The organism is Paenibacillus segetis (genome assembly GCF_014639155.1).
GTDB classification, from domain to species: domain Bacteria; phylum Bacillota; class Bacilli; order Paenibacillales; family Paenibacillaceae; genus Fontibacillus; species Fontibacillus segetis.
The window spans coordinates 173,015-230,685 of the sequence record NZ_BMFT01000002.1 but is presented as its reverse complement, the minus strand read 5'-3'; the positions used below and the strand labels follow the sequence as shown (position 1 = coordinate 230,685).

The 57,671-nt window shown below is 43.2% G+C and carries 50 protein-coding genes and 1 riboswitch (2 of these 51 running past the window's edge); of the genes, 16 read left to right on the top strand and 34 right to left on the bottom strand.

Annotated features, from left to right (window positions below; all coding sequences use genetic code 11):
* Both IEW05_RS17250 and IEW05_RS17245 read right to left on the bottom strand, forming a co-directional pair.
* Positions 1–70, bottom strand: the beginning of a protein-coding gene (locus IEW05_RS17250) for an aldo/keto reductase (RefSeq protein WP_188541093.1). The gene continues 905 nt to the left of window position 1, outside the view; 70 of the gene's 975 nt are visible here — the first part of the coding sequence; its start codon is at positions 68–70; the stop codon falls past the left edge of the window.
* 377 nt (positions 71–447) lie between these two features.
* Entirely contained in the window at positions 448–1,209 is a 762-nt protein-coding gene (locus tag IEW05_RS17245) for an SDR family oxidoreductase (protein WP_188541092.1), read from the bottom strand.
* 206 nt (positions 1,210–1,415) lie between these two features.
* On the opposite strand from IEW05_RS17245, the gene IEW05_RS17240 reads away from it, so the two are divergent.
* Positions 1,416–2,006, top strand: coding sequence for a TetR/AcrR family transcriptional regulator (locus IEW05_RS17240; RefSeq protein ID WP_188541091.1), 591 nt, complete (start codon positions 1,416–1,418; stop codon positions 2,004–2,006).
* A gap of 71 nt (positions 2,007–2,077) precedes the next feature.
* On the opposite strand, the gene IEW05_RS17235 is transcribed toward IEW05_RS17240, so the two are convergent.
* From IEW05_RS17235 to IEW05_RS17205, 8 genes are all read right to left on the bottom strand, one after another.
* Positions 2,078–3,451 (bottom strand): HAMP domain-containing sensor histidine kinase, encoded by a 1,374-nt coding sequence (locus IEW05_RS17235; RefSeq protein ID WP_188541090.1) that lies wholly within the window; start codon positions 3,449–3,451, stop codon positions 2,078–2,080.
* Positions 3,452–3,462: 11 nt separating this feature from the next.
* Positions 3,463–4,137, bottom strand: a complete 675-nt coding sequence (locus IEW05_RS17230) for a response regulator transcription factor (RefSeq protein WP_188541089.1) — start codon at positions 4,135–4,137, stop codon at positions 3,463–3,465.
* Between the two features lie 26 nt (positions 4,138–4,163).
* Positions 4,164–5,216, bottom strand: coding sequence for a DUF4097 family beta strand repeat-containing protein (locus IEW05_RS17225; RefSeq protein ID WP_188541088.1), 1,053 nt, complete (start codon positions 5,214–5,216; stop codon positions 4,164–4,166).
* 282 nt (positions 5,217–5,498) lie between these two features.
* A complete protein-coding gene (locus tag IEW05_RS17220) occupies positions 5,499–6,440 on the bottom strand; it encodes an NAD-dependent epimerase/dehydratase family protein (protein WP_188541087.1) in 942 nt (313 codons plus the stop codon).
* Between the two features lie 111 nt (positions 6,441–6,551).
* Entirely contained in the window at positions 6,552–6,806 is a 255-nt protein-coding gene (locus IEW05_RS17215; RefSeq protein WP_188541086.1) for a cadherin-like beta sandwich domain-containing protein, read from the bottom strand.
* 226 nt (positions 6,807–7,032) lie between these two features.
* Positions 7,033–11,124 carry a helix-turn-helix transcriptional regulator gene (locus IEW05_RS17210; protein ID WP_194434135.1) on the bottom strand — a complete coding sequence of 1,364 codons (4,092 nt, stop codon included), beginning with the start codon at positions 11,122–11,124 and terminating at the stop codon, positions 7,033–7,035.
* Positions 11,125–12,058: 934 nt separating this feature from the next.
* Complete coding sequence (locus IEW05_RS26025; protein ID WP_308420448.1) at positions 12,059–12,343, bottom strand: CAP domain-containing protein; 285 nt, start codon at positions 12,341–12,343, stop codon at positions 12,059–12,061.
* Between the two features lie 196 nt (positions 12,344–12,539).
* Complete coding sequence (locus IEW05_RS17205; RefSeq protein ID WP_188541084.1) at positions 12,540–12,743, bottom strand: CPBP family glutamic-type intramembrane protease; 204 nt, start codon at positions 12,741–12,743, stop codon at positions 12,540–12,542.
* 67 nt (positions 12,744–12,810) lie between these two features.
* Between IEW05_RS17205 and IEW05_RS17200 the strand changes: the two genes are divergently transcribed.
* The gene (locus tag IEW05_RS17200; protein WP_188541083.1) at positions 12,811–13,521 is read left to right on the top strand and encodes a Dph6-related ATP pyrophosphatase; all 711 of its coding nucleotides are present in this window, start codon (positions 12,811–12,813) and stop codon (positions 13,519–13,521) included.
* A gap of 128 nt (positions 13,522–13,649) precedes the next feature.
* On the opposite strand, the gene IEW05_RS17195 is transcribed toward IEW05_RS17200, so the two are convergent.
* The 9 genes from IEW05_RS17195 to IEW05_RS17155 form a co-directional block, all read right to left on the bottom strand.
* Positions 13,650–14,786, bottom strand: a complete 1,137-nt coding sequence (locus IEW05_RS17195; RefSeq protein WP_188541082.1) for an efflux RND transporter periplasmic adaptor subunit — start codon at positions 14,784–14,786, stop codon at positions 13,650–13,652.
* 19 nt (positions 14,787–14,805) lie between these two features.
* Positions 14,806–15,639 carry a carbohydrate ABC transporter permease gene (locus tag IEW05_RS17190; protein ID WP_188541473.1) on the bottom strand — a complete coding sequence of 278 codons (834 nt, stop codon included), beginning with the start codon at positions 15,637–15,639 and terminating at the stop codon, positions 14,806–14,808.
* Between the two features lie 56 nt (positions 15,640–15,695).
* Positions 15,696–16,589, bottom strand: coding sequence for a carbohydrate ABC transporter permease (locus IEW05_RS17185; RefSeq protein WP_188541081.1), 894 nt, complete (start codon positions 16,587–16,589; stop codon positions 15,696–15,698).
* 79 nt (positions 16,590–16,668) lie between these two features.
* Positions 16,669–18,078, bottom strand: a complete 1,410-nt coding sequence (locus IEW05_RS17180) for an ABC transporter substrate-binding protein (RefSeq protein WP_188541080.1) — start codon at positions 18,076–18,078, stop codon at positions 16,669–16,671.
* Between the two features lie 21 nt (positions 18,079–18,099).
* Complete coding sequence (locus tag IEW05_RS17175) at positions 18,100–18,837, bottom strand: N-acetylmuramoyl-L-alanine amidase family protein (RefSeq protein ID WP_188541079.1); 738 nt, start codon at positions 18,835–18,837, stop codon at positions 18,100–18,102.
* A gap of 238 nt (positions 18,838–19,075) precedes the next feature.
* Entirely contained in the window at positions 19,076–19,834 is a 759-nt protein-coding gene (locus IEW05_RS17170) for a hypothetical protein (protein ID WP_188541078.1), read from the bottom strand.
* Positions 19,831–21,270: a sensor histidine kinase gene (locus IEW05_RS17165; RefSeq protein ID WP_188541077.1), complete on the bottom strand. Its 1,440-nt coding sequence runs from the start codon at positions 21,268–21,270 to the stop codon at positions 19,831–19,833. The genes IEW05_RS17170 and IEW05_RS17165 overlap by 4 nt, the downstream gene beginning before the upstream one ends.
* A gap of 3 nt (positions 21,271–21,273) precedes the next feature.
* The gene (locus IEW05_RS17160; protein ID WP_188541076.1) at positions 21,274–21,930 is read right to left on the bottom strand and encodes a response regulator transcription factor; all 657 of its coding nucleotides are present in this window, start codon (positions 21,928–21,930) and stop codon (positions 21,274–21,276) included.
* Positions 21,931–22,025: 95 nt separating this feature from the next.
* A complete protein-coding gene (locus IEW05_RS17155; protein WP_188541075.1) occupies positions 22,026–22,580 on the bottom strand; it encodes a GNAT family N-acetyltransferase in 555 nt (184 codons plus the stop codon).
* Positions 22,581–22,740: 160 nt separating this feature from the next.
* Here IEW05_RS17155 and IEW05_RS17150 point away from each other — a divergent pair, with 160 nt between their 5' ends.
* The gene (locus IEW05_RS17150; RefSeq protein ID WP_188541074.1) at positions 22,741–23,079 is read left to right on the top strand and encodes a PadR family transcriptional regulator; all 339 of its coding nucleotides are present in this window, start codon (positions 22,741–22,743) and stop codon (positions 23,077–23,079) included.
* A 27-nt stretch (positions 23,080–23,106) separates the two neighbouring features.
* A complete protein-coding gene (locus IEW05_RS17145) occupies positions 23,107–23,727 on the top strand; it encodes a DedA family protein (protein ID WP_188541073.1) in 621 nt (206 codons plus the stop codon).
* A 46-nt stretch (positions 23,728–23,773) separates the two neighbouring features.
* On the opposite strand, the gene IEW05_RS17140 is transcribed toward IEW05_RS17145, so the two are convergent.
* From IEW05_RS17140 to IEW05_RS17105, 8 genes are all read right to left on the bottom strand, one after another.
* Positions 23,774–24,304, bottom strand: a complete 531-nt coding sequence (locus tag IEW05_RS17140) for a VanZ family protein (RefSeq protein ID WP_188541072.1) — start codon at positions 24,302–24,304, stop codon at positions 23,774–23,776.
* Between the two features lie 14 nt (positions 24,305–24,318).
* The gene (gene vanY / locus IEW05_RS17135; RefSeq protein WP_188541071.1) at positions 24,319–25,227 is read right to left on the bottom strand and encodes a VanY-A/VanY-F/VanY-M family D-Ala-D-Ala carboxypeptidase; all 909 of its coding nucleotides are present in this window, start codon (positions 25,225–25,227) and stop codon (positions 24,319–24,321) included.
* 121 nt (positions 25,228–25,348) lie between these two features.
* Entirely contained in the window at positions 25,349–26,449 is a 1,101-nt protein-coding gene (locus IEW05_RS17130) for a HAMP domain-containing sensor histidine kinase (protein ID WP_188541070.1), read from the bottom strand.
* On the bottom strand, positions 26,442–27,140 hold the full coding sequence (locus tag IEW05_RS17125) for a response regulator transcription factor (protein ID WP_188541069.1): 699 nt from the start codon (positions 27,138–27,140) through the stop codon (positions 26,442–26,444). The genes IEW05_RS17130 and IEW05_RS17125 overlap by 8 nt, the downstream gene beginning before the upstream one ends.
* A 249-nt stretch (positions 27,141–27,389) precedes the next feature.
* A complete protein-coding gene (locus tag IEW05_RS17120; protein ID WP_188541068.1) occupies positions 27,390–28,946 on the bottom strand; it encodes a sigma-70 family RNA polymerase sigma factor in 1,557 nt (518 codons plus the stop codon).
* Between the two features lie 64 nt (positions 28,947–29,010).
* Complete coding sequence (locus IEW05_RS17115; RefSeq protein ID WP_188541067.1) at positions 29,011–30,375, bottom strand: TrkH family potassium uptake protein; 1,365 nt, start codon at positions 30,373–30,375, stop codon at positions 29,011–29,013.
* Between the two features lie 151 nt (positions 30,376–30,526).
* Complete coding sequence (locus IEW05_RS17110) at positions 30,527–31,264, bottom strand: uracil-DNA glycosylase family protein (RefSeq protein ID WP_188541066.1); 738 nt, start codon at positions 31,262–31,264, stop codon at positions 30,527–30,529.
* 20 nt (positions 31,265–31,284) lie between these two features.
* On the bottom strand, positions 31,285–31,647 hold the full coding sequence (locus IEW05_RS17105) for a winged helix-turn-helix transcriptional regulator (protein WP_188541065.1): 363 nt from the start codon (positions 31,645–31,647) through the stop codon (positions 31,285–31,287).
* A 161-nt stretch (positions 31,648–31,808) separates the two neighbouring features.
* Here IEW05_RS17105 and IEW05_RS17100 point away from each other — a divergent pair, with 161 nt between their 5' ends.
* From IEW05_RS17100 to IEW05_RS17090, 3 genes are all read left to right on the top strand, one after another.
* Positions 31,809–33,002: an MFS transporter gene (locus tag IEW05_RS17100; protein WP_188541064.1), complete on the top strand. Its 1,194-nt coding sequence runs from the start codon at positions 31,809–31,811 to the stop codon at positions 33,000–33,002.
* Positions 33,003–33,022: 20 nt separating this feature from the next.
* The gene (gene pgoN, locus IEW05_RS17095) at positions 33,023–33,865 is read left to right on the top strand and encodes a glyoxal/methylglyoxal reductase (RefSeq protein WP_188541472.1); all 843 of its coding nucleotides are present in this window, start codon (positions 33,023–33,025) and stop codon (positions 33,863–33,865) included.
* A 128-nt stretch (positions 33,866–33,993) separates the two neighbouring features.
* Complete coding sequence (locus tag IEW05_RS17090; RefSeq protein WP_188541063.1) at positions 33,994–34,725, top strand: class I SAM-dependent methyltransferase; 732 nt, start codon at positions 33,994–33,996, stop codon at positions 34,723–34,725.
* 74 nt (positions 34,726–34,799) lie between these two features.
* Here IEW05_RS17090 and IEW05_RS17085 read toward each other — a convergent pair whose 3' ends face one another.
* Together IEW05_RS17085 and IEW05_RS17080 are read right to left on the bottom strand one after the other, a co-directional pair.
* Positions 34,800–35,774 carry a sensor domain-containing diguanylate cyclase gene (locus IEW05_RS17085; protein WP_188541062.1) on the bottom strand — a complete coding sequence of 325 codons (975 nt, stop codon included), beginning with the start codon at positions 35,772–35,774 and terminating at the stop codon, positions 34,800–34,802.
* Between the two features lie 31 nt (positions 35,775–35,805).
* A complete protein-coding gene (locus IEW05_RS17080) occupies positions 35,806–36,606 on the bottom strand; it encodes an alpha/beta fold hydrolase (protein ID WP_188541061.1) in 801 nt (266 codons plus the stop codon).
* Positions 36,607–36,844: 238 nt separating this feature from the next.
* On the opposite strand from IEW05_RS17080, the gene IEW05_RS17075 reads away from it, so the two are divergent.
* A complete protein-coding gene (locus tag IEW05_RS17075) occupies positions 36,845–38,494 on the top strand; it encodes a glycoside hydrolase family 19 protein (RefSeq protein WP_188541060.1) in 1,650 nt (549 codons plus the stop codon).
* A 48-nt stretch (positions 38,495–38,542) separates the two neighbouring features.
* Here IEW05_RS17075 and IEW05_RS17070 read toward each other — a convergent pair whose 3' ends face one another.
* Positions 38,543–44,371, bottom strand: a complete 5,829-nt coding sequence (locus tag IEW05_RS17070) for an NPCBM/NEW2 domain-containing protein (RefSeq protein WP_188541059.1) — start codon at positions 44,369–44,371, stop codon at positions 38,543–38,545.
* A gap of 155 nt (positions 44,372–44,526) precedes the next feature.
* A riboswitch (cyclic di-GMP riboswitch) is annotated at positions 44,527–44,620 on the bottom strand.
* A 212-nt stretch (positions 44,621–44,832) separates the two neighbouring features.
* Between IEW05_RS17070 and IEW05_RS17065 the strand changes: the two genes are divergently transcribed.
* On the top strand, positions 44,833–45,447 hold the full coding sequence (locus tag IEW05_RS17065) for a LysE/ArgO family amino acid transporter (RefSeq protein ID WP_188541058.1): 615 nt from the start codon (positions 44,833–44,835) through the stop codon (positions 45,445–45,447).
* Between the two features lie 122 nt (positions 45,448–45,569).
* Positions 45,570–46,751 (top strand): MalY/PatB family protein, encoded by a 1,182-nt coding sequence (locus IEW05_RS17060; RefSeq protein ID WP_188541057.1) that lies wholly within the window; start codon positions 45,570–45,572, stop codon positions 46,749–46,751.
* A gap of 87 nt (positions 46,752–46,838) precedes the next feature.
* On the opposite strand, the gene IEW05_RS17055 is transcribed toward IEW05_RS17060, so the two are convergent.
* Complete coding sequence (locus tag IEW05_RS17055; protein ID WP_188541056.1) at positions 46,839–47,381, bottom strand: hypothetical protein; 543 nt, start codon at positions 47,379–47,381, stop codon at positions 46,839–46,841.
* A gap of 259 nt (positions 47,382–47,640) precedes the next feature.
* On the opposite strand from IEW05_RS17055, the gene IEW05_RS17050 reads away from it, so the two are divergent.
* From IEW05_RS17050 to IEW05_RS17035, 4 genes are all read left to right on the top strand, one after another.
* Entirely contained in the window at positions 47,641–48,702 is a 1,062-nt protein-coding gene (locus IEW05_RS17050) for an endonuclease/exonuclease/phosphatase family protein (RefSeq protein WP_188541055.1), read from the top strand.
* 129 nt (positions 48,703–48,831) lie between these two features.
* Positions 48,832–49,926, top strand: coding sequence for an amidohydrolase family protein (locus tag IEW05_RS17045; RefSeq protein WP_229753464.1), 1,095 nt, complete (start codon positions 48,832–48,834; stop codon positions 49,924–49,926).
* Positions 49,927–50,135: 209 nt separating this feature from the next.
* On the top strand, positions 50,136–50,489 hold the full coding sequence (locus IEW05_RS17040; protein ID WP_188541054.1) for a PadR family transcriptional regulator: 354 nt from the start codon (positions 50,136–50,138) through the stop codon (positions 50,487–50,489).
* Positions 50,476–51,486 (top strand): HAAS signaling domain-containing protein, encoded by a 1,011-nt coding sequence (locus IEW05_RS17035; RefSeq protein ID WP_188541053.1) that lies wholly within the window; start codon positions 50,476–50,478, stop codon positions 51,484–51,486. The genes IEW05_RS17040 and IEW05_RS17035 overlap by 14 nt, the downstream gene beginning before the upstream one ends.
* 75 nt (positions 51,487–51,561) lie before the next feature.
* Here the strand turns inward: IEW05_RS17035 and IEW05_RS17030 are convergent, their stop codons facing one another.
* On the bottom strand, positions 51,562–52,662 hold the full coding sequence (locus IEW05_RS17030; protein ID WP_308420436.1) for an MBL fold metallo-hydrolase: 1,101 nt from the start codon (positions 52,660–52,662) through the stop codon (positions 51,562–51,564).
* A gap of 379 nt (positions 52,663–53,041) precedes the next feature.
* Here IEW05_RS17030 and IEW05_RS26110 point away from each other — a divergent pair, with 379 nt between their 5' ends.
* Entirely contained in the window at positions 53,042–53,317 is a 276-nt protein-coding gene (locus tag IEW05_RS26110; protein ID WP_373285842.1) for a carbohydrate-binding protein, read from the top strand.
* On the top strand, positions 53,211–55,892 hold the full coding sequence (locus IEW05_RS17025; protein ID WP_229753462.1) for a glycosyl hydrolase family 18 protein: 2,682 nt from the start codon (positions 53,211–53,213) through the stop codon (positions 55,890–55,892). Before IEW05_RS26110 ends, IEW05_RS17025 begins: the two co-directional genes overlap by 107 nt.
* A 95-nt stretch (positions 55,893–55,987) precedes the next feature.
* Here IEW05_RS17025 and IEW05_RS17020 read toward each other — a convergent pair whose 3' ends face one another.
* Both IEW05_RS17020 and IEW05_RS17015 read right to left on the bottom strand, forming a co-directional pair.
* The gene (locus tag IEW05_RS17020) at positions 55,988–57,400 is read right to left on the bottom strand and encodes an alanine/glycine:cation symporter family protein (protein WP_188541052.1); all 1,413 of its coding nucleotides are present in this window, start codon (positions 57,398–57,400) and stop codon (positions 55,988–55,990) included.
* A 201-nt stretch (positions 57,401–57,601) separates the two neighbouring features.
* On the bottom strand, positions 57,602–57,671 hold the end of the coding sequence (locus tag IEW05_RS17015) for a permease-like membrane multi-spanning protein (protein WP_188541051.1). 1,529 nt of this gene lie beyond the right edge of the window; 70 of the gene's 1,599 nt are visible here — the last part of the coding sequence; its start codon lies beyond the right edge, outside the window; it ends in the stop codon at positions 57,602–57,604.

Here is a 57,671-nt window from a genome sequence, read left to right as displayed (position 1 = left end):
CAAATGCATTGGTTCCAAGTCCTAATGCCGATACCTCTAATCCACTATTTCCGAGACGAACATATCTCATGCTTTCTTTGCTCCTTTAATACTATTCAGAATAATTACATCTGGTATTTCTCCTCTAAACGTCTCCATTTTCTTTCTTATACTTTCTTACTTTGACGGTGAAATTCTCAATAAGCTGCTATAAGATCTGCAAGCTGATTTTACAACGGAATCTGCGATAAATCTGCCAAGGTAAACTCGAAATCGTTGGGTAAGAAATGCTTGGCCTGCTCAAGAAGCGTTGTATTAAATGAGGCCTTGCACAGGCTCCTGTTTGTATGTAACCTTCAAAGCTTATATTATTCCTATTATAATTGTTTGTCTAACCCGCTCTTCCGTTTTTACTGTATAAAAAACTCCGTTAGATCTAGCTCTAACGGAGTTCTATAATAAAATGAATTAAAATGCAGAAGTCCAACCAGCATCCGCAGTTATAACTGTTCCATTTACAAAGCTGGAATCATCTGAAGCTAAGAATAAAGCAACCTTAGCAATTTCTTCTGGTGAACCCGCACGAGGGATCACGGCTTGTGATAATTGAGTACGGCTCATGCCGAATTCATTTATATTTTTCATAGATGCTCCAATATTAGTCATTGTAGCACCAGGTGCGATTGCATTACAACGAATCCCTTTACTTGCATACATAAATCCTGTATTTTTCGTCAAACCAACAACGGCATGTTTGGATGCAGTATATGTAGCACCTGCATGTGCCCCGTTCAATCCGCCAGTAGAAGCGGTATTCACGATAACACCTGCTCCTTTTTCCAAGAAGATGGGTAGTGCTTTACGAATAGCACGCATGACACTTTTGGTATTAATATCAAATATTAGATCCCATCTTTCATCATTGATATCGCCAACTGGTTCAAAACCATCCATAATACCGGCATTATTAACGAGAATATCTAAAGTTCCATATTCGCTTACTGCTGTATCAATCATATTTTCGATATCTTCTAATTTTGCAACATTTACTTGAATTGCTTTTGCTACTCCGCCATTGCTAATAATTTCTTGGGCAACTACTTCTGCACCTTCTATATTAAGATCAGCTACAATGACTTTCGCACCCTCTTTAGCATACAATTCTGCAATAGATTTCCCCATGCCTGATGCGGCCCCTGTTACAACTGCAACTTTGTTTTGTAGTTTCATTTTCTTAGTCTCCTTTGATTTATTTATTATCGAAAAATGAAATGATGTTTATCACAATAACAGGTTAATTATTTGTACGTTTTTAGTGTAATCCTTTGAAATTTGTGTATCAATAAGCAAATGCTATACTAAATGTTGATAAACATATATTTATTCAACAATCTGTTCAAATCGGATTGGCTAATAGACATTTAGGTGGTGGTCTGTTGCAAAAGGATAATCGAAGAACTAATAAATCGAAAAAAGAATTAAAAAACGCCTTGATATCCCTTATAGAGAAGAAAAGCTTCCAAAAAATTACGATAACCGATATTGTTAATTGCGCGGATTTAAACCGAGGAACATTTTATAAACACTATCAAACTAAAGAAGAACTTCTAACTGAATTGATTGACGACGTCATGGACGATTTAGTTAAATCGTATAAGGAGCCTTATCTTCATACTGATAAACTGAAGGTTAGCGAGCTTACAGCTTCCTCCATAAGAATTTTTGAGCATGTTGCTTCTTATTCCAACTTTTACTTGATCATTGTAAACTCGAATGTGTTACCGGGATTTCAAAATAAAATCTGTGACATATTAAAACAACTAGTACAGTATAATTCAGAGGATATAACTGCTGTTAATGAGGACATAAATTCCGATTTGTTCTCCAGTTATAGTGCCTATGCTCTCTTTGGATTGATTATGGAATGGGTGAGGGGCGGATTCAAATATACTTCTGAGTATATGGCAGAACAATTGATTAAAATTGTAACTTTTAATTTAAATCATACGACGAATACTCCGGAATAACCGGGAATGAATCAGAAGAAGCCGCGACATTTTGAGGGTGAATCCCCTAAAATGTCGCGGCTTTCCATCTTTTATCCTCCAACAAACTGTAAAGTCACCTTTGTACCTTGACCTAACGCACTATCAATGAGGATTGAACCTCCATAACGCTCCATGATGGCTTTAGCGATGGCAAGTCCAAGACCCGATCCTCCCTGGGCTCGGTTCCGTGAATCTTCTGTGCGGTAGAATCGATCGAAGATGTGGGGCAGTTGCTCGGAGGATATCCCTATCCCCGTGTCTGCTACGGTAACAATCACTTGTCCATCCTTCATGAAATGTCTAATGCTTACCGTACCGCCTTCGGGCGTATATTTTAGAGCGTTCTCTACAATATTACGCAACACCTGATAACTGGCGCCCCGTGGCATCCGAATCAGGATCTCCTCCTCATTCAGACTCCCGTCATAGTCCAGCGTTACTTCGGGATTGACGTGTACCGTCTGAGGAATCAGCTCCTTCAATGTATCATGAAGATCGCATATTTCTTCTCCATCACTTTGTATTGGTTCTTCCGCTTCGGCAAGCAATAGTAGCTGGGCGATCAATTCCTTCATTCTTTGGGTTTCATCGATCATGAACGTGAGCGATTCATCTAGTACTTCCGGTGACTTTTTGCCCCATCGCTGGATCATACGCGTATGCCCTTCGATGATAGCGATCGGTGTCTTCAGTTCATGCGAGGCATCCGATACGAATCGGCGCTGTTGTTCGAAAGAGACATCCAGTTTGTGAAGGAAACTATTGAAGGTCTCCGCCAATTGATGGAGTTCATCCTTAGCTACAGGCAGATGCAGTCGCTGAGAGAGACTGTTCGCCCCAATGTTCCGCACCTCCCCAATCATGCTACGGATAGGCTTCAATGCCGAACGAGCTACGATCCACCCGGCAATGACAGACATTCCAGCTGCTATTAATAGGCCAAGCAGAAGCAGCCTGCCTACTTCTCGTTCTGCCGTCGCGCTTCGCGAATGCCCACTATCGGTAAGCTGTAATTTTACAGAGCCGAAGACGAGTAAATCTAGATCTCTTTCCGCTTTATGCTTGATATCCTTATCTGCCTGATCTCCTACACCTACCTCAGCCAATACCTGGCCTTGCGAATCTAGTATCTGGAGGTGCTGCCCTTCATCAAGCTCCGATGAGAATTTAGATAGGTCGGGCTTAAATACAGCCGCTAATCCTTTGCCCTCCCCGAGTCCCGGCTTAAGCAAGGAAGGTATAAACCCAACTTCACTGATCTGAAGTTCGAATTGTCTAAGCTTCGCATCCAGCAAAGCGATTTCTTGGCGTTCTGTCCAATACTTGAACGTGACATATACGAATCCGCTAACGACCATCACAACAACCAGGGATGTGAGCGCAATCGATGCGCTGACTTTACGAGAGAACGTCCATGCCTTCATTGCCCTCACCTTCAGTCCCTTAAAATATAGCCGCTGCCGCGGACCGTATGAATCAGCTTCTCGCCAAACCCTTCATCTACCTTCATGCGTAGGTACCTTATATAAACATCTACTACGTTCGTTTCACCCTCATAGGAATAGCCCCATACGAGATTGAGTAGCGCTTCGCGGTTCATCAGCCGATTCTTATTGGTGAGTAGACAACGAAGAAGATCGAATTCTCGATGCGACAATTCGATCTCTTGTCCGGCACGACTGACGTAATACGACGTCAGATTCAGCGTCAAATCCTTTGCGTACAGCACATCCTCTGTTCCCTTAAGCTGAAGCCTACGCTGCAAAGAACGGATACGAGCGAGAAGCTCCTCGATCGCAAATGGCTTCGGCACATAATCATCCGCACCCATATCTAGTCCTCGTACTCGGTCGCTTATCGTATCTCGTGCCGTTAGCATAATAATCGGCGTCTGCTTCACCGCACGTATTCTCTTGCAAACTTCTATTCCATTGATTCCAGGTAAATTCAAGTCTAGTAAAATCAAGTCAAAACTCTCATTTAAGGCTATGTCTGCACCCACAAGACCATCGCTGGCAATCGTGATATCATACCCCTCATAAGAGAGTTCCAACTCTAAGAGGCGTATCATAGCGATTTCATCTTCGATGATTAAAATCCGTTCCTTCACTCCTGATTCACCTCTTCGCAAATTAGCTAGTTTTTCATTAGTGATAACCCGGCCATGGAGGACGCGTGTATTTGATAGGAACCCGAGCCGATTTTTCCTGTTACATGATTTTTCTTAACTGTTAGCGGAAGATCCGTTTCTATTACTCCGAAGGACGTTGTTCCGTCGACTTCCACCGCTGCTTTCTCAGGCCAAGCTAGGTATACATTCCCCACGGTAGACGACACGTCCCAATCGCCGCCAATTTTTGAACTCTTAATATTAATGTTCCCCGCCATAGTTACTGCCTTTATGGATGATACAGCACCATCCGAGGACAAGTTCCCGTTCGTCGTCTCCATATGAAGTGCTCCCGAAATACGATTGGCTGCGATGTTCCCATTAGTAACCTTAGCGCGAACACTTTTCTTCGCATCGGACACTTGGACTACACCATTTGTCGTTTGCAGAGAGATGTCGTTACTGACACCCTTCGCTGTGAGGTTCCCGTTCTCAGATGTTAATTTGATTTTACCTATGCTAGTAAGTTTTGACAAAGAAATATTTCCATTCGTCAACGCAGCGTTCAAATCAGACTTCATAGTTTGAGGTAAGGTAATTGTTAAATGGATACTCGGACGATACATATTACTCCTTCCATATGGCTCGCTGGAGGTCTTAATATCCAAAGTTGTACCCTCTTTTACTTGCAATTTCACCTTGTCAGCAACTACCTTCGCTTCCTCTTTCGTTGCATTTTGCACAACCACTTTCGTTTGTACCTCTACATCCTTAACAGAGCCTTGCTTAAACTCAATCGTACCGTTTTGGTTCATTACAGAAATCGTCTTGGTTTTGTCTCCTACCTTCATGCGAGTCGTCCCTTTATCGATGGTTATTCCCGTGCCTATATTATCTACTTGTTGCAAATCCGAGGAATCTAGCTTGAGGTCGAAATCAAAATCAGGACCGAGATCGAAATTCAGATCCAGATCAGCCAGTGAACGCGCAGAGGCAGTTCCTGTATCCCCCCCGCCCGTGTAGAAAAGAGTGACCGCAGATAAGCTCAATACCAACACAAACTTCATTAGATTTTTCAAGTTCATTCCTCCTAGATTCATTGTAACTACCCTTAGGTTAAAACATAATGAATGAGAAAGACTTTGGAGGAACATTAGAGTTTGATGAGAGGATTACCCTAACATCTCTATCGCAAAATAGAAGGGTATCCCTGAATGGGATACCCTTTATTACGCTTTTAACTACATTCGGCTATTAATTAGCTACTAGATTGATCAAGGTCTCTGAATAAACAGTTGTGTCCAGTAATGCTGAAGGGTTCAATCACCCTTGTGTCAGTTCCCCTATTCCAACAATTCGACCTATTTTTGATTGGAAATCCACTCTTGTACGACGCTTGGCACACCGTCTTTGGCCGTCGGATACCGGTAATCAAATCCGATTTCTTTCAGTTTTCTGTTTGTGAAATATGTATGTGCTGTTGCATATTCCGTTAACACCGGTCCCAGAATGAATTGACATAACCATTTTGGAATTTTACGAACCGTCCCCGTTATTTCCAATTCTTGTTCTATTAAATTCATGAATGCATTGGAAGTCATCGGCTCGTCATCGCATAAAATATACCGATCTCCCACCTTACCATGCTCTGCTAAAAATAAGCATGCACGAGCTGTGTCCTCAACGTGAATGGGAGAGAAATACGGCTCATATCCTGTTAACGAGTATACAGGCTTCTTCCTATAAAGGGGCTCGATGAATAACTGAGGCATCCAGGAATCCGGTCCGTATATTTGTGCCGGAAATGCTGTCGTAATTGGTAACCCTTGGGCAAGATAACGATCCAGAACATGAACAGAACCTGCAATATAAGGTCCCCAACCTTTCGGCTCACTTTTGTAATCACTGTCTTTCGGAACATCGGAGCCCGTATCGCCATAAAAGCTCGTTCCTGCAATATACACGATTTTTTTAATTTTTGCCGGATTCACGTGATCTAATAAACGAACCGTCATCTCATAGTGTCCCTCGCTGAAGGCAGTTGCTATTTTTTTTGTTACTTTTTTTCCCCATGTTGGAGGTGCCGCCAAATGAATCACGTATTCAGCTTGTTTAACCGCTTCCTGCCACGCTCCATCTGTTAAAAGATCGCCGACAAGCGCTTCGACGCCTTTCGATTTCAGCTCTTTGGCTTTCTCCGCCGAACGAGTCAGCACGACTGCTTCTTTTCCCTCATTTATTATTTCGTTAATCAAACGGCTTCCTACGTATCCGGTACCACCCGTAATTAAGATTTTGCTCATGGTACATTCTCCTTCAAATCAATTGGCATTCATATTTGGGGCGGTAGGCCAAATGAAGCTCTCTCCACAGGCCTACGCAAAAAGATCGAATCATAGCTTATTTATCAACCTTCAACGCACCGTCGCTGTAGGATCAGCTGTGGTTGAGGTTACTGTCAAGCTGCTTACGCTGTTATCCACACTAACCGTGTAGCTTGTCGTGCCCGCTCCAAACGCCGGACTCAGCGTACCGCTCGACAAGGTCAAGTCGCTTAGGTCCGCGCTCGATGACGCATAAACCTGCCCTCCCGACAACCCAGGTAGCAGTGCCACTATCAATAGAAACACCAGCATAGAGACCCTAAATTGTTTTGCCTTTTTACGCATTCTTTTTCCTCCTTCGTATCGTTACTAGATTGATTTCATGCAAACAACGTCCTTAGACGTTGAAGAATTAATCCTTATGGAGATCATCTAGGCATCGATAAGGATCACAAAATCTCCTATCCTTCGACTCTATCCAACTATCATAGAGCGAATCATTGGAGATTGTAGTCCTACTAAAGACGTACATCGAAAAAGAAGCGTCCATTAAGGCACGCTTCCTCGCTTGTTAATCTATTAATTGCAGCTCTCTGGCCCGAGCAACGGCTTGTCCTCGCCGCTTTACGCCCAACTTGCCGATGATTCTGGACACATGCGTCTTGACGGTCGATTCGGCAATGCCGAACCGCTCGGCAATATCTCTGTTCGACAACCCTTCTGCAATTGCCGTCAAAATCTCGATCTCCCGCTCAGTTAGCGGTTCGGTGAATTCCGTTTGAACGGCTCTTGGAGCGGATCGCGTAAGTCCTTCCGATGGTTTCGTCGCTTCCGCGACCGCTGTTTCGTTATCCAGCAACGTGACATAAATCATTCTCGTCGCTAGAATCTCCAACACCTTCGCATCCCGATCCGTAAATACATCGGGTATCCATCGATTTTCCAAGTAGAGCACGAAGGAAGAACGCTCTCCCGGAACTGCGATTGGCAAGCACAGAATCGACCGGGGACGTTGTGCCTCAATATAAGCATCCTTCACCCAATAGCTCCGAATCACGTCATCAAGGATAAGCGGTTCGTTCGTCATCGTCACATGTCGCAAGACGCTCTCCGCATATAACCCGGACACCGCTTCTTTCTCCGTTATGTCCGAATCACTTGCTTCGATGGCATACCTGTCATCTCGGCAGCTTAGTAAGAAGCCCCGGTCGGCTCCCGATTCTCGAAGAGCAGCCTCCAGGAGACTTACCGTCCAATTAGCTTTCTTCGGCTTTCCGGCATCATCGACGATTCGTCGTATAAGCTCGTATTCGTCATCACTCTTCGAACCCCTGTATTCCATGGGTTCGATTTGCAGCCCGAGGTCAATACGAGTACGGTCACTTTCGACTTCCCCCTGCAAGACTGGACCTTCATACCGCTTGAAAGCCTGATTCAACAGGTCAGCATGTCGGCGTCTGATATGCGTCACTTTGGAAGTGACCCCCCAGTCGGCATAAGCGGCGCAGGCATCCATCATAGCGATCGTTGCCCCAGACCGGCTGATCATACCATCCCGGTAATAAATCGCAAGCCGTTCGCATGCGATTCCTTCCATTAAGCCATATTTCTCAGCTCTCGCCTGCTGGGTTGCGGCCGTATACTCGCGTAACGCCCCCATCGGGTTTCCAGATATTCGTTCCCATTCCGCCTTCATCAGCAAATACGCGGAAGTCCCATTACCGAGGAATCCTCGCCAGCTCTTCATCTTTCGCAAGTGTGAACGAACTACTTTTCTAATCCGCTTGCGTTCTTCCGCGTTCGCTTCAGGGAATAAGGCGGCTAACGACAAGGCTTCATACAAGCGTTGCTTCCTGATTCGTATCCAATCCAATGGTAGTTCGTTGGCCCTTCCCCTTTTCGCCCAGTACAACGCCTCCCGATACTTCCCCGACAAGTAAGCCGCTTCAAGCCGGCAACCGCAGCTGTAATTGTCCTCGTCCTGCTGCTCCGAATCATCGTCCGGAGCCTGCGGAATGGTAATGAAGCCGTACGTCAGGGACTCGTCCTGCAGCGCTGCTACATAACCATCGGCTATCCGAACCATGTCCTTTATCTTGGCGTTGGCGTTCTGCCGCATGTGTGCCTCGAAATAACGGAGCATTTCCTTTAAAGTATAGAGATCTCCGTTATGGGTTACGAGACAGGTAATTATGGCCAGGTTGGCAAAGTCTTTATCTCCGGATTCCAACCCTTGACGCATTGCATTGTACAGCGCATCTGAAGCTTCCCAAGGCTTATCCAATTGCTTGGACATCCCGCCCAAGGAAGTGAACAAATGTGTGTTTCCGGACGAAGTGGGGTTCACGATTTGCTGGAAAGCCCGTTCGGCAGCCGGAGGTACTTGCGCATATTTCGGAAGCACCCTTTGCAAGATCAGCTCATATGCACCGATCATGTTGGCTAACGACTCGTTCACCCCTTTTCGAAGGCCATAACGAATGAACCTGGCATACAGCTCAAGCAGCGTCCCCGGATCGTGCATGAGCAACGGAAAAAATAGATGTACCATCAACCTGCATAATGTCTCATACTCTTCATCGTGAGGGTCCGACAACGGAAGGGGCGTACCGCGCTTTCGGTACAAAAAGAGCTGCGTCCGTATGACTTCTTTACCACTGAACAACAAGGAGGTCTTCTCTCTAAGCTTCCAACCGTAAGCCGCAAGCGCCTCTCGCCCGTATGTGATTGCCTTCTCCCCGTCCACGAACGTATGGAATTGGATCAAGGGCTCCCAAATCTGCAAACACTCCGACCGGCTCAGCTTCCCATCGTCTTTTTTCAAATCCTCCAATAGTTCTCTCGCACGTTCAAGATGGTCTCTCAAGTACTCCGCCCATACCAATACCAACCGCAGTTGGACATCGAGTGATCCCGATTTGAACCGCATTTCTTCTCCGGTCAGACGTAGCCCGTTCTCAGCATATTGTTTCCCTTTCGCATAGCGCCCTTCTGCCAGTGCCTTCTGTCCCGCTTGAAGGTTCTGCTCGGCCAGTTGCTGCCTCTCTTGCTCCGACAGGATCGTGATGGCCAGATTATAATGATCGATTGCCGTCAGCATCGTATCGTCGTTCCAATCCGGAGAACGGCGTTGCAGCAACTGCCCAATCTTCCGGTGCCGCTCGGCGTTATGTCCCGAATCGAAGGCATACGCCATTCGATGCACTGCATCATGCACGAATAGATAGATGCTATCCTCTCCGTTCCCGCACTCCGCCTCATCCCCCCGGCAGATCATGCCTGCCGCCTCTGCTTCTTGAAGCTCGCGAAACACGGCATTTAGCTCCATGTCACACGCTTCGGACAGGAGAGATAAGTGAAAAGCAGGACCGATCGCAGCAGCCATGCCAAGCAGTTCCTTTCGATCGATCGGGAGCTTGGCGAAGCCCTCCTCTATTAGATGGAGATTGGCTTCAGAGTCACTCATCTGGCGGATGACTTCCCGATCCCACGTCCATTGACGCCGTTTCTCGTCGAAGCCGAGCCTTTTCTCCTTTAGCCAGCTTTCCAACAAGAGTCGTATTGCCCTTGGATTACCGCCGGTCTGATCAAAGACGGATCGGGTCAGCAGACGAATACGAGCCGAGTCCTCATACAAAACATCTGAGACATATTGCCTTACGTCTTCATAAGCCATTGGTTGAAGGGAGATATGCTCCTCCGGATGGGTCTGCCATCTCTCGACTAACCAGAAAATTCCCGGCGCTTGGCCCGGATTTCCTCCCCCCAAGACTGGAACCGTCTCCCCTTCTGTCCGGCAAGCGCCGATCAGGAATAATCCGGGCACCATTTCCTCCCCCATAAGCGACCGAATCACTTCGAGGGTACATTCATCGGCCCATTCCAGATTATCGATGAACAAGACTAGTGGGGATTTGCATTCGACCAAGCAACGAAACAAGCCTGGCAACAGCTTTCCGAAACGCTCCCAAGCCTTCTCATCATCTAAAAAAAATGTCTCCGATACCTCACATTCAAAAAGCGGCTTGGCTTCGGGCCATAAAGAGACGATCGTCTGCACTTCTTCTTGTTCGAACTCTGCTTGGAGCTTTGACTTCAGTGTCGCAATAACGTCCACCGGTTCGCTCCACAGCTGATACACCCATTGACGCATCGCTTGAAGAAGGGGCTCATACCGCGCGGTTCGCCGTGAGTGTTCGCATTCCCCTTCCACGAACGAGCCTCCCGTTCGAACGACACTGGATTGAAGCCTGCGGACTAACGTCGTTTTGCCGACACCCTCCCGGGCCATCACCCATTGGAACACGTTCAAGCCTTGAACAGCCTGCTCAAGGCCGGCTTCTAGTTGCTTTACCGCGGGGTTGCGCCCGTACCATGAATCGGATAGCCGCAACAAACGGATTCTGTCCAAGCGGCCCGCTTCGAATGGCACTAGCAAACCATTACTATTCAGCATCCCAAGGCACTGCTTCAAATCATCAAGCAACCCGTAAGCGCTCTGATAACGATCGTCGGGCGATTTGGCCAGTAGCTTCATTAAAACAGTTTGCAGCGGTCCATCCACATCTGGACGGATATTAGATATTGGCTCTGGCGTTCGATAAATGTGTGCGGTATCCCAATCCTCCACGCGATCGAGGAAAAAAGGCAATCGACCAGTCAACAGCTCATAGAGGATGACGCCTAATGCGTAAAGATCGCTGCGCCCATCCGGCACACGATTGATCCGCCCCGACTGCTCTGGGGACTGGTAGGCCGTATGCTCTTCCACGCACTCGGTTAGGTACGCCGTCTTTTGTTCCCATTGAATACTTACATGATCGGGACTGAGACACCCGATCACCACATTCCGTTGATGCTCACGGTACACCATTTCAGTCAGCATCACGGAGAGTTCCAGGAAACGCGCAAGATCTATAGATGGAACCGTTATATATTCTCTCAATTTTTTATCATATCTGATGGTTATGCACCTTCTAAGTTCTATATTTATTTTTAATATTTCAAATAATGATATATTATATTATCGGTTAAATGAAAGATGGATTTATATCTATCTATCAATTAGGCTCATATGCTTCTTGAATCCAATCTTCAAAGATCGGAGAAAAATAAAAGCACCCCTATGGGTGCCAGTTCTTCACCAAAAGATATTACCTATCTTCTTCTAAACAAATTTCTGCCGATATCGTAAAGACCACCAATGTGAGCATTGGTGGGTATTTGCTTGACTCCCAAGGTACGGTACGCATTCGAGAAGGAAAAATGAGCTGGAATTCCATTGTCGTTGGAAGCGTGCAACTGCTACAAACGAACAAAGATATCCATAAGGCGGATGCTTGTTTAATAAATATGGCTCATGGGCGATATTTGTGTATCGGTTCGTCCTGTTGATAAGAAGCTTAATCTCCATCCCGCCGGTAGTATAGAATGAACTTTGCTACATTTCTATCTCTTACAACGCTTGGTTCCTTAATCTGGAATACAGTTCTTATCTATATTGGAGCCGGGTGGCTCTTCCTGGGGAGATATCGTTGGTTATATGGATGTCTATTCGAACATCATCTATATTGCCTTTACCCTGTGTGTCTTCCTATTCATGAAGAGTTCTGAAGAAGAAGGAGAACTAAGGAGACATTGCGGTGTGGCAGGTGGTGGGACAGGGGGATATTTATCCACACTCTCATAACTTCCTCCGGTGTTGCTTGACCCGCTACTATTTTCTCTCCATAAGCACGCCAGCTAACTCCAAACCGATCTAACATTTGCTGTGGAGTACCGTAGATTGGGGATGTATGGCTAATATAATTGTTATCTCTCATATCTCTTGATTTCAAAACTGCAAGATCTGTTAACCTCGAATTAAGAGTTAAAGCAGCAATTCCTCTTCTTGATGAAATAACTTTTCTTATTTTTTATCCCTCCTACAATGTATTGAATTACAATATATTGTTGAAAAAGGAATATTGCTTGTATTATGATCTATGATCATACTGTACATTTAGTGGAGTAAAAGATAGTGTGATTGAGAGTTTCGACTGGTAACTTCTTTTAAACCTACTTAACTTGGCTTTCGTCTTATCTTCCAAATATGTTCATTACACTATGAAGAATAGTTGTGGAATAACAATTTTTTGTTTTATATCGTACAACACCTAAGACAATACCAAAGATTAACCCTGTTACAACTTTCATCAGAATAGCAAACGGTATTTTACTATTCTGCAAAATGACCAATCCTATAACTATTTTAATTAAAGAACTTACTTGTTCCATTCTCATCTTAGTTCCTCCAACAAAAATATAACTTATTCAACAACAGTCGTAACAATAAAGGATAAAAATTACAATGATGGAGATTACAGGCCGGAAAAATGGCGCCCACGGGCATAAATTTATAGCTTCTTTTAGTGGAGGAAAGGACAGTGTTCTAGCTCTATACAAGGCCATGAAAATGGGAACGGCAGTTGGACTAATCGTCATGTTAGAGGAAGAAGGGAAACGTTCGAGATCCCACGGAATGCCGCCAGAACTCATACGTGCCCAAGCTGAATCTATAGGTTTACCGGTATATACCGGGGCAGCAAGTTGGACTGATTATGAAGAAGTGTATATGCAACTCTTAGCCCAAGCTAAGGATCAAGGTGCCGAGGTGTTAGTAACTGGAGACTTGGATATGCCAGCTCATGGTTGTTGGTATGACAAAGTTACGAAAAATGCGGGATTAAAGCTTGGGATGCCTCTATGGGTAATGGATCATAGAGAAGCAGTCGAGGAATTTATCCATCTTGGATTTACCACAATTGTTGTAACCGTGAATCTATCCTTAGGCATGCGAGAAGATGATTTAGGACGGACACTCACCTTTGAATATATACAAGAGCTTATAGCGCGTGGTATTGACCCCTGCGGCGAAGGTGGCGAGTTCCATACGACTGTTATAGATGGGCCGCTGTTCAAACACCCTATTCCTGTTCGTAAATGTCAGATTGTTAGGGACGGAGACTATGCACTTTTGCCATTGGAGCTAGATCAGATGGAAGATATGGGCATGAATTAAATAAGATGATGGTATTCAGTGAAAAAAATCCATAAAAAATCGTCTTCAGTGAATGAGAAGATGATTCTTTATGGATTCTATTGGTCAGCCCTCACGAAGCCTTCTTTGTCACAATTTTAGCATAGCTGTTAATGCATCCGAACCTTGTCACCATCCTGAAGCGGGTCGCTGCTCTCGACTATGATTTGTTCGCCCTCGAATACACCTTGGGTTACGGCTGATACTTGCTCATTGGAATCAGCGACGATAATGGATGTTCTTCGAACGTAATATGTGTTGCCAAGCGGACCACTTCTTTCTTCGATTTTAAATATATAACTTCCGTTGCCATCTTTGTGGATGGCTTTGTTGGATATCAATATCGCATCATCAGATGTCGGTTTAATCAGCTCCATGTGAACTCGATCGCCTCCCTTCAAACTCTCGTCTTGTACCTTGACTAGAATATTCTTCATTGGAGAATTCAAGGTCGTACCATTACCTACGGAGCCTGTGTCGATGGAATTTGTATCTTGGATCTCTGCAATTTGGCCTTCGACTTGTTTGACATTCTTTCCACCCACTTGAACATCAAGCTTTTCTCCTATCTCTAGCAGATCAGCTATACCAGCAGGGGCTAACATCTCAAACCCAAGGCTTCCGTTCGAGATACGCACATCCGCTCCCCCATTTGATGAAATAAGGCCATCTGTTGCGTTTACTTGCGTGACGATTCCGTCAAACGGAGCAACCAATTCACGATTATTAGTCAAATGATCCTGTAACTTTTGTATTTTTCGTTGTTGAACTCCCAGATCGATTTTACTGGTCTCGATTACACGTTTAGCGCTACGTATGCTCATCTCATCTCCGCTCTGTACAGCCTCAATATAACTGCTCTGCAGTTCTTCCATTGAAAGCTTAAGCTTTTGAAGACTCGCTTGTTCGTCCAGAATCTGTTGTTCCGCCTCTGTACTGTCATATAGGACCAGCTTCTGGCCTTTCTTCACAACCTCTCCTTCCTTAACATCTACACTCTTAACTTTCCACCCCGTACTATTCGTTAACGTTACTTCTGTCATCCACTTTAATACACTACTACCTTGAAACATATGAATAAGCTGCCCCCGACTCGTTTCTACTACAATAACCTTAGGTAGAGTCAGAGCCGTCAGCGTGTTGCTAAGCAATGTAAATACAATCAGGAGGCTGATAAACAAGCCAGAAAGCAATCGAATCATTCGCTTACGTCCAGACTTCGTTTGTTCTGTATGTTGTAATTCCATTATAATCACCCCCATATGACTATCCTTTAATTCCCGATAGCTGAATTCCTTCAACAAAGTAGGACTCTGCGTATAAAAACAACAGCACCATTGGGGCCATATATAGCGCCGCTGCAGCAAAAGCAACCCCGCGGTCTCCTTCGTTGATACGTGACAAATATAGCGACAATGGCTGCTTGAATGAATCCCCTAGAAAAATAAGCGGCTGCTCGACCATATTCCAATTATCAACAAATAGCAATACGATCAGTGCTGCGATCCCAGGCTTAATGAGAGGAACGATGATCTTATAAAAGACCCTTAAATTTCCGGCTCCATCCATTTTGGCTGCTTCGATATACGAACTCGGAATATGTAATATGAACTGTCTCAACATAAACACACCGAAAGCGTTGAAAATTCCCGGTACAATAATCGCAGATGTCGTGTTCATAAGTCCAAGCTTCTCCACAATAATGTAATTGGGAACCAACGTGACTTGAAATGGCATAAGCATGGTCATTAAATACATGATAAACAACTTATCTCGCCCCCAGAATCGGAGCTTGGCAAAAGCATAGGCCGCTAGAGATGCGACTAGCACTTGCCCGACAATGATAGGTGTGACCATCAATACAGAGTTCCAGAACATCTGGAGGAATATAGGCTTACGAACCAACACTCCCGCATATTGACCGAACGACAGCCAATCGGGAATCAACTTCAGATTAACATATCCATTTTTCTCTCCTGCTGCGGTATTGATCATCTTGCCAATGAGATTATAGTTATGGTCAATCTCGCCTTCCGTCATCAACGAGTTTGTGAATGTGACCACAATAGGAAATAACATCATCGCGGCGATTATCCCCATCACCAACGTTAACGAAAACTTGCGAAATATAACCAATGTTATCACCGTCCTTATACTTAATCCATGAATTGCCGAAAACGGCGTTCTATTGAAAGCATGACAGTCACACTGATTAGAATACAGCCTACCATCAAAGTGGCAGCGGCCGTCAGTTTCTGAATATCGAGTGATAGAAACATATTGTTCATATAATGTTGCAGCATATAAATTCGATCATGTGGATAATCGCCAGCGATTAGATACGTTTCACGGAAAACTTTGAACGAATTAATAATGGACATTAAAATGACAAAGAACATGGTCGGAGTCACATAGACTAGCGTAATATGAATCAGTTTATGAAATCTGCCCGCACCTTCGATATCCGCAGTTTCATAGTAATCCTTAGGAATACTTTGTAGTCCGGCCAAGAATAAAATGATGTTGTACCCGATATTTTTCCATATATAGACGATGATGAGCACGCCCATAGACCAATTTGACTTCATCCAATCGATTCGTTCTATATGCATGCTCTCCATCCACAAATTCACTGTCCCATTCCAGTCGAATAAAATTTGCCACATCATAACAATGGATGCGACGGGTACAACAAGTGGCAATACAAAAGCGGTCTGCAGCCAATTCCTAATAAATAGTTTTTGATTCAGCAAAAGCGCAAATAATAAGGACAGAGCAACGATGAAAGGTACACTTACACCGGTAAATAGGAATGTGTTTGTTGCCGCTTTACGAAAAGATCCGCTAGCGAGCAGTTCATTATAATTGTCCAAACCGACAAAAGAGCCATCCACCGTGCTATCTTGAAAAGAATAGAGTACTCCCATGACAAACGGAATAAGATAAAAAATGGCGAAGCCTATCAAGCTCGGTGCCAAGAAGAGAGAAGCCACCGCCCAATCCTTGCACAGCAGCTTAAATAGCTTGCTCCGAATACGCTTGCCCTCCATGTTTAATACCTCCTAAATCCACTTCAAATGAGTAAAATGAACCCTGAATTTTCGTTCAAGGTTCATTACGAGCAATTGGTTATTCATTCAAGAAAGTTGTCACCCTATTTTGAATCAACTTCGCCACGACTTCGGCTGACTTCTGTCCACTGAAATAGGCTTTGGATTCTTCTGAAATGATCTCTTCGACCTTAGAAGGTCTGAATGCAACGGGATGGGTTGCTTCAGAAATGAATTGATCTAATTCTTGAATATCCTTTGCTGTTACCTCGAACACTTTGCCACTCATAGCTCCCATTTCTTGACTAGCAGTAACCTTCCCTTCCTCTAATAGTTGCTGCCTTTGCTTCTCATATAAGCTTTTATTTAAAGGAAAACTCGTTCCTGGAGCTTGCACCTCATCAGATAACATAAATTTAAGGAAATCCCATGCTTCCTCTTTGACAGAAGACTTCTCATTGATGCCAATGGTTTGATACGTCCTAAAATAACCTCCAGCTTGCTGACCATTTGCATTGGGTTTATCGTACAGCTTGGATTTAAATACATAGCCCTTCGGATAAAATTCACTCTCTTTTAAGGTAATAATATAATCAGTTGGTGAAATAATAGAAACCGTTCTGAATAGAGGGTGTACTTGTTCTTGAGTGATCATACGTTCGTCGGACAAGGACTTTACTTGCTGGAGTAAAGTAGTAAAGGGTTCCGAATCGAAATTCACCTTTCCATTGACCTCATCTACAAACGCCCAGTATTGATCTTTGACCATTTCATTTAATAGAGCATCCGGAGAACTAAATACTCCATATTTGCTATTTTTCTCTCCAAATTTCATTAGTTCTCTGATTACATCGGTATATTGACTCCAATTCCAAGTCTTGTCGTCAAACTTCACCCCGTTTTTCTCAATCAATGTCTCGTCACCCATCAGACCATACACAATGAATTTCAAGGGCATCCCATAAATTCCGCCGTTTGTCTTAACATTGTCCAAAATATTGTTGAAATATTGCTCTTTCTTAAAGGTTGGATCATTCTCTATGATTTCACTTATATTGGCTAATAATTTATTTTTCACATATTTATCCATTGGCAATTGATCCATTTGAATCAGATCAGGACCTTTACCTGATAACATGGCCGTGTTCGTCATTTTTTCGAATTTCTCAGTAGCTGCTTGCAATTCTGGACCATCATCACTCTCTAAATATGTAAGCTCGATCGTGATATTAGGATGTTTGGCTTCATATTTCTTCTTAGCATTTTTATAGAAATCATCAGGAAAATACGTGGAGAACACAATGGTTTTCTTCTCATTATTGGATTTCGTTCCTTCAGTCTTTTCTCCGTCTGTCTTATTTGCATCGGGCACTTTTATTGTCATATCCTCGTTTGGTGTTTGCGCTGTATTCCCATTGTCAGCACGGCTACAAGCAGAGACAGAGATCATGAGTATAATTGTTACCATGATTAACAATGCTTTTTTCATATTTATTCTTCCTTCCTATTTCTAATCTTCTCTATCCACGAAATACTTTTTAATCCCTTTCACAATGGCTCCGGCTGTTCGATTCTGGTGCATATCGCTGAGCATATTCGTTTCATCGCTCCGGTTCGTGAGGAACCCCACCTCCAGCAAAACAGCGAGATTGTTGCTGTTCGTAAGTACCTTCCAGCCTTCCTTTTTCACACCGCGATCCTTGAATCCTGTAGTTTCTGCTAGTTGCTCGTGCACCTCGCGTGCGAACGGAAGGCTTTCGTCTGCATAATAATACGTTTCAGTGCCAGATACGTCGGGATCCGTGTATGTATTCCCATGAATAGAGACAAATGCATCTGCATCTAGATCGTTTGCGATTTGGGCGCGATCCTCCAGACCGACAAAGGTGTTATCCGTACGTGTCATGTACGCCTCGAACATCGGCTCCTTCTGAAGTAAGTCAACAACCTTCATAGACAGCTCGAGCGTGTACGCTTGCTCCCTGTTACCGCTAACTCCTTCTGCGCCAGGATCCTTGCCCCCATGCCCCGCATCGATCACGATTTTGTAGCGTTGGGATACTTTACTTGGCGTTGCCTCATTCTTGTACGGCAAAACTGCCGACTCCGCCGAAGGTGTGATTCGATTCCACGAAACCGTGGATGAGGATAGTCCATATATCGACCAGACCATTCCTATCAAAGCGAAGACACTTATTAAAAATTTCGCTTGGCGGCGTTGAAGCTGTTTTCTGCTTATCCTTATCACGCTGTCTCGCTTCCTTGTCTCTCGGATATCAAATAATAAAACCGTATAGATGGGCACTTGCGCTAATCCATCGTCCCTCATCCATCTTGCGGCGGTACTCTGTCAGTATAGTAAGCGCATATATGATAAGTTAGATGGACTTGTATTGAAGTTGTAAAGATTGCATTCAACCAGCAGATCAACACAAAAATACCAGCTGCGGCTGCAGCTGGCACTGGTACTGGTACTGTTGGTCAACTTATGACCCTGAAAAATAACTAAGCATCGCCATCACTTCTTTGTTAAACCCAACCACTTGCTTCGTTCTAGTATTAATTATGATACTGTAGCTTAATGATTGGTTATCCTTACTCATATAATACAATTCCGCTACGATCCCAGAGCGGATGCCTTTCTCATCCAGGATTAGATCGGACAAGGGATAACTTCCCTTGTCCTGAATAAACTGATTAGCGATCTCGACTACCCCATCCATTATCACATTCGGTTCATTATCGTTATAAGTGACCTTTGAGATCTGATCTACTTTGGCTATTTTTATTACTTCACCATCTTTGGCATTCAACACAATATCATAGACTTCATTTCGATCAGCCGAAAGGGTTAGAGTCATGTAAAACAGACCGTCAGGAAATTTATTCAGCTCCTTTTTGATATCAAATTTGAACCCCTGATTGTGCTTTGGTTTCGAATCAACGCCGTATTCCGCCTTGTCTAGCAAATCTTTAAACTTCTTCTGATCTATCGCCATCAACTCGAATTGGACCACGTCCATCGTCAGCTTCTTGTTAAAGTACTTGTTGACTGCATTCAAGCTGAGCGTCTTCACAGTATCCTGAGAAAGAACGCCTTCGTAGTTCACTTCGTTGCTGTTGTGCTCTTGGGTTATTTTTTTTACCATGACAGTGTCCTTTTCGATCGCGTTGAACAATCCCCCACACCCTGTCGTCAGGAACATGAATAACGCACATACGATAACTAAAATGAGCTTATTCATGAATTCATCCCGCCTTTCGGACCTATCTGATCGAAAATAACGCCAATCGTCGTTCCCTGATTCTCTTTACTGCCCACTTCGATGACGGCATTATGTATGCTCGCTACGCTTTGACATATCGAGAGACCTAAGCCCGCCCCATTGTAGCTTCTCGTTCTAGCTTTATCCGCCATGTAGAACGGTTCAAAAATTTTGTCCCCATGCTCTTTGCTAATACCGATGCCTTGATCAATCACTTCAAGAATGTAACGGCCGTCACGCCAGTAAGTACGGAGCATGATGCTCTGTTGTTCGGCTGAAGCTTTAAGCGCATTGTCAACCAGATTGAAGATCAGAATTTTGATCAAATCCTTGTCTAGTTGTAGCTTGCCCTCTTCGCAATCCGTGATGATCAAAACCTGCTTCTCCTTGGCCATCATCTCCAATGCAGGCTCGATCTCGGCGATAACGGCTCCCATATCATGCTCCTCCATCTGGAAATGATCCTCCTGAAGCATAATTAAATCCATTAGCTTGAAAGAAAGCGATTCTAATCGCTTGCCTTCCGAGTAAATGATATTCAACCCATCCAGAAACCGCTCTTCGTTGTATTTAGTCGTCCTCAGGAAATTTGTATATCCGATAATCGACGTGAGCGGCGTTTTTAATTCATGAGTAAAATTATTGATGAACCTTTGCTTCTCTTGATTGTGCCGCTCAAGCTCATTAATTGTATTCTCGACAACCGAAGCCATATCATTAAAATTGCGTGCCAATACGCCTATTTCATCCTTTGATTTCAACCTAACACGTTCCGAAAAGCCCCCCTGCGCAATGACTTGAGCCGTTCGATTGAGTTGATTGATCGGCTTCGTCAGCCCTCTGCTCACAAAAAGCATAATAAGCATATAGAGGAAACATGCGGCCAAATCTACTCTTACGAAAAAACCGTACTGATCCAAGCGATCCTGGTACAAGGGAGTAACGTCTTTCATGTAGGTGAACACATATCTTTTATTATTAATATTCGTAATGTTCGATGTGAATAATATCGTATGCTGATCGATATCCCGCAATATGTAATTAATTTCGTCGATATCCAGGTTATCCAATTCCTCACGATGCGTCGGCATCGTGAAATCGGTATTGCTGAAGATCATCTGGTTCGTATCGTTTGTAATCTCCATATAAACATGTTCGTCGCTATTCTTCGCAACAAATTCATTGGCGATACTGGTTAATACCGTTTTCTCGTAATCAATAGAATCGTAGATACGAAGGATCGGAACAATCGCATCTACGCTGGAATGAATGCTCATATTCTGGCTTAACACGTTATTGATTTCCTGTCCAAGCATTTTGTTATGGCTCCGCTCAATGACCATAATGGAAGCCGCATTAAAGATGATTACAAAGACCAGAAAAGAGAACAAATAAATTTTTTGCCAAAATTTCATCGGTCAATCCTCCAGCCGGTAACCGATTTTGTAAATGGTCTTAATATGATCCTGAAGCTGAAGCTTCTTGCGCACCGATTTGATATGCATATCGACCGTTCTCGTCTCGCCGTAATAGTCGCCTCCCCATACTTTATCGATGAACTGCTCTCTGGAGAGGGCGATGTTCTTATTTTTCAGCAACACGACAATCAACTCGTATTCCTTCGGGGTCAGTTCGACTGGCTCCCCCTGTTGGGTCACTTCTCGTTTGTCTAAGTCTATTTGAATGTTTCGAAACTTTATCATGTGTTCTTCTTTGCCGTATCTTCGCAATACGGTTTCAATCCTGGCCAGTAGTTCAATCCCTTCAAAGGGCTTGACCATGTAGTCGTCGGCTCCCAAGTTCAATCCGCCCACTTTGTCGTAAACCGAGTTTTTCGCCGTCAGGAAAATGACCGGAATGCGGTAAGGCTGGATTTTTTCCATTAACGCAAATCCGTCGAGCAGCGGAATCATGACGTCGAGCAGGATGAGATCAAACTTCTCTTGCTTCACCGCCTCAAGCGCAGCCAAGCCGTCGTACACCTCAGTCGTCACGTAGTTCACGAGGTTGAGATTCATTTTAATGATTTTGGATATATGGATATCGTCTTCAACGATCAAAATCTTCTTTTGCATATTTAGAAATCTCCTAATTCACCGAATGTGTACTCATACCATATTATCTTGTTATACGGTTCCCCCCGATTAACTCTCACCACTTTCCACTAGGTTCACGGTTCTCTCAACAATGCAAACATATTCAAATCCACATACGTATCGCGAAAGAAGGCATATTGCTTCAATAGACCTTCCAACTGAAAACCAAGCCGTAGCAGCAATCTTTCCGATGCTTCATTCTGTGGATATACAAGAGCCTCGATTCGATTCAGTCCCATATCCTGATAACCATACGATATCGCCGCTGTCAGCGCCTCATGGGCATAACCTTTGCCATGATAGGACTCATTAAGCTCATACCCAATCTCTGCGCGGTTATGAGAATATGCCCAAGCATGGAATCCTACCGTTCCAATGACTTGTGCGTTCTCCTTTAGCTCAATCCCCCAACGAAAGCCCCTCTGCTCCTCGAACAATAGTCGAAATCGTTCAATCATCTCTTCTGCTTCAAGCTGTTCTATTAGTGGGAATCTACCATAATACCGTGTAACTTCTTCTGAAGAGAGAATGCGGAACAATGCTGCAGCATCCAACGGTCCAAGTTGTCTTAACCGCAAACGCTCGGTCTCTAGTACCGGAAACTGTCTTAACTCGCTATTTTCCACCACGGCCAATTTCCCCCCCGTATATTTTTACCAAGTTTATCTGACCACTATGAAATTAGCAATCTCGTTTTCATGCTTTCCAACTATTTTGCATTTTCAAACCATCTCATTTATGATAAAAAAGTACTTAATATAGTTGAGTACTTATTTTGGGGGTGACACTTTGAATACCGAAATGCTAAAGGGTACCATCGATCTGCTGATTTTATCTGTTCTTAAAGAAAAAGCGAGCTACGGATACGAGATATCTAGGACGATAAAGTTAAAAACCCAGGGGGAATTTGAGATACAAGAGGCTACGCTGTACTTGGCCCTCAAACGGTTGGAGAAGCATGATGCCATTTCCTCCTTTTGGGGTGATGAAACTCACGGGGGAAAGCGTAAATATTATTCCATTACGGAAGAGGGAGTACAGTTGTTAAATAGAGATATTCAGGATTGGGTGAATACAACCAACATTGTGAATCGATTTATTCAAAGTCCAAAAGAGCATGTAACTTAGAAAAACAAATCTGATAGGAGTGTAGAAATGGAACAATGGATCACTGACGTCATGAATCAGTTTGGCTATATTGGTATTTTTCTATTGATTGCGATAGAGAATCTTTTCCCACCTATTCCATCAGAGGTTATTCTCACCTTTGGCGGTTTTATGACTACCTATTCAAATCTAAGTATTATCGGAGTCATTATCGCATCCACCATTGGTTCAGTAGTCGGAGCCATCATTTTGTATTGGATTGGTCTACTGCTTGATGTCAAAAGGTTGGAAATGATTATCGTCAAATATGGTCGCATCCTTCGTTTAACGAACAAAGATATCCATAAGGCGGATGCCTGGTTTAACAAATATGGCTCATGGGCAGTATTTGTGTGTCGGTTCGTCCCGTTGATAAGAAGCTTAATCTCTATCCCGGCCGGTAGTATACGAATGAATTTTGCTACTTTTCTATCTCTTACAACGCTTGGTTCCTTAATCTGGAATACAGTTCTTATCTATATTGGCGCTGCGGTTGGCTCTTCCTGGGGAGATATCGTTGGTTATATGGATGTCTATTCGAACATCATCTATATTGCCTTGATATTGATCTTTGCCCTATGTGTCTTCCTATTCATGAAGAAAAGATTCTTGAAGAAGAAAGAGAATTAGGAAACGGCGTGGTAGGTGGGACAGGGGGACAGGTCCTTTATCCCAGTTAAGAGTGGGACAAGGAACCCGTCCCCCCATCTCTGCCCCATACCCACATAAACAATCTTACGACACCATAACCGATCAATCCGCCAGTTGTATTCAAGATCAGATCATCCACATCAAAGGTTCCAATGTATAACACAAGTTGTGCCACTTCGAAACTCAAACTGAGAGCTAGAGATGAAATCAACACTCTCCTAAAAGATGCACCCTTATGATGAAATAGTATGGAAATGAACACTCCGAACGGAACAAACACCGCGATATTCCCTACTAAGTTAATCAGTGAATGAGGATCAGAGAGCGATATATCCTTCATTGCATTTAGGATCTCCTTAAAGGGGACTAAATTTCCTAGCCGTGCACCGGATCCAAATACCCGCTCAGGTTTGTTAAAAGCCTGCAACAATTGACCGTAGAGAAACGGGAGGTTGGGAGGATTCCATTTTAATAAAATCAGCCTCATTAGTGCATATAAATACACGACAAATCCTGCGGTTAGAACAACTCTCAATACAGGCTTCATAGGTTTCATTGTAGTTCCTCACCTCATTCCCCATCTAATTCGACAGTGATAATAACTCCATCTAAATTATTCCCGGATATCTCATACTGACTATTCGCTGGTATTTTTACGGTCGTTCGTTTCGAAACAGGATAATAAGTAACCTCATATTCCTTGCCCGCAACTGTTGTTGAAATACTCCCGTGTTCTTTCAAGAAATCTACGTACTCTTCTAGCGTCAGATTATGCTCCTGCATAATGACACTATGCGGCGTACCAACATAGCGAAAATGCCAAGGCTCATATTGAATCCCTGTAATCGCCGTTTTATCCTCTGGGTAACGCAAAATAAAGCCATACTTCCAGGCATTTTCCTTCAACCATTTGCCTTCAGGCGCTTTACTCATCTCGGCTTGAGTGGAGCCTACATCAAGCGATAATCCTAAATTATGCTCACTGTACCCCGCTGGCAAAGCGTAATCCGAGCCCTTGGTCTGATACAATTCTTCTTGCTCCTCAAAGTCCCGATAGCCACTACTGATCATAAAGCGATTAACCCCATCGCTCTCCGCAACCTCTATCATCTTCTGAAATTGTTCCGCTACACTTTTAGACAACCTGATATTCGTATCCAACAGTCCATAACTCTTCACCATATTGTTTTGCTTAAATAGATTAACAACATCAGACTTCACACTTTGTTGCTGAACAGGATAGTCTTTGTTCACCAGCAACAAATTGCCTTGGTAGATCTGATCTTGAGTCACGACTATTTTCTTCGTATTTCCAAAGGGATTCGAAACGGTATCTGCAACCTTATGAGTATCGCTATCCTCCCGAACTATTCGCTTTTCATTAATTAGCTTATTTTCTTGCTGGGCGTATGGTCCCAAATACCGAGATCCAACGACTAGCAGCAATACAATCAACAGCAAAAAGCCCCACTTCTTCATGTGCAGTTTCCTCCTTGATCCTTCATAATACCTAGGATAGAGAAAAATGTTTAAGAAAAAATAGGACAAATCTAAAGATTTTCTTAAGATGGGACAGAGGGACAGGTTTCTTGTCTCATTTTCAATTGCCCATGTCCAGCGGCAACCTCACTTCAAATTGCGTACTTACCACATTACTCTCAGCAGTAATGATCCCGTCATGTTGCTCTACTATATTTTTCGCTATAAATAAACCAAGTCCAGTCCCGCCATCTTGATGTGTCCGCGCTCGGTTGCTCGTATAATACAGGTCAAAAATATGCGGTAATTCTTCTGGGGCAATAAACCCTCCATAATTGATCACCTGAACTACCACTTGTCCTTCCTTCGATTCACAATTGATATCTACAAACTGACCGTCTTTACCATAACGAATTGCATTGGCTAAAAGATTCTCAAACACCCGTGCCAGCAGCTCTCCGTCTCCGTTAATCCATAGATTAGGCGTAATAGTCAATCTCGAAGTTACGTTATTATTCTCAAAAGTTGGATACATTTCTTCATTTAATTGCACTAGGAGCTCACTTATATCTATTCGTGACTGTTCAATAGGCAGTCTGCCATAGCTCATTCTGGTGATTTCGAATAGCTCATCAATGAGCCTTTCCAAACGCTGTGATTTGGTATAAGCAATGTTTGCATAATGCCTGACCTGCTCTTCGGTTAGATCACGATCCTTAAGAATCCAATCGAGATAACCTAGCACAGAAGTCAGTGGCGTACGTAAGTCATGCGCTAGATTAACGACCAACTGATCCTTACTATTTTCCGCAAATTCTCCTCTTTCAACAGCCTCTTGTAATTTTTCGCTGGCAAGATTAAGGTCATCTGCAATTTGTCTAAACTCATCATTGGAGGAAATATGGACACGATGGTTAAAATCCCCCTTAGCAAGCTGATGAATGCCCCTAGAGATTTCATTGAAATAGGTCGCATATGGTTTGGTCAGTATAAAAAAGAAGAAAATCGCCAGAGGAATAAATATAATCAGAAAGGCGTTCACGTCGCCAATATCTCTCATGAAGTAGCGAATCGGAGTTAATGGATCTTCAAATTTCACCTGAGAACGATAATACAACTGAAGAATTTTATATATAGAGTACGTAATCAAGCCGGATATTAACATACTTAGCCCTAGCAACAGAATCATCCTGGTCCGAAAGCTACGGAATATTTTATCCATTGAACGTATACCCCACACCCCAAATGGTTTTGATAAATTTGGTCTTATTGATGTCGTCGCCTAGCTTTTTACGTAAGGCCCGAATATGCACCATGACCGTATTATTGCCACTCTCATAGTACGCTTCGCCCCACACATGCTGGAAGATGCTTTCCACATTGAAGACCTGCTTGGGATTCTTAGCTAACAAATATAAAATATCGAATTCCTTGGGCGTGAGCTCGATCAATTCGCCATACAGGGTAACGGTATGCTGATCGGGGCATATGGTCAATCCTCCCGCTTCAAGTATAGGTTTGGTCGCTACTGAGGGTTGACTGAATTGCATGGATCGGCGCAGTTGAGAATTGACACGTGCAACTAACTCCATTGGATTGAATGGTTTGGTCATGTAATCATCGGCCCCCATAACAAGCCCAGTAATCTTATCGAGGTCAGAAGTTTTCGCGCTCAAAAAAATAATCGGCATATGATGTTTTTCGCGAATTTGCCTAGTGACTTCATACCCATCTAGCTCTGGCATCATAATATCTAAGATCGCCAAATCTATCGATTGGGATTGAATGGCTTGCATAGCCTCTTTCCCGTCGGCTGCTTTGATAATATGATATCCTTCTTTTTTCAAATGTAACGCGATCAGATCTGCAATTTCCGCTTCATCATCCGCTATTAAAATGGTGATAAGCTTCATCTCATCCAACTCCCATATCAATTAATCCTATCAACCTTAGCATGCACCGTACTCATATTTACCATAACTTCTATTATCCACTTGATCAAGCGTGGAGTCATCATGAGGATGATCCTGATAGATAAACGTGTAGGACTAAGAAAGGTTACGAATGTACGCCACATGCAAAAAGAAACCCCTAAAACCGCTTGGTTTCAGGGGCTACCCTCCTTGGGACCAAGGTGGGAGAAGAATCCTGTCCACCTGTCCCTACTGAAGCGTTTTATTGGCAGAATCCCAACGCCACTGAGGAGATTTCCCCAGCAAATGTACCCCGCCATACCATTGATCTATGCCCTTCGTTACAACCCAGTCCTCTTGTCCGTTCATTACCGCCATGCCTAGTTCTGTGAGCGCAACTTCAGCGTTATGAACTGGCGTCGTCGGTTCATTAAAGGTAGGACGTACCGTTAAATCATCCATTTGCAGTAGTGGGCACGGATCTTGAGACATCTTCTGTAGAAGATACCAGTATTCCAGATCCCCCATTCCTAGAACATGAAGCTTATTTCCCACATTTCGAAACAATTCATGAGGCGTATTTATTCCAGCATGAACCATCTCAAGCGTTGTCTGTTCTACTACACCAAGTCCATTGTACGTTGAAGGAAATCGCGATAAATGAGCCTCAAATGCGTCATGCGCAAAGGGCAATGCGGAAGTATCTTCAGTGAGCATCTGTTGCAGCCGCATAGGGTCTTGAGAAGCATAGGCCTGCCACAAAGCTTTACCAAGTTCCAGCTCTGGAGCCCCGATCGTTCTCCAGGTTCCCGATAACGTTCCTAGCTGTTCCGCAGATAGTTGTCCTAACCCGCGAAATACTTCGATTCCGGGATATTCTCCGATGCACAATAAGCTCAGCTTCATTGTGCCCAAATGCTGCTGCGAGAACCAATGGAGCAAATAGCATAACATCGACTGATCAAATAAATCATGCTCGAACCATAACACAACCTCGTCGTACTTTTGAAAATCAGCCAGAACCTTCTCCTGATCCTCACTACTCTGAATAAAATCCCCTTTTGGCACGCCCAACGTTTGCTCTAAATACTGTGCTCGAACGGTACGATGATTAGATATCGCAGGATCTACAAATACAGGACCATGCGGGTAGACCTCTCTCCATACGAGAATATCCCCGTCTACCACGCCTTCTCGCAACCTCTCCGCTACCGAATCCCCATTTACAATGTGTAACATGCGTTGTCCTCCTTCATGTAGATGATGAAATACGGAGATCAAATCGGCTACGGGCAATGCTCCTTTGAGCTTATGGCGAGCATCAAAGATTCGCTTCTTCAATACGGGAACAGATACACCCAGAACTAATGAAATTTCCTTCAGTGAATACCCCTGGAAATAAAATAATTGAACCGCAATTCTCATATTGGATGTTAATTTGGCGATAGAGTCGTGAATGAGTTGTTGCATTTCTCTTTGCTCAATAAGTTCAGCGACATTTGTAGGTGACTCTACCGAGTGAACTGCTTCATCATATGGAACTTTATCATGCTGTTGTCTACGCAAGATACGATAACATTGCCTAACAACAATAACTTTGAACCATCCTGGGAAAGCATCTGCTGTACGCAACTTGTCCAAATGCAGAAACGCTTCTGTGAAAGCCTCTTGGACGGCATCTTCTGCTAATTGATTATCACGCAGCTTTTCATACGCAATCGTTATTCCCATCCCGGTATAATGCCGAACAATATGTTCAAAAGCCAGTTCATCCCCCAGCTTTGCGGCTTCGATATGCTGAATCATGCCCCTCGCACTCCTTTCTTTCCGTATGATAGTAAGTGCCAAGGGGGCGCAAAAAGGTTACGGATTACCCTGTAATTACTCTTTCTTTTGGATAATGGAACTTGGCTTTCTTTTGTTTGCCGCCAATGATAAATAAGAAAGACGTTAGTCCAATTCTACCAATGAACATCAAAATCATCAGCAAACATCTCGCAAAAGGACTAAGCTCTGGAGTAATCCCCGTCGACAATCCTACCGTACCGAAGGCTGAACATACCTCCAAAAGAATCGCAATAAGATCTTGTCCGCTATCGGAAATGCTTATAGCAATCACAGACATACAGCACATAATAATAGCTAATAACGTAATGGCCAGTGATTTCAGCACATCATCTTCATGAAGTTCTCGGTTAAAAATCTTGATATCACGGTTTCCTTTAGCAAAGTGATAAATAAATAAGATGTTAAGTGCAAATGTCGTCGTGCGAATCCCACCCCCCACAGAGTTAGGGGACCCACCAATAAACATAAGAAAGCTCATTAGCAAGTGCGTTGGCATCGAAAACTCATTGATGTCCATGGTAGTTAGCCCGGCACTTCTCGTCGTTGCCGCTTGAAAGAATGCATAGAAAAAGCTCTCATGCCACGACATACCTTTAAAGTAGTGTTGATATTCGAATAAGAATATAAAAATGGTCCCTATTAAAAGAAGAATCGCATACGTGAATGTCGTCAACTTCGTAAATAAAGAAAAGCGAAAAGGGCCTTCCGCATGGTTTCTTTTTCTAGAAAGAAAGTTCTTCACTTCAATTAAAACAGGAAACCCAATGGTTCCAAAAATGATCAGTATAATCGTCACCAGTTGCACAAAATAGTCACCCGCAAAAGGAATAAGTGATTCACCGGTTATATCCATACCCGCATTGGTGGTCGCACTGACAGAAGCAAATAAGCCTTGAAGAAATGCTTCCTCCCAGGTTGGAAAATAACGCAAAAAATAAAATCCAAAAATCAGTCCCCCTATAAGCTCAGTTAAGACAATAATTTTCAGGATTTCTTTCACTAGTTGTACGAGACCCGATAATTCGAACTGGTTATTGTCTACCATGATCAGTCGGCGTTCTTTCAGCCCAATTTTTCTACCCATAAGGAGCCAGAAAAATGTACTCATCGCCATAATGCCAATACCACCAAATTGCAAGACGAGCATAATGACGAAATAACCAAATCCACTATAAGTTTCCGAAACGTTGAATACACCTAGACCGGTATCACTCACTACACTCACCGCTGTAAAGACAGTATCAAAAAAAGTCACATGAACCCCAGGCTTGTGCACGGCCGGGATACTAAATAAGAGGATCGATACTATTACAGCTAGTAAATAATATCCGCCTATAACCTGAGCAGGTGACCGTTGTTCCAGCCAACCTCTCGCTTTACGTAACATGGATGAACTAACTCCTTTTTATATACATGTAAGAGCTTATCGTATCAACTGATATTCAAAAAAGCAATGAATTTGGATCATCCAAAATAGTCCTTGGCTGGATTAGTCTGAAACATTCCTCCAAACAGTAAATAGAGCCGCTTAAATTACTCTAGAATAGATCCTTTACTATCCTTTTCATATGGTCTTGATGGTCGGCAAACTGCTTATGTCGATGTCCGTTGGCTCCTGATGGATGAGGAAATCCCCATAAACACGCTTTAGCATCCAGCTTGTCTTCTCCTACTAGGAGCTGAAGGACACTCTCCGCCGTTTTGCCTAATGGAATGATTAGCGCATGTTTCATGATGCTAAGCTCTTCACGAAGAGACACTAGAGCAAATTCCTTTAGATATGGGGATGAGATTAAATTTGGATGGGTTCCACTATAATTATTCTTCTTAAAGAATACCGGAAATCGCAATAAAGAAGTGGTATGCAGCAGACCTTGATTCTCCTTGAACAATTCTTCACAGGAAGCGATGTTCAACTGTTGATGCAAATCAAGTGTATCTAGCATGTTAATCAAGTTATTTCTCATAGTCCCGGCGAATCTCGCTGCCTCTTTTGCTCCTCTACATACTTCCTCATCTGATAAGCCAACTATTAGACCTTTAACTGCTACTTGAATGGCTATTCTCATTTGTGTCCAACCCGGCGTTATTCCTACAATAATCACTCTTGCGGAGGGATTAATATACTCATTGTGTGGTGCGTAATACATCTCAAGGGTACCATTACGCTCCATTAATAACTCATCAACCAACAGGTCTTCTTTAGATAACATCGTATCCTTAGGGAGCAAGAGCAGCGTCTCCTTATACCTTTGCAAATAATTAGAAATGAGCATGATCTATTCCTCACGTTACATTAATTATTTAGCACATTGTCTTCTAAGACAGCGAACTTATCGCCGTACTCTTTAATAATATGGTTCTCCCCCCAAGTGCAAAGCGAATCCAATATTGATTTCAGACTCCATCCATATTCACTAAGCTCGTATTCCACTTTAGGAGGAACTTGATTGTAGACAATTCGGTTCACAATGCCATCCTGCTCTAATTCCCGTAGTTGCTGAGTCAACATTTTCTGTGTAATAGCGGGCATAAGCCGCTTTAGTTCACTTGTCCTTTTTGTGCCATGTGTTAGATGACACAGGATGACACACTTCCATTTCCCCCCGATAACCTCCAGGGTCGCTTCCACTGATATGTTGTATTTCTTAGTAACCACAAATTCATCCTCCCAATCGGTTCATAGGCACTTTCTAGTGCCTATATTACTTTTTAGTACCTATATCACTTTAAAGTGCGTACTGTTCATTATCCCCCAAGTATCTCATAATAGCATCTACCGGCCGGTTATTCCACACTAACACTAAGGGAGTTATACTCATGCACCTTGATAAACGAAGAAGTACACTTGCACTCCTTGCATTAGCCATAAGTGCATTCGCGATTGGGACAACAGAGTTCATTAGCGTGGGGTTACTCCCCCTTATCGCTGAAGACTTAAATATATCTGTCACAACATCAGCTTTAACTGTTACCTTGTATGCATTGGGGGTAACTTTTGGAGCCCCTATCTTAACGTCATTGACCACAAAGGTTCCTCGGAAATCTTTATTATTCTGGATTATGATCGTCTTTATTGTGGGTAATAGCTTAGCAGCTACGGCTAGTGGAGTAGGTATTTTACTGGTAGCTCGCGTTATCTCTGCATTTTCTCATGGCGTATTTATGTCGATAGGTTCAACCATCGCAGCTGACCTCGTACCCGAAAATCGTAGAGCCAGTGCCATAGCTATTATGTTCTCTGGACTGACCGTCGCTACCGTTACAGGAGTACCCTTAGGTACGATGATCGGGCAACACTGGGGTTGGCGTGCCGCCTTTATTGGGATCGTGATCATTGGTATATTGGCTTTCATAGCCAATATGATATTGATTCCTTCTGATTTGCGTAAAGGAACCAAAACGCCGCTTCGTGACCAGCTCAAACTAGTGACGAATGGGCGTTTACTGCTGGCTTTCGTTATTACAGCCATAGGGTACGGAGGGACGTTTGTTGTCTTTACTTATTTATCCCCCTTGTTACATGATATAACCGGATTTAAGGAAAGTACGGTAGCGGTGATTCTCTTGCTATACGGCATTGCCATTGCCATCGGTAACGTTATTGGAGGAAAAGCTGCAAACCGTAAGCCTACTACGGCCCTGTTCTATATGTTTATTTTCCAAGCTATCGTACTGCTCGTCCTAACATTCACAGCCCCCTATAAAATTGCCGGTCTTATAACGATCTTCTTTATGGGTTTGTTAGCTTTTATGAATGTACCGGGACTACAAGTGTATGTAGTTACGCTGGCTGAACGATATGCTCCGAAAGCAGTAGATGTTGCTTCTGCTGTTAATATTGCTGCATTTAATGCTGGCATCGCCATTGGGGCATATTTAGGTGGTGTCGTTACCGACTCCATTGGACTTGTTCATACTGCATGGGTTGGAGCGTTGATGGTTCTCGGGGCCGTCATTTTGACCGGCTGGGCACGTTCTTTGGATCGAAAAGATAATAAAATTACAATCTAACATTAGGAGGTTTTTCAATGATCGTACAAAACTTACAAGACACAACAACATTACACAATGGTATTCAAATGCCGTGGTTTGGGCTCGGCGTATTTAAAGTAGAGGAAGGTGCGGAGCTAGTCGAGGCTGTTAAAGCAGCAATCAAACATGGTTATCGCAGTATCGACACCGCCGCTATTTATGGCAATGAACAGGGTGTTGGAGAAGGCATTAAACAAGCCATGCTTGAGAACAATATCCCAAGAGAAGATCTCTTTGTGACTTCAAAAGTTTGGAATGCTGATCTAGGATACGAATCCACACTAGCAGCCTACGAGGCAAGTCTCAGCAAACTCGGTCTGGAGTATCTGGACCTATATCTGATTCATTGGCCTGTAGAAGGTAAATTTCAAGAAGCATGGAGAGCTTTGGAGACCTTATATAAAGAGGGTCGTGTAAAAGCCATTGGGGTAAGCAATTTCCAAATCCATCACATCGTTGAATTGATGAAGACAGCTACAATTAAACCGATGGTGAACCAAGTGGAATTCCACCCACGATTAACTCAAACCAAGCTGATGGGTTTCTGCAAAGAACAGGGGATTCAAATGGAAGCATGGTCTCCTTTGATGCAAGGTCAGCTGCTCGATCAGCCTATCCTCAAAGAAATTGCCGATAAGCATAATAAATCGATTGCTCAAGTGATTTTGCGTTGGGATCTGCAACACGGTGTTGTAACGATTCCAAAGTCTACAAAAGAGCATCGGATTATCGAAAATGCGGCACTGTTTGATTTTGAGCTCTCACCAGAAGATATGGCTCAGATTGATGGTTTGAACCAAGATCTTCGCGTTGGCCCGGATCCGGACAACTTTGATTTTTAATATATGTGGAGGGACAGGGGGAAGGCCCTTGTCCCTCTTTTTTTGGGACAAAGAACCTGTCCCACCTTGAAGCTGCGATGTATTTCAGTTAGCATAGGCTTAGGCAAACTTTAGGAGACGTGTATCCAATGAAACAGAACAAATACGATGATTCCAATTTTTTCTCTGCCTATAAACAAATGCCCCGCTCAACCAAAGGACTAGAGGGTGCAGGCGAATGGCATGTACTAAAGGCATTACTTCCTGAGTTGCGGAATAAAAGCGTGCTGGATCTTGGCTGCGGTTTTGGCTGGCATTGCCGATATGCCCGTGAGCAGCAGGCAAGCTCGGTGATAGGCGTAGATATTTCCGAAAAAATGCTGCAAACCGCTGCAGAGCTAACCGATGATCCAGCAATTACGTATACACAAATGCCGATTGAAGATATTGAATTCGCCAACTCACAATTTGATGTGGTCATCAGTTCATTGGCTTTTCATTATATCGAATCGTTTGAGGCCATCTGCCAAAAGGTCTATGACTGCCTACAGCCTGGCGGATCCTTCATCTTCTCAGTTGAGCATCCTATCTTTACTTCTCGCAATGAACAAGACTGGTTTGTCGATGATCAAGGCAACCGCCTACATTGGCCTGTAGATCATTATCAATCCGAGGGATTACGCCAAACCACCTTCTTAACCGATAACGTGATTAAATATCACCGTACCATTTCAACCTACATGAATAACTTAATTGAGACCGGATTCACCATAAAAGCCGTTAAAGAGCCGATACCTTCCGATGAGATGTTACAGAGTGATCCCCTAATGAAAGATGAGAATCGCAGACCTATGTTCCTCATCCTCTCCGCGGTAAAATAGGGACAGGGGGACAGGTTCTTTGTCCCACTCTATCCCAACAAAAATGGGACAAGGTGCCTGTCCCCTTGTCCCACTCACAAATCCATGATATGTGTTATGCGATTTCTTCCATTTTCTTTAGAAGCGTACAGTGCTAAATCGGCTTTTTTCAGGATGCTTGCATCCGAATCCATTGGGGAATACGTTGCTATGCCAATACTCACCGTGATGTCTCCCGTCTCCCAGGTAGCCCTCTCTACAGCAAGGCGCAAATCCTCGGCTCTTCGCTTGGACTCAGCAGCATCTAAGTTAGGTAAGATCAGCACAAACTCTTCTCCCCCTAACCTAGCAACCATATCTTCGCTACGGACATGCGATTGCAAAATCTCCGCTAGTCTCACTAATACTAGATCGCCAATGGGATGTCCCCACGTGTCATTCACTTTTTTGAAATGGTCTATGTCTATAATATACAGTGAAAAGGGCTGTTGAATCTTGCCATATAAGGCGATCTGTTCTGCTAGCTTATCCTCGAAAAATCTTCTATTGTTCAAGCCCGTAAGCTTATCCGTAACAGATAGTTTTAATAAATCCGCATTTAAATCCATCAACTCTTGCTGCTTCTGTTCAATCTCGGCATGGAGTTGTTGCAACTCTTCGAGCGCTTGGTCTTTTTCCCAATAGGCCTCTTCTATTTGCCGCTTCGCCGTCCGAATTTCAACCTCATAATCAATCCGTTTGCCCATCTGCATCAATATGCAATCAATAATCTCCACGCCTTCCTTCTCAAACCTTCTACCATTAAGCAAGAAAGGAATCGCCAAACCTTTACGATCTCTCAAACTTATAAACATTTCTTCTACATGTCCATTTAGATTGATAAAAGGGTAGAAATAAGTATGGAAAATGAGCTTATTAGCCGTAGACATGATAGATTCAAAATGTTGCTGCACCAAATCTTCCCGTGAATATCCCATAATATCAAGGAAGGTATGATTTACATCCATGATCTCTCCTTCATGTGTTATAGAAACATACCCACATGGGGCATATTGCAAACGCTCATCCATTGCTTAATTCCTTTCAGTTAGCATAATCTCATCATACTGCTTGCAGATATTCATTAATGAGAGTGATCGTCTCCTCTGGATGACTGATATGTGGATAATGACCTTTGGCTTTCATTAATCGTAACGTACTATTCTTCAAGTGCTCATGTAAGTATTCGCCTACTTTTATAGGGACGATACTGTCATCCGAACATTGCATGATGAGTGTAGGAACGGTGACTTTTGCTAAGTCATTCCGATGATCGGATAGGAAGGTTGCTTTAGCAAATTCTCTAGCAATAACAGGATCTACTGAGCTAAAGCTTCGTTCCAGTTCCTGCGATAACATAGGATCTGGATTATTCATCGCCAGTGGAGCCATAAAACTAGCCCAACCTGCGAAATTCATCTCCATCATATCTAGTAGTTCTGTAATATCACTTTTCTCAAAGCCACCGAAATAATCATCACCCTCATTTAAATAACGCGGTGAAGGTCCAACCATAATCAATTTATCGAAATCCTCTGGGCGCTCGATCGAGGCCAGCATGCCTATCATGGAGCTGACAGAGTGGCCAATGAAGATAATATCTTTGAGCTCTAAGGCCTCAATAATGTCCAATACATCCTGAACATAACCGTGTAGTGAACTATATTTGTCTGATCGATATGCGCTTATATCTGAATGACCTGAGCCAACATAGTCAAAAAGAATGATGCGATACTTCTCCTTAAATGAGGGCACGATATATTGCCACATGCTTTGGTCACATCCAAATCCATGGCCAAAGATAATTGTACGTTGCCCTTCTCCAATTACTTTTACATGATTTCGTACAACAATATCGCTCATTCCATCTGTCTCCCTTGTAAAGTTACTTTCTTCCATTCTAAGGGATACCCTATAAATATCAAGCTTATTAATCATAGATTAGATTAAGAGTATTAAGACTAATAAAGAGAACCATACGTTAATTTATATAACAATATTTGTATATTAAACATAATATAGGCATAATTGACTATAGCTAATAGATTCATAGTCTACTATACTGATATTGAATTTATACCAATAGTATAGGAGGATGACTATGAAACGACGTAAATTGACAAGTACCAAGTTAATGCGCGTAAGCATCACTCTACTATCTGCCTTATTAGTATTCGCACCTATGGAAGCGGTTACAACAAATGTATCTGCAAGTGAAGTACAACAGCAAGCTTCTCTAACTGCCTCACCTTGGGTATCTACTCAAGTCTATGTGGGCGGCAATGAAGTCAGCTACAACAACAATGTGTATAGAGCCAAATGGTGGACACAAGGCGATGTACCCGGTACGGGGGATCCATCAAGTTCACCTTGGCTGCTACTTGGCCCAGATACAGGCGGCGTTGAAGACCTGATCCCTCCAACAGCTCCGACTAATCTTGTATCGACAGGGCAAACTGCTGACACCATCACATTATCTTGGGGGGCCGCAACAGACAACATTGCTGTAGCAGGCTATGACATTTACCGTAACGAGATCAAGGTGGGTTCCTCTGCTAATGCCTCCACACTGACATACACCGACACAGGTTTACAACAGGATACCGCATATACTTATTACGTAAAAGCAAGAGATGCCAAGAATAACACGACAGCAAGCCAGGCGATCAGCGTGAGAACGACCTTAGGTGAATTAGCTCCTGGTCAAAGCCGGGTATTAACCGATCAGCAAATTATATCGTCATGGGGCGGTATCGATCCGCAATTCTCACCAACTAATGCAGTTGCAGCCGTACAAAGTGCACTACCACAAAGTGAATACGAAGCGCTATTCCCCATGCGTATCGGTTCGTCAGCATGGCATACATTTGCTGCAGACAAGCCGTATTACAAGCCGGGCCAAACAGACTATTATTCGTACAACAACTTGATCGCTGCCGTAACCGATGTGGCCAATATCAAATACAAGCTAGAATATCGGCAAGGAGCTACTTGGAACACTCGTGTATTCAGATTAGACAAGACAACGAAGAAAGAAACGCTCATTATGCAAAATGCCGACTTTAACGCTTCGTGGAATTTAAGCGTTCCGATCATCTCCAAAACCGTTGATTTTGGTTCATTTATTAAAGAAGGCTCTACGGTCGACCGCAAGCGTGAACTGGCGGCATTCCTCGCCAATATCGCTCATGAAACAGGTGGAGGTTGGGCGACAGCGCCTGGCGGCGAGCTTAGTTGGGGTCTCTATTGGAATGAAGAAGTAGGATACATTAACTCTACCAACATTGGTTACGTTCAGTCCGATACGAACTTCCCACCCGTTGCAGGCAAATCGTATCATGGACGTGGGCCGATTCAATTGAGCTGGAACTACAATTATGGCTTAATTAGCGGAATTATTTATGGAACTAAAGATACCTTGCTTCAACAACCGGAGCTTATTACGAGTGAAGGTAAATTAGGCTTCATGACGGCTATGCTATTCTGGATGACACCACAGCCACCAAAACCATCGGCTCACGATGTCATGGTCGGAAATTGGACGCCTTCAGCAGCAGAAATATCCAAGGGATTAACCCCTCCAGGGTTTGGTGTCACCATCATGATCATCAATGGCAGTTTTGAAGGAAACAAAGACGAAACCGACTATCGAGTCGGCCGCCGCGTTGGTCATTATCGTGATATTACAACAAAAATGGGGGTCAATATTACAGGGGAGAAATTAAACACTCTCGGCATGAGTCCGTTCTAGAAAGAGAAAGGGACAAGGGGCCTGTCCCCTTGTCCCTACTTCTTGTCACTACTTGTTGTTATCCATCATATACATTAATTGCACAAGGCTACCTTCTACTTGATAAGAGATGAACATCATGTAATACCCCTTATCATCATTGGACAGGTCTATGGTGAACTTATCGGGGTTTTGTTCCCATTCACTCATATCATAAACAATCTCTTTAAACGTTTGATTGTGTCTAACCCCTGCTAAATAAGGGATAACTTTATTACCGTCTCTTCCTGTGACTAAGTTTTCTATTTCAATAATAGGTCCTTCTAACGTTCCTCCTACCTCAACGACTTGCGGATCGATCAATAGGTTTTCGAGTTTCTTTAGATCCTTTAATGGAGAGAAGTCCGTAATTTCATTGCCAATGACATCTAACGTCATCAGGTTCTTGGCATACTGCAATCCTTCCAGCGATCTTGCCCTTCTGGATTCACTCGTTAATGTAGTCAACTTCAGCATATCACCAAGCGTAATATCACCCGTAATGCCTAACGTTGTCTTGATAGAATTACTAAGATAGTTGTCTTGCACAGTAATTACCTGTGTTAAGTCAATTGAGGTTAAACCTGCTATTGCTGCTTGTAATGCGGCCAGCGCTGCATCGACTTCTGCTTGTGTCGCTTGCGGGTTCACTAGAACAGCTTCGGCATCAGTTAGGCTCGCAGTGAATGCTGCAACGCTCTCCTCCGTATATCCTTCAAGACTCAGCACTTTAGCATCTACAATCGCTTGTTCCAGAACTCCAGTGAATAGTCTATCCACGTTGGCAAAATGTAGCTTCGAATCTCCCCATGTAGCATGGTCAGACCCGTTGCCATTTCCCCCGTCGGTCACGACTAATTTAAACTCAACCGCTCCGTTAATGTCCACTTCGATGAATTTTTGCGGGTCCCTTGAATTCATGAGTCCACTATCAAACTTCTTGTCTCCATCCACATAAACCTCGAAACTAACAGAACCAACAGTACCGTACATTTGACGATCGACACCCACGTAAGAAGTGAAGTAATCATAGTTCTTATCGCTCAGGTCATACACAATCGTAGAATTCGAATGCGCTCCGATTCCTCGTTCATAAGCAACCTCACGATTATTCTCATCTGTTAAACGTAGCTTATTACTACTAATAGAGATATCTTTGCGAGGAGCCGTATAACTATGAGTTGTAGCCGCCCAATCATAATCCGTCAGATAGCTGTAATCCTCCATGTTCACAACGGCGACCGTACGAGTCTTCGTCACTGTATTGCCATCGCTATCCGTTACACTGTAAGAGATTGTGTACTCACCAGCTCGATTGAAGTTGACTTGATCTGCCCCTGTAACTACCACACTAGAAGTTAAGTCTCCATCCTCGGCATCCATGGCTTCATAATACTCATCGATATGGATGACTTGTCCTACTTTAGTCGATATCGATTTAGGTATCATAAGTACTGGCACACTATTCAATACAAGGAATTTTGCATCTGCAAAATCGGCATGATCAGAAGTATTCCCGTTCCCTGCATTGTCTACGACAAGTTTCAATTGCTGCACATCCGTCACTGGGATTCGAACCATTTTAGCCTCAGTACTATATTTCATCAATCCACTGTTATATACTTCTTGACCATCTGCCAGGATGCTAAACTTCACGCTCGAGTTATTCTGTTCTGGAATATTGCGATCGACACCCACTACCGTTTCAAAATAAGCATAGTTCGTATTAGTAAGGTTATATACGATTTCAGAATTGGCGTGCGTTCCGATCCCCTTTTCAAACTCTTGGTTTACACCATTAACAAGTAACTTGATTGGATTGTTTGTACTCGCTTTATCTTTTCTTACCACATTGTAATCCGTTCTTGCTGATTCCCAGTTCAAGTCACTGAGATATGAACTTGCGCTGTAAACAACGATTTCCCTAGTCTTCGTAACGGTATTTCCATCACTATCCGTCACTTTGAATTCGACTTGATAAGTTCCCGGTTTACCTGAATCGAAACCATTCAAGTTAACTTCAACTTGTCCAATTAAATTACCATCTTCAGCGTCAAATGCTTCTACGTCTTTCAGCACATCAAACTCACTATTTAACTTCAAGAGCGCCATGTCTTCAGGAACCGTTAATGTAGGCAGACTAGCATTATTCGTGAACTTTGCATCTGCCCATACGGTGTGATCCGCCGAATTTCCATTATTATTCGCATCGGTTGTTACCAGCTTAACTTCTCTTGCACCTGTAACAGGGATCTGTACAAATTCATGTTCTGTACTCGAACGGAATACATCACTGCTAAATTTCTGCTCCCCATCGACATAGATTTCAAACGTTGCAGAAGAAGCCGTATTGCTTTTCATCGCTTGATCGATACCGATATAGCTCTTGAAGAAGTCATAACCCTTACCCTCAATGTTATACACAACCTCAGAGTTGGCATGAACACCTAAGCCCTTAGCATACGTCGCAGCTACTCCTTGTCTTACTAACGTGATCGCGCTACCTGCAGGTGCTTTGTCTTTCTTCAATGTGCTCCAACCAACAGTAGCCGATGTAGCATCCAGATCCGAAGCATACACATAATCACTTGTTACGGTTACATGTGTCGTCTTGGTCTCAGTTGTCCCTTCGCTCTTAATTTCATAGACAACTTCATAATTTCCTTTGGTCGTAATATCCACGTTATTTGATTTTACAGCGACATTACTTGAAATATCCTGTCCTTGATAGTTCATCGCCTTAACGTAACTGGTTGGATCAAATGTTTGGTTCAGCTTGAGCGTAACATGCTCTTCAACCGATAGTGCTGGCTTGAACGCCTTAACCTCTACAGGATTTAGGGCATTCAATTTTTTATCATAGCCAATGATCTTATAGGTATAGTTCTGAGCCCCATCGACATTGGTATCTACAAATTGATCCGTACCCGTAAATCCAACTAAGACATTGTTTCGGTAAATCTCATATCCTAGAAAATCTTCCTTGTATGCCTTATCCATATTGAAGTTCAACGTATTCGTTTTAGCCGCAGCATTTGCGCTAATATTGATGTTGATAGTAACATTTTTGTTAGCGATTCCTGTTCCTTCATAATAGACAACCGAATTATTTAGATACCATAACTTGCCCGAAGCTGGATATTTACTTACCTTGACTTTTGTCTCCGAATCCACCGCGAAGCCATGTCTAGCAAAAAAGCTACTCAAATCCTGGCCTAACACTTCGGAAGAGAATTCTACTAAATATTGCTGTCTCGAGCTCTCACCATTAGGAAGGGATACTTTACGATCTCGATATAGACTATTTAGCTCCGCCCAATACCCCGGGTGCGCTAATTCTAATTGCCAGAACGCTCCGAGTCTCGCAAAAAGACCCTGCTGTTCCATGGCTACTTTATTTTCTTCAATAACATATTTATAAATATCCGATTCAAATGGGATGCGCGTATCCATAGAATTACGCTCTACAGACAGCAACATAGGCAACATATTATTGCTGACCTCACCATACTCCCGTTCACCCACAGCCATGCGGTGCCCGATCTCGTGCGATAAGCCCCAGCCTGGATATACCTTGCTGAAATCCTCTAGCATCAGGGGTACGGTTCCGCCTTGAATCCCGGTGTGGTCACCTGCTGCGTACATCGCACCATATGGCTGCATTAATCTAATATTCTCCCGGATAAGCTTGGCATCATGGTTCTCACTGCGGCCATCTAGACCAAAGTAATCAAATAATCTATTGATCCACACATCGTAACCCGATAAGGTATCGAGTGGATTTTGATCATTTGTAATAAACTGATTGTAAGCTGCCGTAGCTGTACCTGTGAAAATAATACGATCGCTCACCATTTCGACAACATCGATCATTTCACGGTCATTAACGTTCGGATGTGCCGCTTTGTCTGCGTCTAGCTTTTGTTTATACGAAGTTAACAAGGCTTTAAATTCTGCCGGATCGGTATCCTTTGTCATCATCGGGAATCGTTCTACACCTTCAAAACGAAGGCGTGGCGCTTTGCCTTGCTCTTCCGGCGTATAAGGATTAACGATATAAATAGGCCCACCTTTCGTTACATCATGGGCGTAAGCATTGTTGGTAGGGGATTCAGGTACCACGATTGTATTTTTCCCAGGACGTAATTGCACGCCCCTTGCCCAACTATTCCAAGAACCTTCTTGTTGTGAGAAAATTAACGAAGGTACTTTAGCGTTAGAATCAACATCCACATAGACGTTGATCGTATCGCCTGGCATGCCCACAAGTCCGGTAGGCTGGTTATTCGTACCCATGTTAAATCTTAAGTTTTGCTGCGCATGCTTTTTCATATCGCCATGTTGTTCAGCCGTAATGATCGTACCTTCGGTTTGCACTTCACCATTTACTACCTTCTTCGCCAAATCCAGTTGATCCTTGAACTGAGGATATAATGGATGCGCTTTGGCAGCTTCCTCTAGCTCATTGATTTTGGCCACACTATTATATTCGGGAACTACTGAACTCATCGTTCCATCGATGAACAGTCCATCGACCGCATCACTTACTTGATCTTGCTTATAAAACCGAAATTCAGCTACAAACGGTCTGTTAATATTGGCTTTTGTGAACTTAAATTTTACTCGCTTAAACTTTGTTGGTTCGAACTTGAATTGCAGAAAATCATTTGTACTAACCGCAGTTCCGCTAGAAACAAGCTTAAATGTGTCTCCTTTACTCGTCTCTGATGCATAGATCTCGAACGCCTCCGGGAATCCTTTCCGATTGTCTCTAGCTAGAAAGGCTACTCTGTCCAGCACTTCAGCATTCGTTAATTCAAATACAACTTCATTCGTGAAGGTATCATCATTGTTTTTATTAGTCTCCCAATGTGTGTTTGGCAGATCATCGAGCATGTATTCTGGTTTCGTGCCCGGGTAGCTTCCGCCATTTGTCGTTACTTTGGATACATTGGAATTCGGCATACGATAGGCTTCGCTATAAGCCGCCTCATATTCCGTGCCATAACTTTTAAGGGTAGAAACCTTTGCTGTAGTTGATGCTATTGGATTGCTTGCTAAAAGTATTTTGGCATTCTCTATTTCTGCTGTAAATTGAGCGTATAGAGGATGTGCCTTCACTTCATTCTCCAAAGTTATTAGTTTGTCTACTGTATTAAACTCTTCACTCACTTGACTATATGTATCATCGGTAAATAAGTAATTTAATTTGTCCGATACGGCATCTTCTTTATAAAAAGCAAATTCAGCCCCACTTGCCCAGTCCTGATTCGCTTTTTTGTAGACAAATTTGATTCGCTTAAACGTTGCCGGCGCAAATTTAATTTCAACTATATCGCCTGTTGAACCTGTATATTCTCCCGTGGATACTAAACTGAAATCATCGCCTGCATCCGTCATCGAGCTGTAAATTTCGAACTCTTGGGCAAATCCCTTGCCTTTGGCACTAGATTGTCTAGCTGCATATACGATTCTATTTAATGTAGTTGATTCATTTAACAGAAATACGACCTCATTCGTAAATGTTGAAGTATTCGGTTTACCTGTCTCCCAGTGCGTATTCATATCGCCATCGATCGCCTTATTTATAGGAGAACCTGAATAGTTACCACCATTATTCGTGATCGATTTAATATTTACATTATTCATTTTAAATACTTCATTATAAGCACTTAAAACGTCCTTCCCATACAAATCAAATGGCTTAACCGTTGCCAAGCTGGCTAGAGTTAAGCTACTTTCCAACACGCTTTTCGTCACATTTGTGTTATGTATTTCACTTGCTGCAACAAACCCCGCCTCACTCGACAAACTAACTAGTAGCGCTGCCGATGTGGCGATTGCAATCATTTTCTTCATACTTTTTCCTCCTGATGAATGATAGTTATGACGAATAACCTAAAACAGGCGCAAAAAAAACTACCCTGAAGAGTAGCCCGATTGCACACAAAGTCTATTAAAAATGAAAACTTCACTTTTAATAAACTTCAAATAACAAAAAGCATAATATACTCTTTGGCAGCTGGCTGACATCGTTACGAAGTTTAATTAACCTTAGTCCCTTTAGCTTTGCGTCCCTACATTTCCATAGGTTTGCCTATTCAATTTTAAGTACATTTCTCACAGTAACATAACCATACATCTCATCGCATGATCAGTTGGTATGATATCGTACTAGGTAATTTAAATTAGTTTTCATGAATTTCAAAACATTTGGCTGTAGGTACTGCTACTTTAGATATAGAAAAATTCTAATATTGCACAAATAATCGCACGTGCCTTATAATCAGAACTTATTACCAAAATCGGAGGCACAAGCTATGTTAACTGCACTATTCCACGGAATAGCATTGGCTCTAGGGTTAATTCTTCCTCTTGGAGCACAAAATGTTTTTGTATTTAACCAAGGAGCATCCCAACCTAATTTTAAGAAAGCCATTCCTGTTATTGTTACAGCATCACTATGTGATACCTTTCTTATTTTATTAGCTATTTTAGGAGTCTCTGTCATCGTATTTGCAATTCCCGCATTACAAACCGCTTTATTTAGCATTGGACTTCTCTTTCTTCTATATATGGGATGGTCGATCTGGAGAAGTAAGCCATCCAAGTTGGAGCAAGATGCTACCCCTTTATCCTCCAAGAAACAAATCCTATTTGCCTTGTCCGTATCTTTATTAAATCCGCACGCCATAATGGATACGATTGGAGTCATTGGCACCAGCTCTCTTAACTATGCCGGAATAGACAAAGTTATATTTGCATGTGCGACAATCCTTGTCTCTTGGCTGTGGTTCTCTAGTATTGCCTTTGCAGGCAAGCTCGTAGGGCAAATAGATACCAACGGAAAAATCATGCTCATCATTAATAAAATTTCCGCGATCATCATTTGGATCGTTGCCGCTTATATTGCCTACAAACTTTTTCAAATGTAATTCAATGCCCCTTGAATCCGTAAATGGATCGACTTAGTTTTTTCTGTTTGTTCATAATAAGTTATACTGAATAACAGTATGATTTTGAGACTTAATAAACTTACTCACTCGGAGGGTTAACCATGAAATATGATTTTGACAAGATCGTTGCCAGAGAGAATACAAATTCATTGAAATGGGATCGGACTGTTCTTACAAATAGACTGGGATTTGATGCTGAAGGAATATTGCCTTTATGGGTTGCAGATATGGATTTTCGCGCTCCTCAGCCTGTCATTGATGCTTTGTTGAAGAGGGTAGAACACGGAATCTTCGGATATAGCTCACCTCTTGACGAGTATTATGATGCACTGATTTGGTGGCAGAAGTCACGACATGATTGGGATATTAAAAAGGAATGGGTTACGATGATGCCAGGAATCGTCCCTGCATTTAACTTCTTTATCAGGGCTCTAACCGATGAGGGCGATCGGATCATTATCCAACCACCCGTATATCCTCCGTTCAGAAGCACCATCGAGACCAATAACAGAATCGTAGCAAACAATCCATTGAAGCTTGTAGACGGCAAATATGTGATGGACTATGTTCAGTTGGAGCAATTAGCTAAAGATCCAAGAACGAAGATGCTGATCCTCTGTAGTCCTCATAACCCCATGGGTATTGTGTGGAGTAGCGAGGAACTTCGGAAGCTAGGAGAAATCTGTAACGCTAACAACGTGATTGTCATCGCCGATGAAATTCATAACGATTTGATTTTGCCGGGGAACAGTCATGTTACCTACGCGCTACTGGGCGAAGAATTCGCCAATAACTCAATTATCTGTACTGCTCCAAGTAAAACCTTCAACTTAGCAGGACTGCAAATTTCAAATATTATCATTCCAAATCAAAGTCTCAAAGAGAAAGTTGATACCGAACTGAAGAAATCCTCCATTATGGAGCCCAATGCCTTTGGCATTGTAGCAACCACTGCCGCTTATACGGAAGAAGGCGCGGATTGGCTGAATCAATTATTGGAGTATCTGGATTCTAATGCGGAGTTCATTCAAACGTTCGTAGCGGAGAACATGCCGAATGTAAAATACAATAAACCTCAGGGTACCTATCTGGCTTGGTTAGATTTCAGAGACACCGCTATCGCTGAGGAATTGGAGACAAAAATATCACAAGAGGCCAAGGTTCTATTGAATAGTGGAGCGATGTTTGGCTTAGAAGGCAAGGGACATATGCGGGTTAACTTCGCATGTCCAAGATCCATTCTAGCTGAAGCATTAGAACGGATCGCTAAATTGTTAGGATAGGGTCAACAAAACAGCCGCAGCGCTTTAGGACGAGCATACCTAAAGTGCTGCGGCTGGACTATTTATTCGCTATTATGATGCAACCCGTTAGCCCCTCATACCAAATAAGTGTCGGAACCAATTCCACACGTCCATCGTAATCGGGATTAATCCATATCCATGCTCACCAATAACCACTACGCCATATGCCCATTTTCCAATCGCCACTGCACCTGCGGCAATCTTTCCGATAGCAACAGCACCAACAGCCCAGTTGGCAATAGCTACAGCACCTATTGCTACACCTGTACCTGCAATGGCCACTGCACCAACAGACAAACCAAGCCAGCTCATAGCCACAGCGCCCAAGGCCATCCATAAGCCCAGTGTCAACGCCCCTACAGATAACAGTCCTACGCTAACAGCACCGACAGAAATTAGCCCAATTGCGATATCACCAATAGCAATCAAACCCACCGCTGTTTTCCAACGAGAACTGCTCCCCATCCTATTCCCTTGATCTGAGTATCTCCCTAGATTACTACGAATACAAACGATTGGAAGTGCGGGCGACGGCCATTGATAATCGATTTCTTGCCCCTCCCACCCTTTGGAAGTTGCCCAGCGTGTTATATATTGATGCCATCTCATATCCATCCCGTCCCCTCATTCATCTGTGTTCATTGTACTATCTCCCGAAACATCTGAAATCAGACTCTAACCGGACATCATCTCAGCCCTTGGACCGAGATTCATATTCACACATTTAGTCATAAGAGAAAGCGGACCAGCTCTGCTTTCTTTTTTTTGCGCCAGCACTAGACCCTGTATTCGTAACTATGGTAAGTTCTCTGTAACGTAAATGACTATCGCACGGCAAGTATAAAATCTAGGAGGTAACGATAACCTGATGATCAAAAAAACGCTCAAATGGCTAGCTTGGATCGTGGTGTCCGTAGTCGCTGTGTTTGCCATTTTACTCATCTATATTACTGTGGCTGATTATAAGCCACCAGCTCAAGTAGAGCTTCAAGCGAGCAACAACAGCAGCCTTTCGCTTAAACAAGGTAAACCGTTCACCATCACTACGTTTAATATCGGCTATGCCGGACTCGACCAAGGACAAGATTTCTTCATGGATGGTGGAACGATGTCGAGGTCCCGTAGTAAAGAACAAACCGAGACTAATCTGAATGCCATCGTCGATTTTCTGAGTGGAACCCGTTCCAATCTGTATATGTTACAGGAAGTAGATGAGAACTCATCACGTAGCAACCATATTAACGAAGTTAAGAAAATCAGTGACAGCCTGCAGGAATATAGCAACACATTTGCTTATAATTATAAGGTTCCTTGGGTACCCATTCCGCTAACTCATCCGATGGGCGGCGTGAAAAGTGGTTTACTGACATTATCAACGTTCAACAGCACGTCGCAAACTCGTTTCGACCTACCGGGTAAGGAAAGTTGGCCTGTTCAACAGTTTGAACTGGATCGTGCCTTTATCGAGAGTCGCTTCCCAGTAGATAACGGTAAGGAGTTGGTACTGGTCAACCTACATTTGTCGGCATTCGACAAGGGCGGTACGATCCGCAAACAACAGCTTGAATTCCTAGCGAACTATATCAACCAAGAGATGAAGAAAGATAACTATCTCATTATTGGTGGGGATTGGAACCATGCCCTTCCAGGGACGGACCCTAGTAAGTTCGCCACGCAACAGGAATGGCCAGAATGGCTTCAACCATTCCCCGACTCCTTTGGACCAAGTGATTTCAAGTGGGCCGTTGACCCGAATACCCCTTCCGTCCGTACTCTGGATGTGGCATACCAACAAGGGGTTAATTTCCTCGCTGTCATCGATGGGTTTCTTGTATCGCCAAATGTTGAGATCGTAAATGTTACTGGACATCAACTGAATTTCGCTAATAGTGATCACAACCCTGTAACTGCGAGCTTTACGTTGAAATAGGTATAGACCAAATTGTAGAAACAGCAGGCTTTGGAACAAAAATCTATTTGATTTTGATTAAAATTCTCCATAAAAAGATGGTGACTCATCATCTGCAAGATTTGATACAAGAATCAAGGAGGAAGAAATTTGTCGAAGAAACTATGGTTGATAGCCCTCACTTTAAGTCTTGTTATTGCTACGTTAACTGGATGTAATACATTTGGAGCCAAGCGTGAAGTCGTTGTTGATTCTCTCACTAGTTATGAGCCGAAGCAGGAGCTAGAATTGATTCAAAAGATTCGAAAGACTAGAGATTCCAATATAAAATTATCGGAGCTATATCAGGATATTACCCTTATTGATATTCACAACCATGCCGCAGAAAACCCTAATGCCGTGAATGAATGGACACAAGATGGGATCGACCGGGTTGTATTATTCGGCGATGTATCTGAACCAAGCGCACAAAGAACGGATCAACTCGCCTGGGAGCATTATCGCAATGACCCATCGCACGTCTACCCATCCTTCGCGGGATTTCCGATTTATGAAGAAGAAGGTTTAACCATTGTAAAAGACAACTTGGAGCAAGGATATCTCAACATCGGTGAGGTTGTGGCTGCATCAAGTTACTCACCGGTTGTATCCAAAGTGGAGTGGAAATCGGAGCATCCTAATGATGGTTATCTCCCGCAAATTTATGATCTCGCTGCTAAATACCGCGTCCCTGTCCTACTACATATCGATCCCCCAAGCGGTTCACCCATAGATTATCTGGAGCAGGCACTGGATCAACATCCCGATACGAGCATTATTTTTGGACATGCCAATGCGTACAATACGCCAGATAATATCAAATACTTATTAGACAAGCACTCCAACTTATACATCGATTTTTTTGCTGGTTTTACCGCTTATAGTCCAGATAGCTCTAATTCACTTCAAGATTTTGTACCCATAATAGAGCAATATCCAGATCGGTTCATGTTATCGACTGACTCCGGATTTGGCCTACCAGCTAACCAGGCTAGGGACGGTTTGTATGATCTCATAGATCTTCTCTCTGACGAAACTGCGCTCAAAGTTGCCTCTCTTAACTATGAGCGAATGATTGAGCTTCAGCTACCAACGGACACCCAAATCGCAAAAATTAAGAAACTCGCAACAAAAAAAGAAGAGTTCAAAACCTATCATTTGAATAAACGAATGGCTAATGAATTAATTTTTGAACTGGAAAAATAAATCTACCCATTCCACCGCCTGTGCAAAAATTTCGTGTACATAACCGCAAAACCTGTTCCATGCTCACCTGCTCGCGCTGCTTCGAATGAAGCTTAAAGTGTGAGCAGTTTTTTTAGTTAGATACAATGTTATAATTGAAATTTATTTTTAATGTATTATTTACAATAGTGTGTGTCATACAGTATAGTAAAAGCAGGAGCTGATGTTTCATGGATATAAAAGAAACGATCAACGGACTAACACAAGAGATGCGACGGGGGACGATCATTATCGGCGTACTCAGTCAATTATCGGAGCCGCAATACGGCTATTCTCTCGTCTCTATTTTAGAGGAGAAAGGCATTAACATTGATCCAGGCACCATGTACCCTCTATTGCGCAGATTGGAGAAACAAGAACTACTTGAAAGTAAGTGGGATACCAATGAAACCAGACCTCGAAAATACTACTTGCTAAGTCCTACTGGTAAGGAAGTTTACCGCCAACTATGTCAGGAATGGCAAATGATGACGGTCAGCATTGAAAGCTTAATTCGGGGAGGAACGGGCGATGGAGTTAGTTAAAAAGTACATTTATGCCGTAACGAATAAGTTACCTGAACAACAAAGAGCAGACATAGAGAAAGAACTGCACGGATTAATTGAGGATATGCTGGAGGAACGGACTCAAGGTGGAATCCCGACTGCAAGCGACGTGGAAGCCGTACTTCTTGAACTTGGAAACCCTAGCGAACTGGCAGATAAATATAGAGGAAGTAAGAGGTATCTGATTAGTCCAGAACTCTTCCCTACTTATATATTCGTTCTCAAGATCGCAATCGCAGCGATCTGCATTGCCACGACGGTTGCCTTTGTGGTTGAGACTGTTCTAGAGCCTGCTCAGATACAAGGTCAGTTAACAAGCTATATAAGTTCAATCATGAGTGGTATCTTTCAAGGGTTTGCATGGGTAACGATCATCTTTTTCTTAGTAGACTATAAGGGACTTAACAAACAGAAACTGAACAAAAACTCATGGAAACCTTCCGATTTACCACCCCTACCCGATCATAGGGTTAAAATTAAAATGGCCGATCCTATTGTAAGTATCTCTTTTACAATTATTTTGTTAGTGCTGTTGACCTTCTCAATCAATCTTTTCGGTGTATGGTTCTCTCCAGATGCCAGTATTCGTACGGTTATTCCCATTTTTGATGAAGAGGTATTTCGTGGTTTTCTACCATTCATTTGGGTTGTATTCGCCCTAAATATACTGAGCGATATCATGAAGATCATTCTGGGAAGATGGACCATCAAGCTCATTGCATTTGATATTGTGGTAATCCTCCTCCATTTCGTATTGGCAGTGTTTATGTTTTCAGATTCATCCATATGGAATCCTCATTTCTTACAACAAATAGCACAGCCTGATCTGATACAACACGAAAGCGATGGATTGCAATTCATCCAAACCGTCTGGCCAAATGCTACACAAGGAGTACTTGCTATCCTAGGAATAATTCTAGGCATCCAACTCATTACTACGGTTGTTAAATACTTTAAGATTAAAGATCTCACATAGAAACAAGGCTGCCGATCATCGGCAGCCTTTCCTATTGTGTTAACCCTCGCTGATCTTATCGATTAATTCTGTTCTTCATTTCCACCACACCGAAGTAGGATATATATCCGAACCGATTCGTACGGTTTCCCCAATCCTCGGGGTTGAGATATTCACACCACATTTTTGAGCTGCTGCGGTTACGCGCTCTATCGGATCTGTCCAGTCATGAAGCGCCAATGTAAATGCAGACCAATGGATCGGAATCATGACTCCACCTTTGACGTCGATATGAGCCTGTACCGTTTCTTCTGGCAACATATGAATGTCAGACCATCTTGTATCATATTGACCGCATTCCATCAAGGTTAGATCAAATGGACCGTATTTATCTCCAATTTGCCCGAAATGAGCACCATAACCGCCATCACCGCTAAAATATACCTTGGTCTCCATCGTTGCTATTACCCAGGAACACCATAACGTAGAGGCACGATTAAACAAGTTTCTGCCCGAAAAATGCCTTGCCGGTGTACAAGCAAGCTTGATTCCTTGAAATTCGAATTCATCCCACCAGTCATGCTCGCTAATTCTTTTCGGATCAATCCCCCACCGTTCCAGATGACTGCCAACACCAAGAGGTACGATAAATTGCTTCACCTTATCTTTGAGTTTCTGTATGGTCCTATAATCTAAATGATCATAATGATCATGCGACAAAATAACGGCATCAATCGTCGGTAGCTCCTCGATCTCGAACGGTAACTTCTTACTATATCTTTTACCACCAAATATCTGCACAGGAGAAGGAGATTTACCGAACATCGGGTCCAGCAATATTCTTGTACCTTCCAACTGAAGTAACAAGGCTGAATGTCCGAACCATGTAACGAGATTTTGTGTTTGTCCCTCTTCATGATGTGGATCAAACTTGTCCATCGGTAGCGCCTGATCAGGTCTTATCTTTGGATTGCCTTTGATATAATCTCGCAACAAAGAAACCACGGTATGGAGACGAAATTCAGTTGACTCCGAAGTTGCAGGATAAAAAAACTTATTCTGTCTGAAGTTCGGGGACTCTCGATATGCAATAAGCTTCTCTTTAGAAGGATTCCCGCCAAATGGTGGATATAGATTCAAGAATAGAATCGTTACGACAATTAAAATAATAATGACACAGATAAAAACAATCATCATGTTAACCTCTCATTCGTGTAATACGGTTCTCTGAACTGAACTTAGCATGACAATAGAGTAGCTGATGCCCGTCCTAATATCAAGGATAAGCTTACCTTGGACATCGAGATAGCAGCTGCGTATTTACTTCCGGGTATATAGTCTAATCTCCTCCTATAAATCTGCTTTTATAAAAATAGAATCATTATAACGATATCCATTATCCATAATTTCACTATTAAGATGAGAATCTCGTCGAACATATCTCTACATATTTTTATACAAATATTGGTTAACACCCAAAAAGAGGTCATATTTACAATTCAATAGGAGTAAAGATCATTGTATAGTTCATATATTGGTCAAATTAATCAAAATATGGAAGGGGATTTTGTGAGGAATGATAAACCGTTCGCTAAGGAAAGTTTTCATTCTGTCGCTTGTGGCTGCACTTCTTGTAACACTGCTACCACTTTTCGCCGCTAAATCTTTTGCCGCTGATCGAGGAGTTTGGGCGCCTTACACCAACTATTCGACAGGTGATACCGTAACGTATGGGGTAAATACCTATGCTGCCCGGCAAAACCACCAATCTTTACCCGGAACCAACAAACGTTCCTGCACTCTGGTCACAAACGGCCAATGTCGATTCGCAACCACCAACGGCTCCAAGTAATGCGACCGCAACGAATATTGGATCCACCAGTGTAACACTTTCATGGGACCCCTCTACCGACAACATTGGTGTAAGCGATTACATCGTGTACCAGGGCTCCCAAACTGCAGTTACCGTACAGGTTACTAGCGCAACGGTCAGCGGATTGACCGCCAATACGGCATACAGCTTTACCATCAAAGCGAAAGACGCAGCCGGTAACTTATCCCCTGCTAGCAACACAGTCACCATCACCACAACTACCCCCGTAATTGATACTGAGCCGCCTACTACTCCAACGAACTTAACCATTACCGGCACAACATCGGCTAGCGTATCGTTATCCTGGGGTGCTTCCACCGATAACATAGGCGTAGTTGGATACAATGTGTACAATGGCACAACGCTTGCTTTGTCCACCAGCAATACAACGGCAGTAGTCAGTGGATTGACGGGCAACACTGCATATACTTTCACTGTTGTAGCTAAAGATGAAGCCGGAAACCTTTCTCCTGCCAGTAATTCCGTGTCGACAACGACACCTGTCGGCTACAACGCGTGGCAACCCAATACCTCCTATAAAGTTGGAGATACCGTTAGCTACAATGGCAAGAATTATCAATGTACCTATGCTCATACTTCCTTAGTAGGATGGGAGCCTTCAAATGCACCTACTTTATGGAAAGTAGTTACGATTGACCCAGGTACACCCACTCCAACTACACCATATTGCGCACCTACTTATGCCTCGACCAAAATTTATGCCAAAGACAAGATTGTCGGGTATAACGGCAAAGCATATCGTGCGCTATCCGATGTTCACGGGATCGCACCTGACGATACGATCTATCATATGTGGGAATTAGTAGGGATCGCAGACCCTAACTTATGCCCTGTATCTATACCGAACACCATTGATTACGGTCAGCCTTCGCCCGTTAGCGGCAATCCGAATACTGGGGTCGCCCTGCCATCCGGTAGTATAGCGGCAGCGCATCCTATTTCGGGTACAGGAACGGGCGGAACTCGTGGAGGAATCGACCCTTCGACCGATCCGGGAGGTAATCATCCAGGCTTTGATGCGGACAACGGCGCTCGTGTGGCGAAGCTCACCTCGGGAACCTTACCGCTTCAGAACAATGTTTATGACCGTGGAGCAGGTCAAGAAATCGTAGAATATATGGGCGATTGGGGAATTTATGGCCGTAAATTCGATTTCAACAAATTAGCAGCGAAGAACGTTGATCGGATCGTATATGGCTTTGCTGGCATCTGCTATCCAGCCGCGAAGAATACGCAAGATCCTGGTTTTCCAACTACAGCTCCGGCTGCAACCAACCGTACCTGTAAGCAAAGCAATCTACCCGATGGCGCCATGGCCGTAGCGGACTTTGAAGCTGCATTCCTTCGCTTGCAACCAGGTCAAACAGCCAGTGGTTTGGCGGGTACAGAAAGCATGTACGATCTGGACCCTAAAGATGTGCGAGGCGTGTTCGGCGTGATCTATCAACATCGTAAGAACAACCCGAACCTGAAGCTCGATTTGTCTATAGGTGGATGGACACTGAGTGAAGGCTTTTCCTGGATGGCATCGGACACTACCCGTCGCAAAGCGTTTGTAGATTCCGTCGTTCGCTTCTTGGAGGAATTCGATTTTGACGGAATCGACATCGACTGGGAATACCCAGGCACCGATGGAGCTGTAATCGGCATGTCCCGGCCTGACGATCCACAAAATTATGTGCAGCTTATCAAAGATTTGCGTGCAGGCATGGATTGGCTATCGCAAAAGACAGGTAAGCAGTACCGGCTTTCCAGCGCGATACCAGCCAGTCAACCAGCACTTGATAAAATCGACTGGACGCAAGTAAGCCCTTATCTCAATCGCTTGTATGCCATGACCTACGATTTCTCCGGCGCATGGGATCGTCAATTAGGACATCATACTTCGTTATATAACAATCCGAACCTGAAAGATACAAACGGCAATCAGGTCCAGCTCTCAGTTGATGCGATGGTGAAATACTTAACCAATCATAGCGTACCAGCTAACAAAATCATGATTGGGATCGCTAATTACCACCGCTCGAAAGCGATAAAACCTGGCGATATTACCGAATACACCAATGGCCTGATAGGTTCATCTACTTTCGGTAACCTGAACGCTACAGGTGCAGCTCTGATCCTAGGCATTGCGGGTGTCGGAACCTGGGAAGCAGGGGTCGTAGAAGGATACGATCTATATCAAAACTTCCTTGATAAAGACTTGAAGCCAAAGAACGGTTACCATCTCTACACCGATAAAGCGGCTAACGCTGACTACCTGGTCAATCCGACGATCGGCTCCTTCATCACCATCGAAACCCCGCGTACCGTCGCACTAAAGGCGCAATATGCCAAAGATAACGGTTTGGCTGGTGTATTCGGATGGCAATTTGAACAGGACAATGGCTATAATCTGAATGCGCTAAATCACGTCCTGGGTAATCGTCTGTTAAGCGACTTAGCAGATGGAAAGCCACAAAACCAAATTGCTGTATGCGGCGAAAACTTAACGGCAGCAGAGTGCAGCATATTGAACGCTAGCATCAAGTAAGTCTTATATACAAATCACCCCTTAGTTTGCATTCGGGACCACCTCGGTGGTTGTTCCGATTGCTAAATTAAGGGGTGTTTTTTTAGGGATAACCCTTACTTTTTCGTAACAGGAGCGTTCTCCCAACATTCAATGTTCTCTAGACCCTTGATGCTGTCTTTATAGAAGACAGGGTCTATCCCCATTCGTTTCTGCCGCTTATAATCATGCAAGGCCGCAAAAGCTACTTTGGATAATAACAGGATGGCAATCAGGTTAACTACCACCATAAAGCCCATAAACAAATCAGCTAAGTCCCAGACCAATTGAACCTTGGCTACAGAACCAAATATAATCATAGCCAGAACGCTAAATCTATAGAATGTTAATACTGATTTCTTTGAGTTCAAAAACTCTATATTCGTTTCTCCATAATAATAATTTCCAATTAACGTACTGAATGCAAATAAAAGAATCATGATAGCCAATGAACCGGATGCCCATGAACCTAAATGCTCACTTAATGCAGCCTGCGTCAACCTGATTCCATCAAGCCCTGGCTGTTTGTACGCATCGGACAGCAATATAATAAAAGCGGTACTTGAACAAATAATTAACGTATCTGTGAGTACGCCCAGTGTTTGCATAAGCCCTTGTTTCACAGGATGACTTGTGGTTGCCGTTGCCGCAGCATTGGGCGCACTCCCCATACCCGCTTCGTTTGAGAACAAACCTCGCTTCACACCTTGTAGAATTACTGCGCCAAGAGTCCCGCCCGCAAATTGTTCAAAGCCGAAGGCACTCTTCACGATTAGTGCTATAACTTCCGGCAGTCTTGTAATATTGATTAGCATGATGACTAGTGCAGTTCCGATATATACTACAGCCATAATAACGACAATGTATTCTGACATTCTAGCGATACGCTTAACACCGCCAAAGATAATACAAGCAAACACAGCGGCCACTACAAGCCCAAGGATGGTGCGATTCGTGCCGAATGAATTCTCAAAGGCAACTGTAATCGTATTGGACTGTACTGCGTTAAATACGAGGCCAAAAGACAACGTAATCAACACAGCGAATATAGCTCCCATCCAACGCTTGTTCAGACCTTGCTCCATATAATAAGCTGGACCACCGCGGAATCCCGTCTTATCCTTTATTTTATATACTTGTGCTAGAGTACTCTCAATAAAGCTCGAAGCTGAACCAATAATTGCTATAACCCACATCCAGAAGACCGCTCCTGGTCCTCCTAATGCAATAGCAATCGCAATACCTGTTATATTTCCAGTCCCAACCCTTGCTGCCATACTGATACAAAAGGCTTGGAATGATGAGATACTGTCTTTTGACCTTTCACTGGACCCTTTAAGGACTACAAACATTTCCTTCAGCATACCAAATTGTACGAATTTCGATCTGATCGTAAAATAAACACCACAAAGAATAAGAAGGACAATCAATATTCTTGACCAAAGAAATTCGTTGGTTCCGTTAATCAAATTATCTAATACTTGTTGCATACCATCCGCCTCTCTTGCCTTCTGTCGATACCTAGTTGCAAAACCTTTTCCGCTATAATATTTTCAAATATAACAGCAATTATTTCAATAACTAAAAAAATACAGTTCGTTATCAAAAAGGAGCTGACCCGCTGAGTAGAAAAATCTACTCTTGGGACAGCTCCTTCGCGTTCACTACATCTAATTTTGAATGCCACTACCCTAAATACTCTGGAACAGCTGCTCCCCTTTTATCTTGAGGTATCTGTACATCATAGCACATACCACGATC

What these genes read in the sequence shown, in the direction of transcription:
- IEW05_RS17215 (WP_188541086.1), bottom strand. Translation starts at nt 6,806, where the DNA reads ATGCGTAAAAAGGCAAAACAATTTAGGGTCTCTATGCTGGTGTTTCTA.
- IEW05_RS17075 (WP_188541060.1), top strand. Translation starts at nt 36,845, where the DNA reads ATGAAACGACGTAAATTGACAAGTACCAAGTTAATGCGCGTAAGCATC.
- IEW05_RS17205 (WP_188541084.1), bottom strand. Translation starts at nt 12,743, where the DNA reads ATGAGAATGGAACAAGTAAGTTCTTTAATTAAAATAGTTATAGGATTG.
- IEW05_RS17190 (WP_188541473.1), bottom strand. Translation starts at nt 15,639, where the DNA reads ATGGGGATAATCGCCGCGATGATGTTATTTCCTATTGTGGTCACATTC.
- IEW05_RS17070 (WP_188541059.1), bottom strand. Translation starts at nt 44,371, where the DNA reads ATGAAGAAAATGATTGCAATCGCCACATCGGCAGCGCTACTAGTTAGT.
- IEW05_RS17100 (WP_188541064.1), top strand. Translation starts at nt 31,809, where the DNA reads ATGCACCTTGATAAACGAAGAAGTACACTTGCACTCCTTGCATTAGCC.
- IEW05_RS17220 (WP_188541087.1), bottom strand. Translation starts at nt 6,440, where the DNA reads ATGAGCAAAATCTTAATTACGGGTGGTACCGGATACGTAGGAAGCCGT.
- IEW05_RS17035 (WP_188541053.1), top strand. Translation starts at nt 50,476, where the DNA reads ATGGAGTTAGTTAAAAAGTACATTTATGCCGTAACGAATAAGTTACCT.
- IEW05_RS17125 (WP_188541069.1), bottom strand. Translation starts at nt 27,140, where the DNA reads ATGAAGCTTATCACCATTTTAATAGCGGATGATGAAGCGGAAATTGCA.
- IEW05_RS17050 (WP_188541055.1), top strand. Translation starts at nt 47,641, where the DNA reads ATGATCAAAAAAACGCTCAAATGGCTAGCTTGGATCGTGGTGTCCGTA.
- IEW05_RS17200 (WP_188541083.1), top strand. Translation starts at nt 12,811, where the DNA reads ATGATGGAGATTACAGGCCGGAAAAATGGCGCCCACGGGCATAAATTT.
- IEW05_RS17170 (WP_188541078.1), bottom strand. Translation starts at nt 19,834, where the DNA reads ATGAATAAGCTCATTTTAGTTATCGTATGTGCGTTATTCATGTTCCTG.
- IEW05_RS17115 (WP_188541067.1), bottom strand. Translation starts at nt 30,375, where the DNA reads ATGTTACGTAAAGCGAGAGGTTGGCTGGAACAACGGTCACCTGCTCAG.
- IEW05_RS17140 (WP_188541072.1), bottom strand. Translation starts at nt 24,304, where the DNA reads ATGAAACCTATGAAGCCTGTATTGAGAGTTGTTCTAACCGCAGGATTT.
- IEW05_RS17160 (WP_188541076.1), bottom strand. Translation starts at nt 21,930, where the DNA reads ATGCAAAAGAAGATTTTGATCGTTGAAGACGATATCCATATATCCAAA.
- IEW05_RS17085 (WP_188541062.1), bottom strand. Translation starts at nt 35,774, where the DNA reads ATGGATGAGCGTTTGCAATATGCCCCATGTGGGTATGTTTCTATAACA.
- IEW05_RS17040 (WP_188541054.1), top strand. Translation starts at nt 50,136, where the DNA reads ATGGATATAAAAGAAACGATCAACGGACTAACACAAGAGATGCGACGG.
- IEW05_RS17235 (WP_188541090.1), bottom strand. Translation starts at nt 3,451, where the DNA reads ATGAAGGCATGGACGTTCTCTCGTAAAGTCAGCGCATCGATTGCGCTC.
- IEW05_RS17180 (WP_188541080.1), bottom strand. Translation starts at nt 18,078, where the DNA reads ATGAAAAAAGCATTGTTAATCATGGTAACAATTATACTCATGATCTCT.
- IEW05_RS17110 (WP_188541066.1), bottom strand. Translation starts at nt 31,264, where the DNA reads ATGCTCATTTCTAATTATTTGCAAAGGTATAAGGAGACGCTGCTCTTG.
- IEW05_RS17030 (WP_308420436.1), bottom strand. Translation starts at nt 52,662, where the DNA reads ATGATGATTGTTTTTATCTGTGTCATTATTATTTTAATTGTCGTAACG.
- IEW05_RS17185 (WP_188541081.1), bottom strand. Translation starts at nt 16,589, where the DNA reads ATGGAGGGCAAGCGTATTCGGAGCAAGCTATTTAAGCTGCTGTGCAAG.
- IEW05_RS17065 (WP_188541058.1), top strand. Translation starts at nt 44,833, where the DNA reads ATGTTAACTGCACTATTCCACGGAATAGCATTGGCTCTAGGGTTAATT.
- IEW05_RS17020 (WP_188541052.1), bottom strand. Translation starts at nt 57,400, where the DNA reads ATGCAACAAGTATTAGATAATTTGATTAACGGAACCAACGAATTTCTT.
- vanY (WP_188541071.1), bottom strand. Translation starts at nt 25,227, where the DNA reads ATGAAGAAGTGGGGCTTTTTGCTGTTGATTGTATTGCTGCTAGTCGTT.
- IEW05_RS17025 (WP_229753462.1), top strand. Translation starts at nt 53,211, where the DNA reads ATGCTGCCCGGCAAAACCACCAATCTTTACCCGGAACCAACAAACGTT.
- IEW05_RS26110 (WP_373285842.1), top strand. Translation starts at nt 53,042, where the DNA reads ATGATAAACCGTTCGCTAAGGAAAGTTTTCATTCTGTCGCTTGTGGCT.
- IEW05_RS17245 (WP_188541092.1), bottom strand. Translation starts at nt 1,209, where the DNA reads ATGAAACTACAAAACAAAGTTGCAGTTGTAACAGGGGCCGCATCAGGC.
- IEW05_RS17130 (WP_188541070.1), bottom strand. Translation starts at nt 26,449, where the DNA reads ATGGATAAAATATTCCGTAGCTTTCGGACCAGGATGATTCTGTTGCTA.
- IEW05_RS17145 (WP_188541073.1), top strand. Translation starts at nt 23,107, where the DNA reads ATGGAACAATGGATCACTGACGTCATGAATCAGTTTGGCTATATTGGT.
- IEW05_RS17080 (WP_188541061.1), bottom strand. Translation starts at nt 36,606, where the DNA reads ATGAGCGATATTGTTGTACGAAATCATGTAAAAGTAATTGGAGAAGGG.
- IEW05_RS17120 (WP_188541068.1), bottom strand. Translation starts at nt 28,946, where the DNA reads ATGATTCAGCATATCGAAGCCGCAAAGCTGGGGGATGAACTGGCTTTT.
- IEW05_RS17165 (WP_188541077.1), bottom strand. Translation starts at nt 21,270, where the DNA reads ATGAAATTTTGGCAAAAAATTTATTTGTTCTCTTTTCTGGTCTTTGTA.
- IEW05_RS17090 (WP_188541063.1), top strand. Translation starts at nt 33,994, where the DNA reads ATGAAACAGAACAAATACGATGATTCCAATTTTTTCTCTGCCTATAAA.
- IEW05_RS17060 (WP_188541057.1), top strand. Translation starts at nt 45,570, where the DNA reads ATGAAATATGATTTTGACAAGATCGTTGCCAGAGAGAATACAAATTCA.
- IEW05_RS17055 (WP_188541056.1), bottom strand. Translation starts at nt 47,381, where the DNA reads ATGAGATGGCATCAATATATAACACGCTGGGCAACTTCCAAAGGGTGG.
- IEW05_RS17195 (WP_188541082.1), bottom strand. Translation starts at nt 14,786, where the DNA reads ATGGAATTACAACATACAGAACAAACGAAGTCTGGACGTAAGCGAATG.